The following is a 56595-nucleotide window of genomic DNA, read 5'->3' on the forward strand; positions in this document are numbered from 1 at the left end:
GGGCCGGGGGCGGGTGGCCGCGCTGGGGCCGGCGGGGTTGCGCCGGCCCCGCGCGCTGTTGATTTTGTCCCACACCCCCGTCGGCGGGGCTCCCCCCGCGAGCCCTTTTAACACGAAAAGCATCGCGGCTGACGCCGCTCCTACGGTGAGGGGTTGGGGTTAGACCGGCGGCGGCATATTCCCCAGCGGCACGATGGCCATGGTCAGCCGCGAAATGCAGCTGGGCTTGCCGTCATCGCCACTCAGGCGAATATCCCAGACATGGGTAGTGCGCCCCAGATGCACCGGCCGCGCCACGGCGGTGACCCGACCGCTGCGCACACCGCGCAGGTGGTTGGCGTTCACTTCCAGGCCCACGCAGTAGAACTTGCTGCTGTCGATGCACAGGTAACTGGCGGTGCTGCCCAGGGTTTCGGCCAGCACCACCGAGGCACCACCATGCAGCAGGCCATAGGGTTGATGGGTGCGTGAATCGACCACGATGCTGGCGGTGATCGACTCATCGTCAAAGGCATCGAAGCGCACATCCAGCGCCTCGTTGATGGTGTTTTTGCGCAGGCTGTTGAGCGCCTGCAGATCCGGGGTGGTGCGCCACAAACTCATGCCAACTCCTTGCTTGAATCAGTCATGCCAGACCAGCGCTTCGCGCCGCTCCGACCATTCGTTAAAGCGCCCGGCATAGGCGTCTTCGACCACGCTGCGCTTGATCTTCAAGGTAGGCGTGAGAAAGCCGTTGTCCACCGCCCAGACTTCCTTGAGCAGAATCAGGCCGCTGAGTTGCTCGTGTTTATCCAGCGCCGCGTTGACCTCTGCCAGCAGGGTTTTGAAGCTGCCTTCCAGGGCCGAGCGCGAGCCATTCAAAGCTTCCTCACGACCGACATCGGAGAGCACACACAGCGCCATCGGCTGCGGCATGCCATCGCCGACCACACACACCTGTTCGATGCGCGGATGCACCGCCAGGAGGTTTTCGATGGGTGCCGGGGCAACGTATTTGCCCTTGCTGGTTTTGAAGATTTCCTTGATCCGCCCGGTCAGGCGCAGGTAGTGCTCGCTGTCCTGCTCGCCCTTGTCGCCGGTGCGTAGAAAGCCGTCCTCGGTGATGGTTTCAGCGGTACGTTCAGGGTCTTTGAAATAACCCTGCATGGTCGCCGGGCTGCGTACCTGCACTTCGCCCAGCTCGCTGATACGTACCTCGACACCCGGGCTGGCCTGGCCGATCCAGCCGGGGCGATTCTTGCCCTTGCGGCAGATATGCGAATAGCCGCAGTTCTCGGTCATGCCATAAACCTCGAGCACATCCAGGCCCAGACGCTGGTACCAGCGCAGCAGGGTTTCCGGCACCGGCGCGGCACCAGACAGTGCGTAACGCACGGCATCCAGACCCAAACCGGCCAATACCTTGTGACCCACGCGCTTGCCGATAAAGGGGATTTTCAGCAGGAAGTCCAAACGCTCGGCGGGCATCTTGCTGAACACGCCCATCTGGAATTTGGTCCAGATCCGCGGCACACCGAACATCAAGGTTGGCCGCGCGCGGCGCAGGTCAGCGAGAAAGGTGTCGAGGCTTTCGGCAAAAAAAACCGTTTCGCCGGCATACAGCGAATTCAGCTCGACGAACATACGCTCGGCCACATGGCACAGCGGCAGGTAGGAAAGCAGGCGGTCGTCTTCGCCGGCCTTGAACAGCTCGGTGCCATGCCCGGCAGCGAAAGCGAAGTTGCCGAAGTTATGCATCACGCCTTTGGGCGTGCCGGTGGTACCGGAGGTGTAAACGATGGTGGCGAGCTGATCGTGGCCACCGCTGGGGTTGTCGCGGATCGGCGTGCAGGCCTGCAGGTCGCTCCAGTCGACATCGAAACTGCCCGGCGGGTGCAGCGGCATGGCGATGGTGCGAATGCCCTGGGGAATCCCCGGGGCCATGGTTGACCAGTCATCGAGCTTGCCGACGAACACCAGCGCCGCTTCGGAGTGGGTCAGCACCTGGCGCACGGAATCGGCAGTAAGGTTGGGATACAGCGGCACCGACACATGGCCGGCCATCCAGATCGCCAGGTCGGTGATGATCCAGTGCGCGCAATTCTTGGAAACCAGGGCAATGCGGCTGCCCTGCGGCAGTTCCTGGGCACGCAGCCAATTGGCGGCACGCCGGGCCTGGTCAGCGACATCCGACCAACTCAGTTCCAGAATCTGGCCACCGGGCAGGGGCTGGACCATATAGCGTTTGTCGGGGTGGCGCGCTTCCCGTTGGAAAAACACTTCAAGCGGCAAAACGGCAGCATTCGTCACAGGGCCTCCTCCTAATTATTTTTGTGGGGAAACAACATGCGGAGCACAACGTTTAAAACCAAAACCAAGCACTTGCTTGGTTGGACTATTCCACGCACAACCGGCCACGCGCAAGGGGAGAAATGTTTAGAACTGTAGTCACGGGCCCGCGCAGGGTTTAGAGCCGGGCGCTGGGTATCGCGGCACGCGGTAAAGCGCACACCCTGCCCGATGATTCTGAGGCACAATAGGCAACGCATTATTTTTGGCCCGGACCCCCAATGTTCAAACCACTTTCGCTGCAGTGCGCCGCCCTGGCGCTTGTGCTGGCAGGCGCTGCCGGCTGTTCATCGAACAATACCGCCGTCTATGAGCATGAAGATTTCGCCGACTCGGGGACCTTCTCGCGCAACTACGCCAGCACCGATGCAACGTCCTGCGAGGCGGCGCGCCGTGCCCTGCTGAGCCAGGGCTATATCATTACCAGCGCCGACCCCAAGCAGGTCAGCGGCCATAAAAGTTTCCAGCAAAGCGGCGACAACCACCTGGAAATCACCTTCAACGTGGTGTGCACCGACGGTGGTGCCAGCGACCACCACTCGACCATGTTCGCCAACGCCCTGCAGGATCGCTACGCCCTGAAGAAGTTGAACAACTCGGCGAGCCTGGGGGTGGGCGTGCTGGGTTCAGTGTCGATGCCGATTGGCTCCACCGACGACTCGCTGGTGAAAGTGGCCAGTGAAACCGTGTCCTCGGCCAAGTTCTATGAGCGCTTCTTTGCCCTGGTGGAGCTGTTCCTGCCACCGCCGGTGAAACCGGCCGAGCCCGCACCCACTCCAGTGCCCGCGCCGCAACAGGATTTGGGCATTCCAGAGCCGCAGGCCTTGGCCCCGGCGACCGAGCCGGTGATACAGGAAGTGCTGACGCCGGCGATTGAACCGGCCGCGGCGTCGGCCGTGAAACCGTTGGAAGAACCGCCGCTGCAGCCCATGGTGATCATGCGCCCGATCAGCGATGCGCCAGTGGCAGAGCAACCCACCGCCACGCCGGATGCCAACAGCCTGCAGAACGCGCATCCGCTGGTGGAACAGCCACTGACGGAAACGCCGGCAGACGTTGCGCCAGCGGATACCAGTGAGGCAGCTGCTGTGGTTGAAGGCGGCGAACAGCCGACTAATCAGTAAACACCCAGGCTATTGCAGAAGCGGCTTCAGCCGCGATTGGCGCTGCTATTGGGGATGCACCAACGCCAACAGGTTCATCAATCCCGCTGCGGCAAAATCCCCTTCCAACTCAGCCAGGCTGGCGGTGCGCATGGCCAGCGGCTGCTGGCGATGACCATGAATCAGCAGGCCACCCAGCTCGCCCAGAAACGGGTTGTGGCTGACCAGCAGAATCTCCGCCTCTTCGCGCTCATCCAGATACGCCAAGGCTTCACGCACATCACTGTCCGGCGTCGCCCAGGGTGCCGTACCGACGGCACCGCGAAAGCCGATGGCCTGGCGTACCAGCTCGGCCGTCTGCTGGGCGCGCAGGTAAGGGCTGGCGAGAATCGCCGCGAGCGGCCGCCCTTCCAGCTGCACGGCGCTGTGCAGCACCTCTTGCCGACCATGGGGCGTCAGCGGCCGCTGGGCATCGTTTGCCGCCTGGGGAAAAGCTTCACCGTGACGCAATAACCACAGACGCATCAGAGCTTGGGCTCTTCGTCACGCACCGGGTGCGGCGCCGGAGGAATGCTGTGGGCGACCTCACCATCGGGTACGCGCGGTGTCGGCCAATCGGCGAAGGGCCAGGGCTTGTCTTCGGTATTGAAGGTGCCGAACCGGCCAATCTGCGCCAGGTACTGGCTCAGGCTGTCGCCAAAGGCCAGCAGACCTGCATTCGGCGCGCCGTAGAACAGGCGGTAGCCCAGTTGCACCAGCACGACGAAGCCCAGCAGGGTTGCCGCCACCTGCCAGCACAGGGTGAACACCAGCATCCAGATGATGCGCAGGCCAATGGACTCGCGCTCCAGGCTCTTGTCGAGGTTATCGCTCATGGCACTCTCCCTATCACGTAGAACCGCAGCAAACGATCAAAAGCCGGTGGTGGAAATAAAGTCGACGTCGGTTTTCGGCTCAGCCAGCATCAGGCGCTCGATCACTTGGGCCAGAGTACGCCCTTCAAACAGGATGGCGTGCAAACCGGTTACCAGCGGCATATAGGTCTGCAGTTGCTCGGATTTCACCTTGAGCACCTTGAGGGTGTTGACCCCCTCGGCCACCTCGCCCAGACGGGTGACCGCCTCTTCCAGACTCAGGCCTTCACCCAGGGCATAGCCAACCTGAAAGTTGCGGCTCTTGGGCGAGGAACAGGTGACGATCAGGTCACCGACCCCGGCCAGGCCGAGGAAGGTCATGGGATTGGCACCCAGCTTGACGGCAAAGCGGGTCATCTCGGCCAGGGCGCGGGTGATCAGCATGCTCTTGGTGTTTTCGCCCATTTCCAGCGCGGCGGCCATGCCGGCGATGATGGCGTAGACGTTTTTCAACGCCCCGCCCAGCTCCACGCCAAAGCGGTCGCCGCTGGCATACACGCGAAAGGTACGGCCATGCAGGGCAGCCTGCACACGCTGGCAGAGCTCGTCGTCTTCGCTGGCGACCACGGTGGCGGTCAACTCATGGGCGGCGATTTCTTTGGCCAGGTTCGGCCCGGACAACACACCAATACGTGCCTGCGGGGCAATTTCTTCGATGATCTGGCTCATCAGCTTGAAGGTCTGCGCTTCGATGCCTTTGGTCAGGCTGACCAGCATTTTCCCCGCCAGTACCTCGGCGAACGGCTGCAACACGCTACGCAGGGCACTGGAGGGCAAGGCGACGAAAATCAGTTCGCAGCTGTCGAGGGTGCTGGCCAGGTCGGTGACCGGCTCGACGTTGGGGTGAATTTTCACCCCTTTCAGGTAACGCGGATTTTCCCGGTTGCTGCGAATCGCTTCGGCCTGTTCGGCGTCGCGCATCCATTGCCGCACCGGGTTGCCGTTCTCGGCCAGAAGGTTGGCAATCGCGGTGCCGAAGCTGCCGCCACCAAGAACTGCAATAGGTTGCTGAACTGTCATAACCAATCCGTAGTAAGCCATCGTGCATGGCGGGCCGCCGCATTATTACGGAGCAACCGCGCTGCGACCAGTGTTGCGCGCTACCCTTTGCACGGCCGCAAGCAAAAACCACGACGGCTGGACAAAAGCCACTGCGCCGAGCGCTGCGCGAACAGGTAGACTTGCCCGCTTTGAACAATCCAGCTGCGCCAGGCATGGACAAGGTTGTTTCATGCGATGGGGGCGAAGGAGAGCACAGATCCCATGAACCTGCGCCGAGGATGGGACATCCACACCCGTACACAGTTGATCAGCGTAGGCCCTGCCCTGCTGCTGACACTGTTGCTGACCGGTTTTTTTACCTTCGTGCGCCTGCAGGATCTGCGGCAAGAGCTGAACCACACCGGCCAGCTGATCGCCAACCAACTGGCACCGGCCACTGAATACGGGGTGATCGCCGGCAATAATCAGGTGCTCAACACCCTGCTCAAAGCCACCCTCAGCACGCCCCATGTGCGGTTTATCGAGGTGCGCGACCGCCAGGACAATATCCTCGCCTACGAGGAACAGGCCTCGGCGCAGGACAAGAGCGCCACCCAGGTGGAAATTTTCCACGCCCCCATCCATCTGCAACGCCTGGCCCTGAGCAAAGACTTGCCCTACTCGGCCGGCAATAGCGGCAGTCACCTCGATAACGACTACCTCGGCCGCGTGGTGGTAGGCATGTCCAACGACGCCTTCAACAGCCAGCAGCAGGCGATTCTGCTCAAAGCCACGGTGCTGGCCTTGTTCGCCCTGCTGCTGACCTTCTTCGTCGCTCGCCGTCTGGCCCGGCGCCTGTCGCAACCGATCAGCACCATGGCCGAGGCGGTCAAGGCGATCCAGGCCGGCAACTACCGCACCGCCCTGCCCGAGGTGGATGACAACGAACTCGGCGGCCTGGCCCGGCATATCAATAACCTCGCCAGCGGTCTGGAACAGGCCAGCCTCGAGCAGCAACAAAGCATCGCCCAACTGGTCAAGGCGCGGGAGGAATCGGAGCAGGCCAACCGCGCCAAGTCCGACTTCCTGGCGATGATGAGCCACGAACTGCGCACCCCCATGAACGGCGTGCTGGGCATGCTGCAGTTGCTGGAAACCACCGAGATGACCGATGAGCAGGCCGAGTATTCGGCACTGGCCACCGAGTCCACCGAACACCTGCTCAAGGTGATCAATGACATCCTCGACTTCTCCCGCATCGAGCGCGGAGCGCTGGAGCTGGAGCGCATCACCTTCAACCTGCTGGAGCTGATCCAGAGCTCGGCCCAGGTCTTCCAGCACAGCGCCCACCAGCGCGGCCTGGCGCTGCAACTGGATACCCAGGCGGGGCTGGAACACCTGGTGGTCAAGGGCGACCCCACGCGTATCCGGCAGATTCTGGTGAACCTGCTGGGTAACGCGCTGAAGTTCACCGAGGAAGGCAATATCCGCATTGCCACCCGCTGGCAGGCGCTGGACAACGAGGTGCTGTGGTTCAGTTGCGCGGTGCACGACAGCGGCATCGGCATTTCCCCGGAGCGCCTGGAGCATATGTTCGATGCCTTCCAGCAGGCCGACAATTCGATTTCCCGACGCTATGGCGGCACCGGCCTGGGCCTGCCCATTGCCCGCACCCTGGCCGAGCGCATGGGCGGCACACTGAATGCCGAAAGTCAGGAAGGACGCGGCTCGGTCTTCACCCTGGAAATTCCGCTGCCCTTTGCCCGCCAGAGTGAAAGGCCGGCCGAGCACAGCGTCGATGACGCCAGTTCCGGTAAAGGCCACAAGGTGTTGTTGGTGGAAGACAATCCGGTCAACCAGACGGTGATCGAAGCGATGCTGCGCAGCCTCGGTTATCAGGTCAGCCTGGTGGGCGATGGTGCCCAGGCCTTGAGCACCGTGGAGCGCCACGAATTCGCCGCGGTCCTGATGGACTGTCGTCTGCCGGTGATGGATGGCTACGAGGCCACCCGGCAGATTCGCGGCCTGCCAGGGCGTCTCGACCTGCCGATCATTGCCCTGACCGCCAACGCCCTGCAGGGTGATCGCGAGGCGTGCCTGCAGGCCGGCATGAATGATTACCTGGCCAAGCCATTCAAACGCGCCGACCTGCAACGCATCCTGCAGGCCTGGGTTGTCCCCCGACCTTTGGCGAGTAGCCAAAGCAACGGCTGACGGGGAACATGCCAAGCTGTCATAAAGTCGTAATAGCGTTACAACATGAAAGCGGCCTGGGCGAAACCCGCCAGGCGTGGACAGTGGTAGAGTGCGTCAGGAGTCGCTCGGCGCATGGTCCCGTTGGGGCCAAAGGAACGTTGGGTGTACAACTGTGCTCAGAGTCTGTGACTTTCATTTCAACGCAACAGTCTATGACTACGCTGGTAGCTACGAGGCCCTATATTAACTGGGTGCCGTTCCAATATCGCACCAGCCTAGATGATTCGCTTAGCCCTGCCGCACGGGGATTATTGAGGAGCTCGCATGTCCAAACAGAACGCTTACACTCGGGAAGACTTGCTGCGCTGCAGTCGTGGCGAGCTATTCGGCCCAGGTAATGCGCAACTGCCCGCCCCCAACATGCTGATGGTTGATCGCATCACGCATATCAGCGACATCGGCGGGAAATACGGCAAGGGCGAGTTGGTCGCCGAACTCGATATCAACCCCGATCTGTGGTTCTTCGCCTGCCACTTCGAAGGCGACCCGGTGATGCCAGGCTGTCTGGGCCTGGATGCCATGTGGCAGCTGGTAGGTTTCTACCTCGGCTGGCAAGGCAACCCCGGCCGCGGCCGCGCCCTGGGTTCGGGCGAAGTGAAATTCTTCGGTCAGGTACTGCCGACCGCCAAGAAAATCACCTACAACATTCAAATCAAACGCACCATCAACCGCTCCCTGGTGTTGGCCATCGCCGACGGCACCGTGAGTGTCGATGGCCGCGAGATCTACAGCGCCGAAGGTTTGCGTGTCGGCCTGTTCACTTCCACTGACAATTTCTAAGGGTTATCCGCATGCGTCGCGTCGTGATCACCGGTCTGGGTATCGTCTCCTGCCTGGGCAATGATAAAGACACCGTCTCCGCCAACCTGCGTGCTGGCCGTGCCGGTATCCGCCACAACCCGTCCTACGCTGAAATGGGCCTTCGCAGCCACGTTTCCGGCTCCGTCGACCTCAATCTCGAAGAGCTGATCGACCGCAAGGTGTTCCGCTTCATGGGCGATGCGGCAGCCTATGCCTATCTGTCCATGCAGCAGGCAATCGCCGATTCCGGCCTGACTCCCGAGCAGATCTCCAACCCGCGTACCGGCCTGATCGCCGGTTCCGGTGGTGCCTCTACCATCAACCAGATGGAAGCCATCGACACGCTGCGCGAAAAAGGCGTCAAGCGTATCGGCCCATACCGCGTCACCCGCACCATGGGCAGCACCGTTTCCGCCTGCCTGGCCACGCCATTCGAAATCAAGGGCGTGAACTTCTCGATCTCCTCCGCTTGCGCCACCAGCGCTCACTGCATCGGTCAGGCCATGGAGCAGATCCAGCTGGGCAAGCAGGACGTGGTATTCGCTGGCGGCGGTGAAGAAGAACACTGGAGCCAAAGCTGCCTGTTCGACGCCATGGGTGCCCTCTCCACCCAGTACAACGACACCCCGGAAAAAGCCTCCCGTGCCTATGACGCCAAGCGTGATGGTTTCGTGATCGCTGGCGGTGGTGGCATGGTGGTGGTCGAGGAGCTGGAACACGCTCTGGCCCGTGGCGCGAAGATCTACGCGGAAATCGTCGGCTACGGCGCAACTTCCGACGGCTACGACATGGTCGCGCCAAGCGGCGAAGGCGCTATCCGCTGCATGCAGCTGGCGCTGTCCACCGTCGACGGCCCAATTGACTACCTGAACACCCACGGCACCTCGACTCCGGTTGGCGACGTCGCGGAGATCACGGGTGTGCGTGCGGTGTTTGGCGACAAGGCACCTCCCATCAGCTCGACCAAAAGCCTGTCCGGTCACTCCCTGGGCGCCGCCGGCGTACACGAAGCGATCTACTGCATGCTGATGATGGAAGGCAACTTCATCGCTGGCTCGGCGAATATCGACGAACTGGACCCGGAAGTGGCCGATCTGCCGATCGCCACCAAAACCCAGGAAAACGTCACCCTCAATCATGTGATGAGCAACAGCTTCGGCTTCGGCGGCACCAATGCCACCTTGGTTCTGAAGCGTTGGGCTGGCAAATGATCTGATTGGCGACATAAAAAAACGGGGCTCATTGAGCCCCGTTTTTTTATGCCTGAATCGCAACAAGCATCGCGACTAAAGCCGCTCCTACAGGAATGCACTATCCGTAGGAGCGGCTTCAGCCGCGATTGGATTACTTCGGCTTGCGACCGAATCCCGGACGCTGACCGGCACCACCCGCTGGGCCACCGCGCTTGGGCGCTGGTTTGCGCGCCGGGCGATCAGCCAACTCGATACCCACACGCACCGGCTTGCCGGCAGGGCGCTTCTTGTTGGTATCGCTCGGACGCTCGGCCACCGGCGTGCCACGACCACGCGGCGCGGAATCCGGACGCGGACCGCTACGCTGCGGACGCTCACCGTTTTCCGGACGCGGCGTACGCGCAGGACGGTCGGCACCTTCACCACGCGGAGTACGCACCGGACGGTCGGTCCCCTCACCACGTGGCGTACGTACCGGACGCTCAGCACCCTCACCACGTGGCGCACGGGCCGGACGCTCCGGGCCGCCGTCCAGCGCTGGACGCAACGTACGCTCCGGGCGTGTGCCACGGCCAACCGGCTTGGCCGACTTGCGTTGCAAGCGGTCGAGCTTTTCCTTGGTCTTTTGCTTCATGCCCTCTTGCTGCACCGACGCCAGGCCGACTTCGGCGGCAAGGATGTCCACTTCGCGCTGGCTCATTTCACGCCAGCGGCCCATGGTCAGGTCGGACGTCAGGAACACCGGGCCGAAACGCACACGCTTCAGACGGCTGACCACCAGGCCCTGGGATTCCCACAGGCGACGCACTTCGCGGTTACGGCCTTCCATCACCACGCAGTGGTACCAATGGTTGAAGCCTTCACCCCCCGGGGCAACCTGCACGTCGGTAAACTTCGCCGGGCCGTCTTCGAGCATCACGCCGGCCTTCAGACGTTCGATCATTTCGTCATCGACTTCACCGCGTACGCGCACAGCGTATTCACGGTCCATCTGATACGAGGGGTGCATCAAACGGTTGGCCAGCTCACCGTCGGTGGTGAACATCAGCAGGCCAGTGGTATTGATGTCGAGGCGACCGATATTGATCCAGCGGCCATCTTTGGGCCGCGGCAAACGGTCGAAAACGGTGGGACGCCCTTCCGGGTCGTCGCGGGTGCAGATCTCGCCGTCCGGCTTGTTGTAGATCAGCACGCGGCGGGTTTCTTCGCTGGCTTCTTCGCGTTTGAGCAAACGCCCATCGACGGCGATGGCGTCATGCAGGTCTACGCGCTGACCCAAGGTGGCAACATTGCCATTGACCTTGACCCGACCTTCGGCAATCCAGGCTTCAACGTCACGACGCGAACCCATGCCAATACGGGCCAGGACTTTCTGCAGTTTCTCCCCTGCTGGGCTGTATTCTTCCGACTCACTCATCTGGGCACCTCCCGGTGTAATAACTCATTCGCCGCCTGCGAGGACTCGCCAGCGGGCGCGCATCATACGCTGCGCCGCCCTGCAAGCCTAGCGCAGGATCGCCGGAGCGTTGGCCCTGCGCACAGAAATCGCTGGTGGCCGCTGACAGCACAGCCGACTGACGGCGGCCAAAACAGCTCGAACCTCTGCCAACCCGCCCCAGTCCACCTACTAGGGCGCGGCGAAGATCGCGCCTCATGACCTGAGATTCCCACCTGATGAGGCACACAACATGAACGCCATCGATCTGCTGAAAGCGGACCACAAAGTGGTTCTGGATCTTCTCGAGCAACTGAGTTCGACCACCGAGCGCGCCTTGAAAAAACGCGTGGAGCTACTCAACAAACTCGAACTCGAGCTGTTCGCCCACACCCATATAGAAGAAGAGATTTTCTATCCGGCCTACAAGCAAGCCGGGAGCAAGGAAGAGGCGAAACTGTACTTCGAAGCCATCGAGGAACACCGCGCCGTCGATGCCCTGGTGCTACCGCACCTGACGCGCACAGCGCCGGGCAGCGTGGAGTTCTCCGGACGCGCCAAAGTGCTCAAGGAGTTGCTTGAGCACCATATCGAGGAAGAGGAAGAAACCCTGTTCAAACAGGCGAAAAAACTTCTGAGCAGCTCCCAGCTCAATGAGCTGGGAGCGGCGATGGAAGTGCGCAAGCAAGCCCTGTTGCAGAAACGTAAAGCCGCGTGATCACGCGCCAAGCGACCAAGCGCTGGGCCTGGGAACAGGCCCAGCGCCATTCTTACGCTGTTCTCCGCAACCCTGGAGGTGAGTATGAAAGCGCAGCCCGACAAGCCCGACAGCAAGCCTATCGATGCCGGTCCAGGCTTTGATCCGGACTCCCCCGACCTGGCCGACCCACAGATCGACCCACCCCATCCGCCGCGCATTCCCGACGATGCACCGGACCCGCGGGGACAACGACGGGCACCCAGCGACCAGTACCCGCCTTACGAAAAACCTTGAGGCTGGCTACTTGGCGAAAATGCCGGTGACGGTAATGCCGTAGTCCTTGAGCAATTTCAGCGGCGGCTCGTTGGCCGGCTCGTCGGGGTCACCGAACTCGCCCTTCTCCGCGTTCTGCTCGGCCCAGGCCAGCAGGTAATCCACCGCCTGTTCGATGCTGGGTTTGTCGGCCTGTTCGACGTCCAGGGTCGAGGTGTTCTGGTCTTTGCTGTAGCTGATTACCCAACGGCTCATGGGACTGTGCTCCGGTTTCTTGTTGGTCAGTGTGTCTAACTGCTGACTGACCCCGCCGGGAATCGGTTCATGGGCATTTGTAACGGCAGTTGGCCTAAACAGGCAGCCCGCCACTGATCAAAAAAGCGGAACTGATGGCACCACTCGCCCTTCTCAACCTGAGTAGACCGGAAGGCATCAGCCTCTGGCACCGACGAGGACGGGGCGATGGACAGAACCGCACGAACTGCTGTAGCCCTTCTCAGCCTTGGCGCGCCGCCAGCGGAACATGAACGCGTGGTGCAGGCCTTGTTGGCGGAAAAGATCGCCGCCCTGCTGGGCTTGCCGGTCCAGACGCAAGCCACCCCGCCCAGCCCCTGTTACTGGATTGCCAATGAAACCGTGATTGGCAGCAAAGCACTGCAAGCCCTGGATATTGCCAACGCCAGCGACTTCTTTGGCGGTGCCGTGCAGTTTCCCTTTATGGCGACCAAAGCCATCAGCCACCCGTTGATTGAGCAACCGAGCGTTGTACCGCCGGGCTGGAACCCACGCTTTCATCAACAGGCGGCGGCAGCGGTGCTGCGGGGCTACACCGTATTCGATCTGGCCGACGCCGAGCGTGCCGGCACAACCTTGCTGGCTCAGGGCCCACTGCGGATCAAAGCGGTGCGAGGCAAAGCCGGGCGCGGTCAGGAACTGATTGAAGACGCCAGCCACCTGGCCGCCTGCCTGTTACAGCAAGACGAACAGGAAGTAGCCACCTGGGGCCTGGTGTTGGAAGAACACTTGAGAGAAGTGGTGACCTTCAGCGTCGGTCAGGTGGTGGTGGGCGACCTGATTGCCAGCTATTACGGCAGCCAGCGGCTTACCCAGGACGACAGTGGCGCAGAGGTCTATGGCGGTTCTGACCTGATTATCGTGCGCGGCGGTTATGCCGCGCTGGGCACCCTGCCCCTGTCGCCCCAGGCGCGCCTGGCCATCGACCAAGCCACAACCTATGAGCAGGCCGCGTTCGATTGCCTGGGGCTGATTGCCTCACGCCGCAACTACGACGTCGCCCAGGGTATTGATGCCTTGGGCGATGAGCGCTCCGGGGTGCTGGAACAGTCCTGGCGTATCGGTGGTGCCAGCGCTGCGGAGATTTTCGCCCTGGAAGCCTTGCAGCGTGATCCGACGCTCCAGCATCTGCATGCCAGCACCTACGAAACTTACGGCAGCGACCGTCCACCAGGTGCGCAGCAGCTCTATCACGGAGCCGTACCACCCCACGGCACCCTCAGCAAATTCGTCAAGGTCGAACCCTATGCCAGCCCATAGCCAAACCGTGGATATTCGCGTCGATAACGAAGTGCTCGCCGGCACCCTGATGTCACCTGAACAAAAGGTCCCCGGCATCCTCTTCGTCCACGGCTGGGGCGGCAGCCAGCAACGCGATCTGGCGCGCGCCAAAGGCATCGCCGGGTTTGGCTGCGTGTGTCTGACATTCGATCTGCGCGGCCATGAACGCACCTCGGCGAGTAAACAGACTGTGACCCGCGAGCAAAACCTGGCCGACATAGTCGCCGCCTACGACCAACTGGCGCGGCATCCGGCCATCGACCCGGAAAAAATCGCCGTGATCGGCAGCAGTTACGGCGGCTATCTATCGGCATTTCTTACCGATTTGCGCCCGGTGCGCTGGCTGGCGCTACGGGTGCCGGCACTGTACTGGGATGAGGAATGGACGCTGCCTAAACAGCTGCTCGACCGCGAGCGCCTGGCACGCTATCGCCGCACACTGTGCCTACCGGAACAGAATCGGGCACTGGCCTGCTGCTCGCGGTTTACCGGGGATGTGCTGCTGGTGGAGTCCGAACACGATGACTACGTGCCCCATACCACCCTGATGAGCTACCGCGCCGCCTTCGAAAAGGCCCACTCCCTGACCCATCGCATGGTGGACGGCGCTGACCACGCCCTCAGCCAGGACAGCGACCAGAAGGCCTATACCTCGATTCTGACCAGTTGGGTCAGCGAGATGATCATTGGCGCGCGGACCGCCGACTACCCGCACCATTCGGCGATCTACTCGTAGTATCAATGCAGGGTGACCGCCACATTAGGCAATCCCCGCAGGCCTTCGCTGACCTCGGCCAGCGGATCGGCCATGCGCCCGGAGATAAAGCCCTTGCGGTACAGCACCACATTGCCAAGGCCTTGCAACTGCTCCAGGGCAGCAGGGCTGTGCTGGTCCAACAGCTCGCAGTTGACCAACACCAGATCAAAGGACTTGCCTGGGAAACCGATCAAGAGCATCAGTTCATCCACTGTGGCGGCTATGGCAACGCCAAAGCATCCGGCCTGATTCAAGAGTTTTTCCACGGTAAAACGTCGATATTGATCAGCGTCGGCAATCAGGATCCGCATGGTTTTCGCGGATGTCGTTTGGGTGGAGCTTATCTTGGCAGAAACGACTTTGGCTGGCATGGTCAGGCTCGCTGAAGAACAGTCGAGCCAGTCTCATCAAGCACTGCCCGCGGCATAACCCCTCTGCTTCCGGTCGCCTCGTCAGACCTTACGCCTCAATGCTGCGCAAACTGCTGACGACCAACGCCAGCTCATCCACCAGCGAGCTCAATTGCGCGTTGATCACAGCAGCCGCCAAGCCCTGCTGACAAGCCAGCTGCAGGGCTTCCGCAGCGGCCTGCACAGCGCTGGCACCAATATTGGCTGCCGTCCCTTTGAGGGTATGGGCCAGGCGCACCATCGCCACCGTATCGCCCTCTTCCACCCGTGCCGCAAATTCGCTTTCGAAGGACTCGGCCTGACCACGGAACATGCCCAGCATTTTGGTATAGAGCTCCAGATTGCTCATGCACACCGCCATCCCCGCATCCACATCGATCCCCGGCAAAGGCGGCAATCCGGCTTGCGCCAGCGTGGCTGTCGATGCGGCGGGCGGCACGGAATGTTGCGCAGTCGGCTGTATCCACTTGCCGATAATGGTGAACATGCTGGAAACGTTCAGCGGCTTGGTGATGTAGTCGTCCATACCTGCCGCCAGGGCTTTTTCTTTGTCGCCTTTCATCGCACTGGCGGTCATGGCGATCACCGGAATCGCCTGGGTCGCCGCATCGGCGCGAATATGCTGGGTCGCGGTGTAGCCATCCATAACCGGCATCTGGCAATCCATCAGGATGCAGCCAAACGCCCGATCCTGAGCCAGCATGTCCAAAGCCAGCTGACCGTTGGCCACCGCCACCACACTGATATTGGCCTGCCCCAACAACGCAATGGCCAACTCCTTGTTCATCTCGTTATCTTCCACCAACAGCACGCGATTGCCGGCCAGTCGCACCTTCAGCTCGGCGGGCATCTGGTAGCCGGCAGCGGACTTCTCCGGCAACACGCGCTGCGCGCCCAACACCCGACTGATGGTAGCCAGCAGGGTCGCTGCGGTAACCGGCTTGGACATCAGCGCATCGAACTCCACCGATTGCTGCAGCGCCGAGCGCCGGGCTTCTTCAACGCCGGCAGCGGTCACCATGATGACTTTGGCACTGCGGTGGTGCGCGCGCTGGCGGATCAGCTCGACGCAATCGACGCCGTCCATTATCGGCATCTGCCAGTCCATCAGAATCAGCTCGTAGTGACTACCGGCTTCCTCCAGGTCATCAATGGCGATCAACGCCTCAATGCCGTTGCCCACCTCGTCTACCTGCAAGCCCGCCGCACGCGCCATGGCCACGAGAATTTCCCGCGCGCTGGCATTGTCATCCACCACCAGCATGCGCACCCCCTGCAGCTCGCTGGCGGGGATTGCCGGAGGCAGTTGCACGGCCGCACTCAGGCAGTCGACCTTGATATCGAAATGGAAGGTCGAGCCCACACCGTATTGCGACTCCACCCACACCTGACCATCCATCAACTCGACCAATTGCTTGGAAATCACCAGGCCCAGACCACTGCCGCCATAGCGCCGGGTGGTCGAGGAGTCGGCCTGGGTAAAACTGTTGAACAGCTTGGCTTTGTGCTCGTCAGTCAGACCGATGCCAGTGTCCTTGACCCAGAAATGCAGGGTCAGGCGACTATCTTCAACGCTGATGGGCTCGACGCCGACCACCACTTCACCATGCTCGGTGAATTTCACCGCGTTGTTGCCCAGGTTGATCAGCACCTGGGCCAGCCGCAACCGGTCGCCCACCAGCCCCTTGGGGATGCCCGGATGAATGTCGAACAGCAGCTCCAGTTTTTTCTGACTGGCGCGCAGGCTGATGGCGTTGGAGAGGTCCTCGAAAACATCCTCCAGATAGAACTCCGCATGCTCGATATCCATCTTGGCCGACTCGAGCTTGCTGAAGTCGAGGATGTCGTTGATCACATCCAGCAAGGAGTTGGCGGCCTGATGTACCTTGACGATGTAATTGCGCTGCGCCGGCTGCAATTCGCCCTGCAAGGCCAGCGACGACATGCCCATGATGGCGTTCATCGGCGTGCGGATTTCATGGCTCATATTGGCGAGAAACTCGCTCTTTATCCGCGTAGCCGCCTCGGCAGAGGTCATGGCCTTGAGCACCTCGCGCTCGGCCACCTTGCGCGCACTGATATCGATCAACCAGCCCAGGGTGGCGGTTTCACCGAGGAAATCGATACGCAGGAAGTTGACCAACATGTCGCGGACCTGGTGATTACAGTCATACACCTGCGCCTCATGCTGTTCGACCATGCCTTGCCCGCGGAGCCGATCGCGGATAGCTTCGCGCTCATCCTGATGCACATAGATACGTGGCAAGAGGTCGCCCACCTTTACATCAAAGGTTGTGGCGAACAGCGGGTTAGCAAACCGCACAACCCGTCGAGAACCGGACTGCAGATCATCCGAGAGAATGCATACCGCCACTGGCGCGTTATCCAACACCAATTGCAGACGTTGCCGTTGATGGACGACTTCATCCGCATCCTCCTCACGCAAGCGCATATCACTCAGCCGCCGGACTATGAACCACAGCAGCAAGGCGCAGAGCACGGCAGTGATCAGGCCGATCCACCAGCCTTCCTGTGCGCTGTAGACCGGTGCCAGGGCACTGATATAGGCCAGTTTCCATTTGCCGCTGGGATCATTCCAGGCGACCTCTGCCGATGAAACGGCATAGCGCTGGTTTTCCACTTGCACGACTTCGTCGCCCAGGTTGAACGGCAAGGTCTGCACCGCTCGGGCATCATCGAAGTAGTGGCCGAATTGCCCGCTCTGGGCAATGGCTTCGATCTGCTGCGTGGTTTTGCTCTCGGTAGTACGCAGGGTCCAGTCCCTCCGCCCCGACGCAAACACCACGCCCTGAGGTGAAACAAGAAGGCCGATGCGTTTGCCGTCATTGACCACGAAGTCGCCCAGCTCACTGGCCTCGAACCGCCCGACCACCGCGCCTGTGACCTCCTCACCCTCCGCGTCCAGATAGACCGGTGCCGCGACGAAATACACCAAGCGCCCGGTAATGGCACTTATCGCGCCATAAACACTCGGCAAACGCTTCATCGCTTGTTGGAAATAGGGGCTGTAGTTGAGATCCACGCCAATGGGTGAAAGGCTTTCGTTGTTCCAGTCGCTGCGGATAATGCCCTTCTCGTCCATCACAAACACCAGATTCGCACCTACTCGTTTGGCGATGATGCGCAGGGCTGGTCGGGCAATATTGAATTGCTGTGCATGACCTAAATCAGCCTCCAGGGAAGCGGTTCTTACCGAAGCGTTCAACGACCCCGCCAGTAACAACGCCCCCATGCCTTTACCGTTAAGCGTCACGCCTTCCAGACTGGATGCGCTTTCTTTAACCAGGGCCTTCTCGGCATCACGAAAGTGCCCCTCGATCATCAACCGATAGGACTCACTCGCGGCAAAACCGGCGGCGCAAGAAAACAACACAGCGCCTATCAGAACTGGCACACGATTCAGCACCACCCACCTGGCAACTTTCTTCACATTTAAAAACTCTTAATTGATGCATTTAAAACAACTTAGCCAGCGTAAAAACACCGAATAAAATCCCGCAGCAGCCTCTCGCCAATAACGCTTGTAGCGTAGACGAGGTTCCACGAACCGGAAGCATAGTAACCGGGCAAAAATGACTCTTTGGCAGCCTTGGGCGCGGACCATCAGGCCGGACTATCACCGGTCCCTCCTGATCCTGATCGGAAGGCCACGGGACTGGTGAAATCCCCTCTCCACCCCCCACGCAAAACCTCAATTCGGCGAAAAAATCCACGCATAAGATTTTCCCTACAAGACAGGAAGAAGGGTTCTACATAAAAGCAATATGGCCACTGGGATATTTCCTCCACTTGTCTTTGTGTAGGAGTGCGACCATGTCCCAGCCGAATATCCTCATCGCTGAATGCCCCTTCCTTTCGCAACAAATGTTGGCGGCGTCACTGAAATCGCTGGGCTATCAAAAACTCCTGATCGCCACCAACAATGACGAAACAATTGAACTGGTAAAGAGCGAAAAAGAAATATCCATTCTGATCTGCCCCCTCACCAGCCCCACCATGCAGGAACTTAGCGTCATACATGAAGCCCATCACTTCGGGCGCATCGACGCAATCATTCTAATCAGCGATACCAACTTAGACATTCGCCTGGCGTTGGCTCAGCTTTCCCGCCATGCAGGCTTTCAACTACTCGGCATTCTGCGCAGACAATTCAGCAAGAACGATCTGCAAACAGCTCTCGCCAATTACAGCCCAAAACACCCGCTCAGGGTGGACATCCCACTTATTGAAATGCCGTCATCGAACTGCATTGAAAAAGCCGTACAGAACGGCGAACTTGTTCCGTTCTATCAGCCACAGTTAAACCTGAAAACCATGAAAGTTGTTGGTGCCGAGATATTGATGCGCTGGCACCACCCGGAACTTGGCCTGATTGGCCCGGCAGCTTTTCTGGAAATAGCGACACATTTCGATCAACTATCAACGATGACACTCAGCATACTTGAACAAGCGCTGAACTTTATTCGCAGTCAATCATTCGCTGAAGATTTCAAACTCTCGATAAACATCGATGCGGCGCAGCTAAAAGACCCGAGCCTGCATAAACATATTGCGCAGCTAACTGCCACTGCAAAATTCAACCCTGCCAATCTGATCGTCGAAATCACCGAAACTGGCATGCTGGAAGCCCCAGCAGTTTGCCTGGAAAACCTGATTCATTTGCGTATGTTGGGCTGCGGTATTTCTATTGACGATTTTGGCACCGGCTTTTCCTCGCTGCAGCGTATTTGCGAGCTGCCTTGCACGGAAATCAAATTGGACATGAGCTTCACCAACGCACTGCTGACAAACCATCGCAGTGTGGCGGCCGTGGACACCATGACCAAGTTCAGCAATACGATCGGTGTGCAACTGGTCGCCGAAGGAATTGAAACAAAAGAGCAACTTCAACTCCTACAGGGGCTCGGCTGCCATATTGGTCAAGGTTATTTATTTTCCCCGCCAATTTCCGCTGAGCAATTGAAGCTATGGATTGCACAGCGAAAACCGGAGCACCTTCTAAAAACCAGTTAAGCCAGAGCCCCGCTCTCGAATTAACAACACTCTTACGCTGCGATCAACCGAGTCAAGACAATGTCTGCTGCCACCCCAACAATGATGAGTACCCTTCTCTCATTATCCGAATCTTTCGGAGGTCGGGCTATTTGCCGATTGGGCCTGATATTGGTGTTGTCCGCTCTATCCACCATCGGGGTAGCAGCAACGCACGCTGACGACTCGCTGACGCTCTCCCCCACCATTACCGCAGAGCCGCTGTCGATCCCGATAGACGCTCAACACCTCGCCTGGTTGAAAAACAAAAAGAACCTGATCGTGGGTGTTAGCCAGGAAAATTTCGAGCCCTACGAAATCATTCAAGGAAAAAGCCTTAAAGGCATAGTTGCGGACTATATCCACCTCATCAGTAGCACCCTGCATCTTCAACCACAGATTCGTGTTTATCCAAACATTCAATCAGCGCTTGAGGCGCTGCAAAACGGCGAAGTGGATGTGCTAGGCAGAGGGCTCGCTGGCAGTGCCTTACCGGAACTCGAGGTTTCCGTACCTTACGCGTTGAATACGCCAATTATCGTTGGCCGCGGCACCGAGTTGGGGTTTTCGAAAATAAAGGTGCAAGGCGAAATTGCCTTGGCAGGAAAATTCACTCTGGAAGACCGGGTAATCGAACAATACCCCAATGTTTCGGCTGTCCAATATGCCTCCGTACTGGAAGCCTTGCATGCCGTCGAATACCAACGCCAGCGCTGGTTTATCGGCGATCCTATTGCAACGGGCTACTACCTGAGCCAGGGTGAGCTTACCCACTTGCATACGTATCCGTTAAAAAACTGGAAAGAAAGCGGCTACGGTTTTTTATTTCGTGCTGACCAGGTAAAACTTCGTGAACTCTTCAATGAGGTGATGGAGCACACCGCACAACTGCAGAAAGAGCGGATACAGGATTACTGGTCCGCCAATATCGATGCAGAACGCCCGTCAGACTCGGTGTTCACCGAACAAGAGCAAGCGTGGCTGGCCACTAACCCCGAGGTCAGAGTTGCCATCAATGGTTCGCTGCCTCCCTATAGCTTTTATGATGAAACAGGGGAAATACGCGGCGTTGTCATTGACATGCTTGCGCAAATCAGCCAACGCATCGGGGTCAATTTCACTATTGTCGACTCTCCGTCGGTCAGTGGCTTAGAAGAAAACCTGCGAAATAGTGCTGCCGACATGGCCGTGACGATACTGCCTAACCCGGATCGCACGAAATACCTGCGATTCACCGAACCCTACTTATTCAATAGTTTTGCTCTTGTTACCAACAAGAATTCGAACATTGAAAACCTTGCCCATCTTCAGAACAAGAAAGTAGCAATCCAACGCAATAATTTTGTGGCGGAAAGAATTGTACAAGCCGACCCAAGTATTCAATTGGTAAAAAAAGAATCACAACTGGACAGTCTGGTTGCCGTTGCCAATGGTGAAGCGGATGCAGCGATTACTTTGTTGCCCACCGCAACTTACCTCATCAGACAGTACTTTGCCGAGGATTTGAAAGTTGCCACGTCGCTACCCGACTATCAGGCCAACCTGCCCTTTTCCATCCGTAAAGAGCAAACCGTGCTGTATGGCGTCATGGCCAAGGCAATCGACCAATTAGGGCCGAACTATATCAACGGCCTGATGAACAACTGGAAAGCGGTCACCCCAGCCAAGGCAAGCGTATGGAAAGAGTACGTCAGCTCTTTTCGCATCCTCAGTATTGGTGCCACGTTCAGCTCAATGCTACTGGTCAGCCTTATTCTTTATTTGTTTATCAAGCGTAAACACATGCAGCAGGAGGCCCAACGCTTCGAGTTTCGCAGCACCCTTCTGGATAGCATTCCCATGGCGATTGCCGTTCGCGATCTCGACGGTCGATTCGTGTTTTGCAACCAGGTTTTTTATGCACAGCTGCGAATCACGCCGGACGATGTAATAGGCAAGTTGACCTCGGAATTCATTCTGCTCGACCGTCGGCAAGCAGAAGAACATCAGCGCCTGTATTTCCGCATCTTGGAAAACGGCATCGCCGATCAACGCCAGTTGGACGCCAAGGTCCACGGCATGCACTTGACCTTCCGCCAGTGGGACAGACCCTATACCGACAAGAACGGCAATATCGCTGGTTTGATTTCTGGCTACGCTGATATGACCTCCAACGTGCTCTTGCTGCAGCAGCTCAGGGACGCCCACGATCGTGCCGTGCAAGCGAGCGATGCCAAAAGCCGGTTCCTGGCGGTGATGAGTCATGAGATCCGCACCCCACTCAATGCAATCATTGGCCTGCTGGAGCTGACTATTCAGCGGATGGATCGTGGAGATGCCTGGGACCGCGACGACCTCGAGGTGGCCTATGGTTCCTCGAAGTCATTGATCGAGTTGATTGATGACATTCTCGACCTTGCCAAAATTGAATCAGGAAACGTCACGTTGATGGCTCAGCGCTGCAATCTGTCCGAGATCACCAGCTCTGTCAGCAGAATATTCAGCGGGGTCGCCAGACAGAAGGGGCTCTACCTTCGCCTGGAGGAAAACCTCCTGCCAAATCTGGATATATCGCTGGATGCCGGACGGCTGAAGCAAGTGCTGTCCAACCTTATCAGCAATGCCGTCAAGTTCACCGACGCAGGGGGGATCGTTATCTCCGTCAGCAACACTCGGACGAGCGATGGCGTTCACGTGCATATCGAACTCGCCGACACCGGCATTGGCATTACCGCTGAAGACCAAGCGCAATTATTCAAACCCTTCACCCAGGCGGCCAACATCAAGCACAGCCGGGGCGGTACCGGATTGGGCCTAGTCATCTGTCGCCAGTTGGTGGAAATGATGGGCGGCACCCTTGAGCTCAATAGCGCACCCGGCCAGGGAACCCGAATCACCATCGACTTGACCGCTCCAGAACTGGAACCAGCGCCTATAGCCCTGCCCACTCTTCCCAAAGTGACTCAACCCATGAATCGAAAATTGAAAGTTCTCCTGGTGGATGACCATCCGGCAAACCGGCTCTTGCTAGGCCAACAACTGCAGTTTCTGGGCCATAGCGTTCAGGAAGCGGAGGATGGCCTGCAAGCGCTGACGTTGCTAAAGCAAGAGACCTTCGACTTGATCATCACCGACTGCAGCATGCCGGTAATGGACGGCTATGAACTGACCCGCGAATGGCGTGCTTATGAAGCGCAAGCAAACCTTGTCCCCTCTTGGATCATGGGGTTCACCGCCAATGCGCAAGCCGAAGAGCGCGTTCGCTGCATTGAGACAGGGATGGATGGCTGCCTTTTCAAACCGGTGAGCCTGGCCGAACTGGAAGCCTGCCTGGATAACCTTGAGCCGCGTTCCTCGACAGAACAGAAGACTTATAACGTCGAGAAATCCGAACATGCGCAACTCATCGACAAAGAAAGCATCAACGGCCTGACCAATGGCAATGAGAAGTTGATCGCAATGTTGTTGACCCAACTACACACCAGCAACGAACTGGACCTGCAACAACTGAACATAAAAATTGAGGAAGAACAGTGGAAGGAGCTTTCTCTTCTGGCCCACCGACTAAAAGGAGTTGCCAAACTCATCAATTCGAAGCCGCTTATAAAAGCAACCATGGCGTACGAAGAGGAATTCAATAACGCCACATCCGAACTTCAAATGAAGTGCCTTGCTATCGAAATATGCAAAACATTGGAAAAACTACAAGCTGCACTTTCAGAGCAGCTAAACATCACGCATCACTCAACCAACAACTAATAAACGGATAAAACCATGGGAAAAGTACTAATTGTCGATGATCACCCAGTCATACGACTGGCAGTCAAACTGTTATTGGAGCGCGAGGGGCACACTCTGGTTGGCGAAACCGATAACGGTGTCGATGCTCTCACCCTGATCAGGAACCACCGCCCGGACCTGGTGATCCTGGATATCGGCATTCCGAAAATAGATGGCCTGGAGGTGCTCGCACGGATCAGCACCCTCAAACCTCGCCCGCGGGTGTTGATTCTTACCTCGCAACCGGCAGACCTGCTGGCGTTTCGCTGCATGAAAGCAGGTGCGGCAGGCTTTGTGACCAAAGGGGATAACCTTGAAGAACTGCAGCGTGCGGTATGGGCAGCGCTTTCTGGTTACAGCTTCTTCCCCACCGATATCCTGAGCACCGTCAACCCGACGATTTCCAACAGCAGCGAGCACGCCATGCTCAACAGCTTGTCGGACCGCGAGATCATGGTGCTGCAGATGCTCGCACAAGGAAAATCCAATAAAGAAATCGGCGATTCGCTACTGCTCAGCAACAAAACCATCAGCACCTATAAAACCCGTCTTCAGCTCAAGCTCAACGCATTTAACCTGGTTGCCCTGGTGGACTTCGCCAAGCGTAACGGCTTGGGTTAAGCGAAGAAACGTAAGTCAACTTCGCTAAACATTACGCGCTTATCTTCAGACAGATCCTGCATCAAGCTCCCTGAGCTCCTCCCTAATCTACGCTACTTACCCAGCGGGTTGAATTTTGTGAGGAGCGCAGGAAGCGCATGTATAAAATCCTGATTGCAAGTGATCGATCAGCTAGCCGAGATCATCTTAGAAGCGTATGTAAAGCCCGCGGCTTTCATATTTGCGGCGAGGCCAGCAGACTGGAACAAGCACTGATTTTGAGCGAGCTTCATTTACCCGATATCGTCATATTCAACTTTCGCTGCGCAATTCCTAAACAAACATTTATCGTGGCCCAGATTGCCAAGCTGGGTACATCGGTAAAGGTTCTAATCTATTCGGCGCTCGGGCCGTCGCGCGCAACACAAGCCTATATTCGCGCCGGCGCTTCCGGTTTCGTCGCGGAACAAGGCACTAACGACCAGTTGATGTCGATTCTGCAAGGGATGATTGCCGGCTTCACGATGGTGCCGGTCAAAGCGCTCAAACAATCCAAGATAAAGCTGGCTCATCGCTCCTCCCGAACCTATGCCGAGCGTCGACCGATCAAGGTGCCGCCCTCTCCCTCTGAACATGCCTCAACGCCCACATCAGCGGCGTTGGTACCCGGTTGTCTCACGGGGTGTTGTGATCACCATTGATCCGCTTTGTCGAACCCTGCAGCGCTCAGACGGACCAACTTAGGTAGCGATTATTTGCAAAGGAGAGATGACATGAACGTATCCCCGCTCATCGCGCTCTGCTTATCCGCATTTCTGGGCGTCAGTACCGCAGCCTTGGCCGCGGACAGCATTGACAGCACGGGTCCCAGCACCGATAGCAGCGGCCCGACCAACCCTACACCGCCCACCCTGCCCACGCCGGGCACCGGTATCGACCAGGGTACCGGCACCGGCATTGATGGTCCCGACAATGCGCCTACTCCAGGCACCGATGGCAGCGGGCGGGAGGAGAGTCGCAGCAGTTCCGGTTCGCAAGATGGCAAGCAGGGCTCAGACGGCAAAGCCGGCTCCTAACCGCCCGCAACGTCTATGGCCAGCGCCTTGGGTCGCCCTGGCCATACGCCTCTGCCCGTCAATCAGAAACCGGTGCGCCTGAGTTTTGCCCTTGAAGCCAACTGCTACGCTGGATCAACCGCCAATCCGACCGCGGCCAGTCAATTGCGACGAACTTTTTCAGAACCGAATGCATCAGACCTATAACTTCGATCAAGGCACCACAGAGTGCCTTTTCACCCCCATGCGCCACTGAACAGCCCCGCAGGCCAACCCTGATAACGGCGCTGCTAGAGGGACCCTGATGAACACGAGCCTGCTTGAGCGGTATCTATCCGTACGGCGTTACAGCGAATCCCTGATAACCCCCCTGAGCGACGAGGACATGGTGGTGCAATCCATGCCCGACGCCAGCCCCGCCAAGTGGCATGTCGCCCATACCACCTGGTTCTTTGAAACCTTTGTGCTCACGCCCCACCTGCCCGACTACCGCCCCTTCGACCCCAGCTTTGCCTACCTCTTCAACTCCTACTACGAAGCCCTGGGCCCACGCCAACCGCGGCCACAGCGAGGTTTGTTGAGTCGCCCACCACTTGCGCGGATTCGCGACTACCGGCGCCATGTGGACGAGCATATGCAAGGCCTGCTCAACGGCTCGGGTGTGGCCACCCTGAGCAGCCTGATCGAGCTCGGCCTGGCCCATGAGCAGCAACATCAGGAGTTGTTGCTTATGGACATCCTCCATCTGTTCAGCCTGTCGCCCCTCAGGCCGGCCTACGCGGCAAACTGGCGCGAACCGTCGGGAGATCGCCACGGCCACTACCAGCTGATGGCCGGCGGCATGGTGGAACTCGGCCATATAGGCGAAGAATTTTCCTTCGACAATGAAAGCCCCCGGCATGCCACCTGGCTGCAGCCTTTCGAAATCAGTGATCGCCTGGTCAGCAACGGCGAGTGGCTGGCGTTTATTGCCGACGGCGGCTACAAACGCGCCGAGCTCTGGCTGTCGGAAGGTTGGAGCACCGTTCAGGAGCAAGGCTGGCAAGCGCCGTTGTACTGGCAAGCCCATGGCCAAGGCTGGCAGCAGATGAGCCTCGCCGGCCTGCGGGATATCGATGCAGCGGCACCGGTGATGCATATCAGCTATTACGAAGCCTGCGCCTACGCCAGCTGGGCCAATGCGCGGCTACCAACCGAAGCCGAATGGGAAATCGCCGCACGCTCCGGCTTGCTCGAACAGATTGACGACAGCGCCTGGCAATGGACGCAAAGCGCCTACGCCCCCTACCCCGGCTTTCGCCCCGCTACCAGCGCCGTGGGCGAATACAACGGCAAATTTATGGTCAGCCAGTTGGTCCTGCGTGGCGGTGCCTGCATCACACCTCGCGGCCATTCCCGGCTCAGCTACCGCAACTTCTACTACCCAGGCCAACGCTGGATGTTTTCCGGCCTACGCCTGGCACGCGACCTACCCTCGCAACAGACCGGTGCAGACGAAAAGCGCGCCAACCACAACAGAACCTTCGGCCAGGACGTACGCAATGGCCTGGGAAAATCGGAAAAAAGCCTGGCACCCAAGTACTTCTACGACGCCGCAGGCTCTGAACTCTTCGAAGCCATCTGCCGCACCCGTGAGTACTACCCCACCCGCGCCGAAACCGCCCTGTTGAAAGATATCGCCAACGAGCTGTCGGCTTGCATTCCCGACGGTGCGGCACTGATCGAATTCGGCAGCGGTGCCAGCGTCAAAACCCGCCTGCTGCTCGAAGCATCACCACAACTCGACGTCTATATCCCTTTGGATATCAGCGAATCAGCCTTACGCAAGGCCACTGTGCAGCTGCAAAAAGACTACCCGGCGCTCTGGGTAGCGCCGGAGGTCGGCGACTTCTGCCACCTTGGCGACCTGCCCACCGCCGCGCGCACCCGCCCCCGCGTCGCCTTCTTTCCCGGCTCGACCTTGGGCAATTTCTGCCAACAGGACTCCGTCGATTTCCTACGCTCAGTGCGCAACTTTCTCGGCGCAGATGCGCGCCTGATCGTCGGCCTGGACATGCTCAAAGACATCGCCACCCTGGAAGCCGCCTACGACGATGCCGACGGCATCACCGCCCAATTCAACAAAAATCTGCTGACCCGTATCAACCGGGAATTGGACGGCACTTTCAACACTGAGCAATTCCTCCACCTCGCCGAATGGAACCCCGAGCAGAGCTGCATGGAAATGTTCCTGGTCAGCACCCAGGAGCAACAAGTCGAGGCTGCCGGACAAACCTTCCACTTCAGTGCCGGCGAGCGCCTGCATACCGAGTGCTCACACAAATACACTCCCGACTCGGTGCGACGCCTGGCGGAGCAAGCGGGCTGGACGGTCGAACGCCAATGGCTGAGTCCGGCACCGCAGGTGGGGATCTTTGTCCTGCATGGCTAAAGCGTTGCACCCGTAGCCGTGTTGCAATCCACCTGGGCACATCCAGTAAGATGACGCCGTCTCATTCGGTGCCCCTCGCCCCGAATGCTCCAGGGAAGGACTCGGCATGCTGCACACGGCTAAATGGATATTGGCGCTGGCGTTTATCGCCTCGTTGAGCGGATGCCAGCGTTACGTCAGCGGTACCTTCACCAAAGCGGCCTCGGCAACCGAGCCCCTCGAAGGCCAACTGGAGGATAAAAAGCATCCTGGCCAAGCCTTATGCACCTACTTTCCCGACTGCGAGGCCGACACTGTATTTCCCGGACGGCAATTTGATCGCCTCCCCAAGGATGTTCAGGGCTGCGTAGCCACCGCCGCCATCGATTCAGGGCGCGCCTTATACCCCAAAGACGTCTCTATCCAGGCCCCACAGACCGTATGGCTCGCCGTCGCGGTTTCCTCCACGGGGCTGCCCGAAGCCATCAAAGTGATCAGTTCAACCGACGCCAGGTTCGACAGAGCCGCCTACCATACGACCACCTCGATGCGTTTCCGGCCACTGATGTGCAATGGAGCCCCTTACGACAGCTACGTGAAAGTGCCGCTGGTATTCGCCCCGCGCAAAAACTCGGCACCCATTTCGCAAAGCGAAGCCCAGGCGCTGTACGACAACAACCAACTTTATCCAAATGATCGGCAGTTGCCGTAGTGCTGGCAGGCATCCGAACTCAGCAGATTCAAGCGTTTCTCGAAGCTGAAATCCAAGCGGATATCCAGTTCATGGCTCTGCACAAATTAGAAGCTGGCTGATGCGCACAGACGTCCAAATCATCGCTGAAGTCCTGGCGGCATTCGACCTGGTCGAACGGCCGGAACACTTCACTAATTACCTGCACTGCGAAGAGTGCGAGGAACACGATTCGCTGCTGCGCTCACATGATCGGCAATCGCTGAAGCTAGATGACGTATGCAATCCAGGCTGGAACCCCATCAGCTTCTGCTCACCACAAGGGAAAGCCTATTACCTGCCTGCACTGGTACGGTTTGCCTTGGAAAACACCGAACAAGCTGAGTCCTACCTTATGTTTCAACTGATGGAGCTGCTTGAGAGTGATGGCCCGGGTAGCCCGCTGATTAGCTACTGTTCGACAGAACAGCGGCTCTCAATAGCGGCCCTCCTGGCGCACCTGGTTGAAACGCGCGAATCATGCATCGAAAGGCATGACTTAACGGATCAGCTGCTGCGTGCGCATGGGTATTGGTCTGCTTGAGAGGTAGGCTGGTTTGCACAGTGCCAAACCCCAGAAAGCAAAAAGCCCCGAAAACTTCTCAGTTTTCAGGGCCTTAGGCGTTTCAATATGGCGGTGAAGGAGAGATTCGAACCCGTCTGCCAGCGTTTCAGTTCGTGCCAAACTCGCTCAATACAGGGCTTCCGTCGCCCTCACCTGCTCATTTCGGCTCAATTCGTAACAGTGTTTTCGACGCTTTATCGACACCTAATCAGATACAAACCGCCTCTTCCTTCGCGTCGGCTTTCTCGTGCTGCAGCAAGTCGTAGGCCTCGACTTTGTCGAAGAGGATCCTGAAAACGACTTTCGCGATTTGGGAAGCCAATAGCGGTGGCACTGCGTTACCAACTTGGTGGAACTGCTCCGTCCGATTTCCCTGGAAGAAGTAGTTGTCAGGGAAAGTCTGAATGCGAGCGGCTTCACGTACTGACAGGCTACGGCACTGAGCTGGGTCGTAATGGATGAAGTAATGCCCATCCTTTGAGATATGGCTGGTGATGGTAGTTGCTGGCAGATGCTCCGCTTGGACTCGAAAGCGGTCACTGAACAGACCGCTTTCCCAGTTAGCGTGGTCTGGTGCAAGCCCTTCAAGATTAAAACCCTTGTGGCCTTTGGGCGACACACCGTGAATCTTTGCGTAAGCGGCCGCAAACACATAGCGACGCAGATCTGTCGGCATGTGACCGCGCACCTCATGGTTCAACCAGAAGTCCAGATCTGGATCACGATACCAGTCGTCCAGCTTGGTATTGCCTGTACCACCATCGTCCTTGCTGACAGCTCTTTTGACGCGTTTCCCACCCCAACTTTCCGGGGCTTTGAAATCTTGCATAACATCGCCAAGGGCTTGCCACATTTTGTCGGCCACATCGATTTGATCGCGGAGAAAGCGAGTCTGCTCCAACACGATTGAAGCCCAGCGCTCCTGGCTGTCAGCCATCTTGGTCAAACCACTGCGCAGCTTTGGCAAACTCCCGATAACCTGGCCCACGGTAGCCACAGAATCGCCCATGGCCAACTTCACCTGAGCTACATCCTTCGGCAGACAGTCCTCCGAAATGCCCAATAGAATGACTCGATGCCGAGCCTGAGGAAGACCGTAATTCTCGGCCCTGATGATGAAAGCTTTGGGATCTATCTTGTCGACATCATCGTCAGGGGAAAAATGTGTACCTGTAACCAACGAATAGATGTGATAGCGCTTACCGCTCCCCTCCTGACCGAGAGCCTCATGAGGGGCTGAAAGGTCCCTGAGAATGTTGGAGAAGATCCGCTCATTGTTGACCTTCGACGAGAGAATACCCTTCACGTTCTCCATCACAAAGACCGTAGGCTGCTTCTCCCTGATGATGCGCAGGTACTCCTTGTAGAGGAAATGGCGATGATCCTCTTCAGCTTTATAGTCAGCCTTGGCCTGATTTCGTGCACGACCTACAACCGAATATGCCTGGCAAGGTGGCCCACCGATGAGCACCCACGGACGCTTTTCGTCTAAGCCTGTTATTAGGTGACTCAGTGCATCATCCAGCTCTTTATTACCCTTTTCACTGCCTAGAGTTATGCACCTGGCCTCATTTTCAGCTTCATCCCAAAGCGCCTTCGTTTCCTCCGAAGGGGTGAAGCCATCTGCAGCAGCGGGATTATTGCAATAGCTGTAGTACTCGTGAAGGTGACTCTTTTTGTGTTTCTTGAGCAGCCGATAGAACGCCCTGAGCCTCAGCGTCTGCCAGGCCTTTGGATCTTTTTCCGCAGACACAACTATCTCGAATCGCTTACCGTCTCCGAACGAACTAAAGCCCTCACCTAGGCCTCCTGGCCCCGCGAAGAGGTCAACCACCTGGATAGGCTGCTCAAGTTCACCAATCGGCTCTACGGGCGTAAGGTCTGGAAAAAGATTCTTCTGGTCTTGATTCATGGACATAGTCAGCAAAGAAGTCAGGTCTCGCATGATGGCTGGCATCCGCGGCAGCAATACATCCCCGGAGATGAAAGTCCGGAGGCTGCTGCATCGGCATGGCTTCAGGTATCGCTTGCACCAACGTGACCTTCCCGGAAGGCCCGACATAGTGCTTGCTCGCTACCACTTGTGCATCTTCATCCAGGGATGCTTCTGGCACAGACACCCGGGCTGTCGTTACGCCACAAACCCACGTACGCGAGAAGACTTCTGGCAACTCAAATTTGCACAGAACGTCGCTCGCGACACTCTCAACCGCAGCCAGTTACTTGGGCAGAGCTGGCGGGTAATGGAGCTTTGGGAATGCGGGATTCGCGCGCCGGAGTCAGACCTAATGTGGATCCTGGAAGCGGTGCGCGATTGTAATCAAAAATATCTGTCTTGGCCTGACTTATCAGGCTGCCCGCACGTTCCAGGCTTGTGAAATCGTTACGCCAGGCCTCTGTTTCAGGCCTTCTCACTGCTCATCGAACCAGAAATCGCTCAGTTATCGCCTCTCGCACTCTGCTCCTCAGTCGCTGACTTTGGTCGCATGATGGCCAGTGGCCCCAAAAAAAGCTTGACCAAACCAGCAAACAATTCTTATATATTTACGAAATGTTGAGCAAAAATGCTCATCAAAACGTAAATATATGGAGAACATCATGAGCGATAAACGCGAAAAATTCGTCAGGTTAGCCGAGCAGCGTGTTAACCGAGCCATGAATGACATCCGTCTGATCGGAAACCTTTCCAACAGGAACGCCTACAGCTTCAACGATGATGACGTGAAAAAGATCTTCAAGGCGCTACAGAAAGAGCTGGACCAGGCCAAATCTCGCTTCAGCGATGCTGATGGTGGATCAACGGGCGACTTCAAGCTTTAAGCCTAACTGACTAAAACATTTGCCTTTGAGAGGTTCAGGATGAGCGGACAACCACAATGGAGCTTCCTGCCATTATCTAGAGGAGCTAAAGCGCGAGATCCTGTGCAGGAGGAGTTCTTTCAAGAACAGTCCATTGGAGGGCTCGAACATGCTCTTATTCGCGAGACGATTCAGAACTCTCTCGACGCTCGGGCGGGTAAGGATCCGGTCAGAATTGTGTTTTCTTTAGGCAAACTACCTGCCGGTCAGGCCAGCTTCTGGTTTCCAGAGCAGGTTCAAGCTCATTTCTCTGCGAAAGAAATTAGCCTTGCCCGCCTACCCGACTGGAGCAAGGAAACCTGCTCGTATCTGACTATCGAAGACTTCGGCACAAATGGTCTAGAAGGGAAAGTAAACTCTACTGAGCCGGAAGCTGGCGGCAACTTCTATCACTTCTTCAGAGCAGAAGGCCTATCCAACAAAGGCGACGGCGCTCGCGGTAGTTGGGGTGTCGGTAAAATCGTTATTCCACGCACTAGCCGTGTCCGCTCGTTTTTTGCAGTCACCCTCAGAGCATCAGAGCCAGGGGTGCACGTAATGGGGCAGACCATCCTGCGCCATCACAGTATTGCCGAAACGCAATACACGCCTGATGGCTGGTTCAGTCTAGATGAGGACGGGCTTCAGGTTCCGTTTACCAGTGACGAAGTTACCAAGAAGCTGAACTCCGATTTTCGGCTCAGTCGCGACAAAGAACCCGGCTTGGGCTTGGTCATTCCTTGGATGTACGAGGAGTACGTAACTCTGGAGCGCTTAGCATCTGCAGTCGCTCGGGAATACTTCATCCCGATTCTCGCAGGTAATTTGATTGTCGAACTGAGAGATCACAGCAGCGGTTTTTTCCAGCGGTTCAATGCCCAAAGCTTTGAAACTCTTAAGCTAGCAGTCTCTGATAATGACCAATTCCAAGACGCAATTCAGCTCGCTGGCAGCCTGCTAAAGCTTGGTCAAACATCACCTCTAATGGTCGATGTAGTCCACGAATCCGGTTCGACTGACCTTAACTATGATTGGCCGAGCTACAAAACCTCGATCCCTCCCCAAGACATAGAGTCAGCTCTCGACCATGGCCAGATCGTGCACTTCAAAGTCCCTATGGTGATCAAGCCTGCTAAAAGTGCCGCGCAAACTGGACACTTCGATGTTCTTATCAAGAGAAAACCAGGTCGCCACCTTCCTATATACGTCAGAGATGAACTGATAATCCCTAACCTGACTAACCCCAAGAAGACACCTGACAGCGTTGCTCTCATTCACGTCTCAGATAGTGCGATTGCAGGTGCTCTGCGCCGAGCTGAATGCCCCGCGCACACAGACTGGAAAAAAGACAGAGATAAGTTCCAGGAACAGAAATACAGCACAGCACACAGGCTCATTCCGTTTGTGCGAGAAAGCGCACTCAAGCTACTCGAAAAGCTGATTACCGAGGAAGGCAAACCGGACCACAACTTGCTGGCAGCTATTCTTCCTCTCCCAGCTAACGACGCACCACCTCAAGCATCAAAGGATAAAGAACTCGTTGAACGCGAAAAAGATCCACACAAGACTTCAGACGTAGACATCCCACCTATCCCGGCCCCCACGCCACGATGCTGGAAGTTGAAGCAATCAGCAGGTGAGATACACCTGACCGGTAACCCCGAAGGTTTCACCAATAGTGATGGCTACATTCTGAACCTTCGGGCTGCATACGACCTGCGTGGTCGTAACCCTTTCAAGGCTCATTCCAGATTCGACTTCGACTTACACAAAGCTGCGACCAAAGGCGTTGATGATAAAAGTGATTTCAAAGTTGAAAAAAACGGCGCGGTCTCGGTTGTGAGCGGCACCGATGGCAGCTTGATGCTTCACGTTACTGCCCCGGATTTTGAAATAACGTTCCTGCCTGCAGATCTGAACCGCGACCTGATAATGAAAGTTGGCTCTACCCCATTCGGAGAGTCCTCGGACGAAGATGAGGAGGTAGAAGAATGAGCCGTCGATTCAACTTTACTGATCGCGCCAAGATCCTCAGAGAGGATGTGAAAATCATTATTGAGCCGCAGGGTAATAAGCTGATCTGTAACGTCCAACTCAGGCTCAACGGCTACGACCTCAAACCTGATGCCGAAGTGGTTGTAGAGGCAGAGCGCGGTAGGGTCCTACGTATCCGCCATGCATGGGGGCATGCAGGGAAAGCATTCGCCAAAGATGGCGCAAGTTCCCAGTTCGATATTTCCTCGATGGGCGATCCCGAAGATGTTCGTTACCGAGTACTCGTTGTAGAACCGGGGTCTTGCCGTTTGCTGGCAACAGCTGAAGGCGTGGAAGCTCACAACACGCAGGACGGGCAATCACCACAGCGCTCCCTGCTCCCCATTGTCATGCGTGACCTACACGGTGGTGTCTGGGAGCTCGAAAATATGGGCGAGACTCCGACTCTGGTGCTCGACAGCGCTTTGGGCACCAAGCAAGAAATAAAATCCAGTCCTATCCTGCTATCCCTGCTTCCTGGCGTGATCCGGGCCATCCTCATCTACCTTGCGCACGACCAAGGTACTGACAAAGATGATGAGAGCGATACAGGTGAAGGCATTACCTCAAACATGTGGTTGGAACAGGGCGAAAAATGGGCAGGCTGCCCTTGCCCAAACACCATTGAACATAGCGACATAGATGACTGGGCTCAAAAAGCCGTTACGGGCTTCAGCAGGGAGAAAAAGCTGCGCGCTCATCTCGCAAATGCCATGGACATGACTCAGGAGGATTGAAATGGAAATGTTGCAAATGCGAGCACTCAACCAAGATGGCATCAGTCAGATGCGTATCTGGTTAGAACAGGCCCGGCAGAATTCATCCACCCAGGTGCAAGAAGAGCTGTTGAGCAGTACGGCATTTACAAAAGCATGCGGCGCTCCGATCCCTGCATCGATTTTCGATCAAGAAGCCTTTGCGACAAAACTGAGTCTTGCAGAAGCCATCGACAAGGCCATTATCGCAGGTGGTCTGGACGAAGAATCGCTGGAAAATGACCAAGGTTTCTGGAGCTGGTTAACCCTGCGTTTCGCAGCTAGGTTCATTGGAAGCAAGGGGCAAATCGGCGAGTCAGCATTATGGATATACGAACCAGGGAACTGGCGAAAGGTTTACCGCCAGAAGATGGCACCACTATGGCTCGCATACCGGGCACATCGAGAGAATCCCGAATGTCTCACAGCCGTCCTCGGCATCCCGGTAAACAAAACCGGCGAGGTCTTCGAACAGATGATGGCACGTAAATGGATTGTCCTTAGCCCAGGGATCATGACTCTCGTGACAAAGCTCTACTTCGATGAAGAGCAGAAAAAGCTCAAGAAAGGCAGCGGAGGAAAGGATGCTGGAGCACCTAGAAGGCTCTCTACCGTCCTTGATCAGCTTGGGCTTACCTACGATATTGAAGTATTAGGCTGGAAAGCCTTAGCTGGCATGTTACCGCATGACTTCAAAAAATTTCTCATTTAGAGCACTTAGTTAAAGCCATCTCGGCGGCGCTTACAACAACCGCAGCCGCCGAGGATTACATTCTTCAGGCATTCCACTGAGGATCGAGCTCATCGACACCGACGATGAAGCCAAGTTTTAAACCAACGGAGCTTAATGCCTGTCCAATATCTTGGTTCTTAGATAGTGCATCTTGAACGGCTTTCATTTTCTGGCTAGAGGAAAACTCCGCAGTCCATACCGGATGAGAAAGAAATCGAGCAATATCTTCCTCAATGGTACTCCACATACTTGCATCAGGCTCTTTATCTAGAAGCTGGCGTGGTGCTGAGCATGCAAGACGATGACCTATTAACTGACGGAGCATTCCTGCAGTAAAATTCATAGCCGACTGGTATATCATACGCTTGGCACGAATTTCTTCTTGGGGGCTCGGCGACTTAATATCGAAAGCTTTTCCATATAAAATATTTAAGGCATTAATTACCGTATTAGCTTCTCTATCACGGCACTTTTGTGACTCTAAAAATGACTCCACTAGCGGCTGCATATGCAGAAGCGGCTTAATCACTTTATTCCTAAAAGCCACCTCAGTTATTGTAACCCCTCCCTTAATTTCTCCAGGCTTGGAAACTAGATTAATAATATTCAAGAGCGGATCTTGAACAATATTATCAATAATAGCGTCTTCGAGAGCAGACTTAGCCCTCTTCCTTTCATCGGTTTCGACCCACTTCAAAAAACCAGCTTCATTGGCAACAGCTGTGCCTACATCGGCCTCATACTTACTTACTCTCTCCTGCCACTCTTCTGCCATTTTTGCTGAAAGCTCAAATGGAGAAAGAGGTAATTTCTTGATTTTCGCTTGAACTGAGTTCACCAACCGGACCGCTTGGTCTTTGTGCAGATCCAAATATATTTTAACAACAACTGACTCTCTGCCTGCAACCCAAAATGAAAGCGCTTTATGTTGCCCATCAAACAGACAAAGCTGATAGCTTTGATGAGAGCCTTCAACCTTCTTAATACGGCAGGCCGGCGCCTCATGTAGTGGATTTCTATTTATGTCATTATAAATTTGCCATAAATGTGTAAGTTTTATAGTGCGTGGCTGGCACTCATCATCGTTAAAAATTGCTGACGGCGGCAACTCACAAAAACAAAAATCAAAAGATCCTTCTTTATTTTCCTCATTATATACGAAGGCTTTTCTAGAAACCTTGTCACCAGTTGTTATCTCAATGTTACGACCCTTCCTTACTATATCGACCGTCTGCGGCTCAATACCGAGAAGCTCAACCGCACTATCGTATTTCAGGAAACCGCCCTTCGCTTTAATCTTACCGGACAACTTTAAATAAGGACGAACATCAACGGTTGGGTGATTACGCTTAAAGGAGTTACAAAGATCATGAACTAAATTTAAATTAGAAACACTTGTATCGCCGCTTTCTGCTTCAGGCACATCGTGGTCAGCAACTAATTTCTCCGTAGACTCGATCAATTTCTGCCCACAGAGAAAGCACACACCACCAGACTTACCCAAAAGCAGCTCTGAGATATTTCCTTTCTCACTTTCAGGAAGTTTCTTTTTTAACGATGGAGATATATTTATCGGCATCCTTTCACCCTTCTCTTAGAAATTTAATTCGCAAAATACTTTAAACAGCTCTAATCCAGCACCACTGGCTGGCTCGTTATTTATTAATTCTTGTGAGCTTAAAAATTCATTAAACAGATCTAATCAACTTTTACGTATCCCGGCGAAACCTGGCCTTTAGCAGGGTCTACCTCCCCCCTCCAAAGCCATAACTCGTATTGAGGGAAGGCCTTCAGCAGCTCTTCCATATCCTCGATCCGAGTTTTCACCTTCCGATTTGTTGCCACGGTCTGCCACCGCTGGCGCTCCTTGATCGTTGTAGCTTCAGCGAGCCTTGTGGCACCGATGTGCCGCACAAGGGTTCTAAGCCTTTCTTCGATCATTCCAAAAAGCTCTTAAAAATGATGAATAATTTATTGATAAATAATTCATCAAATAGCACCATAAGCCCCACATGATGAATAATTTATTAATCTGTTTTTATAAAAATCCACACGAATAGTGACGGAACGAGCATGGAACTGGAAGAGCTGGAACCTTCGAAGCTGCTAGGCCCGCAACAGGACGTTGAAACCGTCGAATCCTGGGCGGATCGTAACGGTCTTACCTATGGCACCGCGCGTGCTTGGGCCATGAAAGGCGTAGTGCCTACGGTAAAGCTTGGTAAGCGCCGCATGGTGAATAGCACCCTGCTCCGCTCCTGGCTGCTAGAGCAGGAATGGACATCATGAGCCATGCACAAGTACTTGCATCTACCGCACTCCGTGGATTGTGGCTGCTCTGTCTGCTGGTCAAAGGTCGCGATGGTGAGCGTCGTTTCCTCCCCATTCACACGATGCGAGCACTGCCGCCCCGCATCAGCACACCCGACACGCCCCTTAAAGATGGGCCGGGTAGCTGGCGTGTGGCGAGTCTTGCTATCGGAGTGGGAAGTAACGCCGGCCTTTACCTGCGAGAAACATTCGCCACCGCTCCGGCCCCCGAAGTACTGGCACGTTGTGTACGACACCGGCAAGCCAACGCCCTACGTGCCCCGGTACGACCTGTTCGAGCTGGAGAGCTGAACTGATGCGCCAGCCAACTGCATTAATTGCCTGCGAGTATTCCGGCCGTGTTCGTGATGCTTTAACCAGCATCGGTTTCTATGCGGTTAGCTGCGATCTGCTGCCCTCTGAATCGCCCGGAGAACATATCCAGGGAGACGTTCTGGATGTACTCGACTGGGGTTGGGATCTGCTGATTGCCCACCCACCGTGCACGGACCTGGCTACCTCGGGCGCCAGGTGGTTTCCGGAAAAAATCGCCGACGGCCGCCAAGGTCGTGCTCTGGAGTTTGTCCGCAAATTGATGAAAGCACCGATTCCCTTCAAGGCGCTTGAAAACCCGAAGTCGGTTATTTCCAGTCAAATCCGTCGTCCCGACCAAATCGTTCAGCCCTGGATGTTCGGTCACGGCGAAACCAAGGAAACGCACTTCTGGCTGGAAGGGCTTCCAACTCTGAACCCAACCTGTGTTGTTGAAGGCCGCTCACCGGTTGTTCATCACATGGCTCCAGGGCCGGACCGCTGGAAAAACCGCTCTCGTACCTATCTGGGCATCGCTGAGGCAATTGCTCATCAGTGGGGTCGCCACGTAATGAGTCAGCTGAACCTTAAAACCCCTGGAGAGCTGAACTGATGGCCATGAATGAATGGGCGCTGCTTGGCGTGGTGCTCAACCTGCCGTTGCTGGCCTACCTGCTTATTCGCTGGTGGTTCAGCAGCCGCTTTACCTATGTGGGGCCTAGCCCCCAACCGAATGCTCCGTTGGTCGACCGGCATAAACATCAATCGCCGCCTGTGTCCGGGGCTGGCCCGCCAGACGCGGGCACGGGTGGCGAAACGGGATAACAAGGGCATGGCCCTTGGTTTTAAAGCTTCAAGCGGCCACGTAGGCCGGTAACCAAAACCCCAGCAATCCGATTCACCCCAGCGGCTTTGAAATTTCAAAGTTCATCCGCTCGGGATCGCTCGGCCTGCTGAAAGGCAAAACCGCGCAATAACGCGCAACTAAGCGAGGAAACAACGATGGCTCGTTCGACTATGGAAGTGGCATTTCTCGGCACTCAGCGCTTTGACGGCGAAGGCGGCACCAAGTACATCAAGGTGTTTTACGGCGATGAGCCGGACGGCAAAACCGAACACGGCCTGTCGATTATAGGCATGGCGGCTGACGACAACGTCGCCGATGAGATCTTCGCCGCCGGTGCTCACTTCTCGCCGCTGGAGCTGGTGCGCATCACCTTCGACGTGGCCCGTGGTGGCCAGAACAAGGGCAAAAATCTCGCCCTGCACATTGAGTCGGTGAAGCCTCGCGCTGCCACTCAAACAACCCAACAAACCCCAAGCAAACCCACTGCCGAAGCGCCCAAGGCGTAACGGCTAACCGGGAGAGTTTGCCATGTATCGCTATCTGTTCATCGCTGCGCTTGGGGCCATTGGCGGCTACCTGTGGGGCCTCTCTGACGGTCTCGCCATTGCCGACTCGGTGATTGCTCAGGTGCAAGCGTTCGGCGGCCTTCCCCTGGTGGGTAACAACTGATGGTCGTTGCTGTTCAGGTTTGCATGGAGTGGGTCACCAACGCTGATGCCTCTATCAGCTGCTCCCAACTTGGATGGCAACAGGCCTACCTGATTCCGCCTGAGGCCGCTGGCTATGTAGACATTTTGGTCTCAGGTGGATTTTCGCCGGAAGCCTTCGCTGTTGGATTTGGCGGGGTGCTGCTGGTGTTCGCTGTAGGGCTATCCAGTGGGTGGATGGCTTCAATCCTTCGACGTATGAGGTAACAACCAATGAACCAACTGAAAACCAACCTGCAAAACAACGCTTCCACCTTCCGCGCCAAAGCCAGTCACCTGGCCCTGGTTGCTGGTGTCTCCGTCGCCATGGCCGGCAACGCCATGGCTGCCGTGATTCCGGTAGTGGACGTTGACGAAGTGAAAGCGCAGATCAGCCAAGGCGGCACCGACGCCGGCAGCATCGGCACCACCATTGCCATCGTATTGGCCGTGCTGGCGTGCGCTGGTGTCGTGTTCGGCATGCTGCGCAAGTCGTAAGAAATGCTCTGGTCAGTGTGGCTCGGCGCGTTTGTGGCCGGGGCCTTCATAACCGGTTACCGCTGCGGCGAGTTCTTCTGATCTGGAGGGAAAAGGGGCCGATAAAAAGGCCCCTTTTTTATGGGATGAAAAAACGGCTTTCACTACTGCTGCTGTTCGCTCTGCTGGGATTAGGGCAGTCGGCTTTCGCGGTCGACTACTACTGGAGGTTTTACGAGCAGCCTGCGTCGATCACAACCAAATATGCCGACCCGACGTCAGCGTGTCAGGCCTACATCGCTTACCGAAAGTCCGTCAACAATCCAGACACTATCTGGATTATCAAAGCGGTGACTAAACAGACCGTAAGTGTTTACGGCTGCAATATCGACTGGCGAACTCCACCCTCCACCAATTTTCTTAACGCTACGATTCCGATGACGCGAGTTGGCGACACCTGCGCCACCGGTTCCACGTACAACCCCAATACCGGCCTATGTGATGTACCGGTCAACCTATGCCAGGCAAAGACTGGCAGCTTCATTTCCTTTCGCACCACTAGCCCAATCCCAACCAACGCCACCTGTATTGGCGGCTGTGCGGCTGCGTTGAATGTCAGCAACAAGTTCACCGACACCAAGGGCAATACCCGTTACTACTACGACGGCAACTTCACCGGTAACCAGTGCACGGGAGCGAACCCGGCCAACTTCAGCACCTGCAATCTAGAAACCGATTGCACCAAGGAAACCACCGATCCGCAGGTGGACACCTCCAACGAATGCAAACCCGGCCCGGATACCACCACCGCCGACGGTCGCCCCGTCACCGTGGTGAATTGCACCGACGTGAAAGAGACCAAGCAAGACGGTGAGGAAGGGTGCAAATGGGGCACCGTCGGTGCCGGCAATGAGGCCAATTGGACCTGCATCGTAACGCCACCCAAATCCACCTCAACCAAGACCGATACCGAGACCAAAACCACCGCTAACCCGGATGGCTCAAAGGACACCACCAAAACCACGACCACCACTGAAACTAAGTGCACCGGGGTCAACAGCTGCACCACAACCACCACGACCAACGTCAACAACAACCACACCAACGCCGATGGATCTCCGGGCAACTCTAGCTCTACCTGTGTCGGCCCCAAATGCACCAGTAGTGGTAACGGTAGCGGCACTGGCCAAGGTGAGGGCGAAGGTGAAGGCGAGGAAGAAGACGGCGATGACGATATCGCCGGCCCGACCAAACAGCTCCTGGGCAAAGCCTCACAAGGTTTTGGTGAAGCCGAAGCTGAATGGCAAACCAAGATTGATGCCGGTCGCCAGCAACTGGACGGCCTGGTTAACCAGTACTCCGCGCTGTTCTCCGGTGCCTTCGATCTCAACATGGGAACCGGTGGTGGCGGCCTGCCTTGCCTCGATACCCCCATCTCCGCACTTGGCCAAAACGCCAACATCAAGATTTGCCCAGCCGACTACGAAGACCAGCTGGTTTACCTGAAATACATCCTACTTGCCTGCGCCACGATCCTGGCCGGCTTCATCATCCTGAGGAACTAGTCATGGAATGGATTAGCGGCACCATCGACCAAATTTTTCTGTTCTTCCAGTACGTGTGGGACTTCCTCACCACGGGTATTTACGACCTGCTCAAAGCCTTCATGGTGATCCTCACCAAGGCGGCGCTGTACTCGTACATCCAAGTGCAGATTTTCACCCTGCAGGTGGCTTATGAGGCCGCTCAGGATGTGGTCAACAGCATCGGTGTTAGCCAGCAGATCCGGCAGATGTACTCCGGCCTTCCGGGTGAGGTGCTGAGTACGCTGTCGTTCTTCGGCATCCCGCAAGCGCTCAACATCCTGTTCTCGGCACTCTCAACGCGCTTCATGTTGCGCTTCGTGCCGTTCCTGGGGCGCTGACATGGCAATCAAAATTCACCATGGCCCGAACGGCTCCTACAAAACCTCCGGCGCTATCCAAGACGACGCTGTCCGCGCGCTGAAAGCCGGCCGGCTGATCATCACCAACATTCGCGGCTTCACCCTGGAGCGAGTTTTACAGGTGATGCCGGATCTGCCCGAGTCGGTCGACATCATCAACCTCGACCTCGAGGTTCGGGCCGACATGGAAAAGATGCGTTCGTGGTTCCAATGGGCACCGCGGGGCGCGTTCATCATCTTCGACGAAACGCAGCTGGTGTTCCCCAAGGCCTGGCGGGAAAAGGATCTGGCTCAGTTCGATTTCCCGGGTGGCAGTGAAGCGGCCGCCGCAGCAGATCGCCCGATGGATTGGCTCGACGGCTGGACCCGCCACCGGCACTGGAACTGGGACGTTGTTCTGACCACCCCGAACATCAGCTACATCCGCGACGATATCCGGATGACCAGCGAAATGGCCTACCGGCATTCCAACCTCGCCGTGATCGGCATTTCTGGCCGCTACAAGGAGGCCCAACATGACGCCCAGCTCAACCGTGCCCCCGCTGAAGGCACCATCATTGAATACAAGCGAATCAAGCCAGACACCTTCAAGCTCTACCAGTCCACCGCCACCGGCGTCTCCCAAGACACCACGGCCGGGAAGAGCTTTTTACGCTCGCCTAAGTTACTGGCACTCCTGGTACTTATTACCGGCCTTATTGTCTTTTTGGTATCTATGGGTGGGCCTAGTTTTGGCACTGTCAAAGCCAGTAAAGACGCACCTGTTGCCGCCCCTGCGCAAACTGCTGCGCCTAGCCCTGCGCCTGCTCAAAGTCCTACTAATGTGGCTGCTTCTCTACTGCCTGTTTCTATGGGTGGCCAGCCAGCTGCTGCATTTCCTACTGTCCTAGCGCACCCATTCGACGGCCGACAGATCTACGTCGAAGCCGTGATCGAAGGCACCCGCAATGGTGAGTTCAGCCGCAAGGTGATGTTTCAGGTCGAGGATGCCCAAGGGCGGGTTTTCCGGCAGACCGGAAATGAGCTGAGCGAGATTGGCTACAAGCTCGGCTATCGCGGCCCGTGCTTCGTGGTGATCAAGTTCAAGGAGTGGGAAGGCCAGGCTACGTGCCGTGGCTCGATGCCCGTCCAGCGTATCGCGCAGGGTCAACCGGGCCTGCCCGCGACCAACCCCAACACCCCCACACAAACGACCGTAAACACCCCTTCCAGCGAAGTGGTGAGCACCCGTGTGGTTGGCATTCCGTACACGCCAGCACCTCGGACATTGCTCAATTGAGGGCACGCGGCGGCGCAGCAAGCGGCTAGGTACAGAGCGCCGCTAGCCGCCGCGTGACGTCCCTGTAACACGTCAGATAAACCAGTAAGCACAGTTTCGATTCGTAGCTATTTGGAGTGAAAGCAATGTGCGTCAAAGACCAAATTCGTGCAGACCGAGAATTCAAAGAGTCGCCATTCGGCCGAGTCTTTTTTGACGATAGAACGGCAGTGTTCACTGACCTGTCAGGCGTGCGCCTGCTGCGCTGTGGCGTCGATACCGTGCGCCAATTGTACAAGGGCATGATCCGCCCTGAAATCATGTCGCTGTTTGAGACCCCGGGCGTCATGGTCGATTTCGCTGGCCAACGCTGGCATTCGGGTCGAGTTGGGAAAGACTCGGGCTATCAGTACAAACTCCAAAATGCTGACCTTGGCCTGATTCTGCTGGTGAAGAACTTCAACGCCAAAATCGACCAGATTGGCCCACACCTGAAAATCGAAGTCTCGCCCCACGCCATCGACAACCTGTCGCCTGAGCGTCTGCAAGCTCGCCTTGATTACTACGCTGACGCCCTCCTCACCCACATCGAAGTCAATCAATGCGCCGTGCACCTGGCGCTAGATCTACAGGGCTGGGAACCGCCCAAAGATCTGGTGGCCCGCATGCACTGCCGGGCTCGTACCCACCGTGATATCTCGGGCATCAACGAGATCCAGTGGGACATGAAATCGAGCATCTACGGACGCGGTGAAACCTCAATGTTCGGCTCGGCCAGTGGCGTGCAGCTCTGCATCTACAACAAAACCGAGCAAGCGCGAGCTACCGACAAGCTCGACTACTGGGAAAGTGTCTGGCGTCGCCGGGACTCGTTCGATCACGACGACCCGAACAACTACAACCCGAAGCAAGCCGTGTGGCGCATCGAACTGCGTTACCACCATTCCATCATCCAGCAATTCGCCAGCGGCTCTGTAAACGTCCACTCCGGCGAAGTGATCGACACCCGCACCTTTGCGGCCTTCTCGGCCCATCTGGACGGTCTGTGGCGGTACGGATTGCAGCAATTCAAGCTCCTGGCGCGCCCTGGCCGCTATGAAGCTATTTGGACCCTTATTCGTGATGACGTGAAGGTAGAAATAGAGGCCGATTCCATGCTCGATGACACTGAATACAAGCGTTACTACAAGTCCAGCCGTGGCTTCAGCGGCAAGAACGTCGAACTGTTCGTGGGTAACTTCGTCAGCTTGCTGGCAAGGGAACGGGTGGGCGCAAAAAAGGCGTTTGAAAACCTCAAGCAATGGGAATGCTGGCCCGTCATCCGCGACCACTACGCCGCCAAAGACATGAGCGAACATGACCTCTACAAGCACATCAAAACCCTGCTTGAAGAGCGCCACGTACGCTGGGGTCGCGCTATTTAATGGCTATCGAGCAACAGCCAAACGGCAAATGGAAAGTCGACATTGAGCCCATCAAAGGCAAACGCTTTCGTAAGACGGTAAAAACCAAAGCGGAAGCGCTGAGGTTTGAGGCCACCTGCCGGGCAAAGTGCATCGAGACACCCACTTGGTCACCAAAACCGAAGGATCAGCGACGGCTGTCTGAGTTGGTTGAGCGCTACCACGACCTGCACGGTCACACCCTGGCAGACGGCACGCGCATCAAACAGATCCTCACCACTCTGGCTAAAGATCTAGGAGACCCCATTGCCGTCAGGTTCACGGGCAATGCGTACTGTGAGATCCGCCGACAACACATCGAATCGGGTGTACATGGCAAAACGCTGAATAACCGCTTTGGTTACTTCAAGTCGATGTTCAACCAGCTGATACACCTCGACGATATCGACTACCCAAACCCGCTGGCCAAGGTGCGTCCATTGCGCTTGCAGGAACGGCCCCTCTCCTTCCTATCGTTGCCGCAGATATCCGAGCTGCTCGATGCTCTCGATGAGCGGGATAGAACGCCAGGAATTGGCTTGGTTGCCAGGGTTTGTCTATCGACGGGTGCCAGGTGGGGTGAGGCTCAGGCGTTGACGCCGGCCAGGGTGGCCAATGGTGCAGTGACCTTTGCCAATACGAAATCCCGGCGAACACGCACGATTCCGATAGAAAACGATTTGGAGGGAAAGCTACACGCTCACTTCAAGCGGCACGGCCTATTTAGTAACTGCATGCTGACCTTTAGCCGGGTGATCGACACGACCTCTATCAAGCTACCGGCCGGACAAGCCACACACGTTCTACGCCATACCTTCGCCAGTCACTTTGTCATGCGTGGAGGCAACATTCTTACCCTCCAGAAGATCCTGGGGCATTCCAGCTTGGCCATGACCATGCGCTATGCGCATCTCTCTCCGGATCACCTACAGGACGCTATCCGTTTAAATCCCCTTCACAGCTAGGAACGGATACGGCCGCCATCCCAATTGTGCTCCATTTTTAACGTTAGTAAGCCCAACTACGCATAGCCTCAGATGCAAGGTGGCCTTTTAGCCTGGAGGATATGTTGGGGGCCACCTCTAGCATTCGCGCTACTGCGATTTGACCAGCCTCCGATGCGCTTGACTGTGAGTACGTGTCACTAAAGTTCAGTCCAGCAACCTTTCTAGCTATCTCTAACGCCGTAGAAATTGATTCGTCATCGGCATAGGGAAAGCTAGACCGCAGGTAGGAAACTGCCTCATCACTACCTTGTTTTCCTTCCAATTCACCCAACCGCAAATAAACATCCAGCTGTAAATCTTGCTCCATGGAATTGCTCCGATCACGTAAGCACGGTTTAAATTTGAGCTCTATCTATAAAATTTGTGCGCTGAAATTTTCGTGAACGCTGGCTCGGCCTTCCCTTTAAAGACGATGCGCGTTGTAACCTCGGATGAGCCGCTCTGACAGGGATCTTCCAAAGCGAGCTTTTTGAGCACTATTGCTTTTCCGCGCTTAACCTCAACCCATCCAACGATAACCCCACCACACATACCTTCGATATCAGAGTTCCCCGGTATTGCTCCGAACTCGGCGCTTAGGTCTCCACTTCTCAGATGACAAACTCGCTTAACCGTTTTCAAAGTGCCGATGTGGGATTCGTCTTTCATCGACTGGATGAAATCATCAGGTTCCCATTCGTTTTTGGTCTTCGCGGTCGTCATCGCGCTGCCTTCTTCGTTGTAGGCACCTTTGTAATAAACGATAAGCTGGTCGTTCGCGCTGTCGCATTCGTATCCCATAAGGGTATAGAACCAGTCCGCTTGAGCCGAATTACCGACGCCCAACATTCCGATCATGACCAACAGTTTTAGCAATCCGTTGAGCTTCAAGGCGAGTTCCATTCGTATAGGGCGGGGTGCGCTTGGGCGAGTGAAGATTGCCAACGTTTAGAAAAACACGAAAGGCCATGTTCGACACTTTTTCGACACCCCTGGATGCCAGAAAGCAAAAAGCCCCGAAAACTTCTCAGTTTTCAGGGCCTTAGGCGTTTCAATATGGCGGTGAAGGAGAGATTCGAACTCTCGATACGATTTCTCGTATACACACTTTCCAGGCGTGCTCCTTAAGCCACTCGGACACTTCACCGTGTCTCGACGACGGGTTAGGTCTGTCGAGGCGCGCTAATCTAGCCGAAGCTTCTCTTAAAGGCAAAAGATTTTTTAACGGATTCATGTGCTTAAGCGAAAAGCTTGCGCCGGGGTGGCAATCGGCGGATGGCGCTTGGCAGGCGCGCGGATGCGACTGGCCGGTCAACCTTAGCGCTTTACCTCCACTCTGGGGCTCGGTAACGTCTGCCCACCTTATATACCCGCCCGACCAAGGATTTGTGCCATGAGCGACCTGATCAGCTACCAACTAGACGACGGCATTGCCACCCTGACCCTGAGCAATGGCAAGGTCAATGCCATTTCTCCGGATGTGATTACGGCGTTCCATGCAGCCCTGGACCAGGCCGAGAAGGACCGTGCGGTGGTGATCATCACCAGTCAGCCGGGCATTTTGTCGGGTGGTTATGACCTGAAGGTGATGACCTCCGGCCCGGAAAACGCGATCAATCTAGTCGCCGCCGGCTCCACCCTGGCGCGCCGTATGCTGTCGCACCCCTTCCCGATCATCGTTGCCTGCAGCGGTCATGCGGTGGCCAAGGGTGCCTTCATTCTGTTGTCGGCCGACTACCGCATCGGTGTCGAAGGCCCGTTCAGCATCGGTCTGAACGAAGTGCAGATTGGCATGACCATGCACCACGTCGGCATCGAGCTGGCCCGTGATCGTCTGCGCAAGTCGGCATTCCACCGTTCGGTAATCAATGGCGAGATGTTCAATCCGCAAACCGCGGTCGATGCCGGCTTCCTCGACACCGTGGTTGCCCCGGAGCAATTGCTGCCTACCGCTATCGCCGCGGCCCAGCAGTTGAAGAAGATCAATATGAAGGCGCACAAGAACACCAAGCTGAAAGTACGCAAGGCGCTGTTGGAAACTCTCGACTGGGCTATCGAAGAAGACAAGAAGCACGCCGTCTAAGTCCTGAAGCGATACCGAGCCCGGCCCTGGCGCCGGGCTTTTTTATGCCTGCAAGCCACGCACCGCCTGGCTTGCAGCCTGTAACAAATCTCTCACCGAACGGTGATTGCCGAAAATAGTGCACATCCGTACACTGCGCGACCTCTTTCAAAACGGGCGTCCCAATGCTTTTCCTTCTGCGCATGTTGTTTATGGGCCTGCACTTTATTCTCGCTGGCGTGCTGGGCATTCTGATCGGCCTGTGCCGTCCGTTTAATCCCGATAACAGCCGTCTATGCGCCCGTATTTACTCGTGGCCAGCGCTATGGATTCTGCGCCTGAAGTTGAAAACGCAAACCGAGGGTCTGCGCGATCACTTGCCGTCCTGCGTGATGATTGCCAATCACCAGTCCAACTACGATCTGTTTGTGCTGGGTGCCGTGGTGCCCAAGCGCACCGTGAGCATCGGTAAGAAAAGTCTCAAGTGGGTGCCCTTCTTCGGTCAGCTGTACTGGCTGGCGGGCAATGTGCTGATCGACCGTGGCAATGCCATCAAGGCCAAGCGCGCCATGCTCACCACTACCGACACCCTGCAGCACAAAGACACCTCCATCTGGGTATTCCCGGAAGGTACGCGCAACCTGGGCAAGGGCCTGTTGCCGTTCAAGAAAGGCGCGTTCCAGATGGCCATTGCTGCCGGTGTGCCGATTCTGCCGGTGTGTGTCAGCACCTACAGCACGCAGATGCAGCTCAATAGCTGGAATAGCGGCGACATCACCATTCGCTCGCTGCCGGCAATTTCCACCCAGGGCATGACCGTCGACGATATCCCCGCGCTGATGGAAAGCTGCCACGCACAGATGCAGGCGACCATTGCCGAGCTGGACCGGGAAATTGCCCAGGCTCAGCTGCCCCTGGCCAAACGGGCGCCCGCTATCAGCTAATCGCAGCGACAGCCGCTAACAAAAAGCCCAGCCAAGATGCTGGGCTTTTTGCTTTTTACTTGCTCACATCGTCACCAATGGATCGCACGACGCGTGCGCTTGTCTCACCCTGCGACGGCGTCTTGCATTACGCTTGCGCCAGGTGCCAGGCACCCCTAAAAACCGGAGCGTATGGATCACCACCATGACAAGAGTCGTTGCAGCAGCGGTTTATTCCCACGGCAAGAAAATCACCGATATCCATTTGAACGAAGGCAAGGACTGGGCCGCCAAGCCCGAGCACTTCGTCTGGATCGGCCTGCACGACCCCGGCAGCGAAGAACTGCTGAACCTGCAAAAGCAGTTCAACCTGCATGAACTGGCCATCGAAGATGCCCTGCTGCAACACACCCGGCCCAAGCTGGAAACCTTCGGCGATGCGCTGTTTATGGTGCTGTACTCGCCGGTGATGGAAAACGAAAAGCTGGTGTTCGTCGAAACCCAGCTGTTCGCCGGCAAGGGTTATGTGATCAGTTGCCGGTATGGCGACTCCCCCTCCTACGGCCGCGTGCGCCAGCGCGCCGAAGCGCAGCCGCTGATGCTCGAGCACGGCGAAGACTTCGTGCTCTATGCCCTGCTCAGTTTCGTTATCGAAAACTACCGGCCGCGCCTGGAAGAGTTCAACGCCAAGCTCGAAGACATGGAGCAGCATGTGCTGCGTAACCCCCTGAGCCAGGAAGACGTCGAACGCATTCAGGGCATGCGTCGCCACCTGCTGCGCATCCGCCGCTATATCGCACCGATGGTGGAAATCTGCACCGAGCTGCAACAGCTGGATTTCCCCTTTATCGACAAACATATGCGCCCGTACTTTCGCGACGTGCAGATCCATGTGCAGCGGCTGATGGAAGACCTCACCGGCCTGCGCGAAATGGCCGACCATGCCATTGAGATCGGCCTGCTGCTGGAGTCCTCCCGGCAAAGCATCACCCAGCGCAAATTCGCCGCCTGGGCGGCGATCCTGGCCTTTCCCACGGCGATTGCCGGCATCTACGGGATGAACTTCCAGTACATGCCGGAGCTGACCTGGCATTACGGCTATGCCGGCGTGCTCAGTGTGATCGGCATCGGCTGCGCGGGCCTGTATGCCAACTTCAAACGTATGGATTGGCTGTGAGCGCTTGACCAGCCATTGGCTTTTAACTGTCAGGAACCTGCATGTCCGCTCTTGAAATCCCGCTCGCCACCCCCTCCCACGCCCGGCAGAAAAGCTCGACGCGCTGGGCGTTTTTTATCGCCGGCTTCGCCATGGCCGCCTGGGCCCCGTTGGTGCCTTTTGCCAAGGCGCGGGCGGCGTTGTCCGAGGGCTCGCTGGGTATGCTGTTGCTGTGCCTGGGTGCGGGTTCGTTGCTGACCATGCCCCTGGCCGGCGCGCTGGCCTCGCGGTTTGGCTGCCGACGAGTGATTGTCGCTGCCAGTCTGGCGGTGTGCCTGGTGTTGCCGCTGCTCACGCTGTTTTCTTCCTGGCTCAGCCTGGCGGTGGCCCTGGCGTTGTTTGGTGCCGGGCTCGGTTGCCTGGACTGCACCATCAACCTGCAGGCGGTGATGGTGGAAAAGCACAGCGATACGCCGCTGATGTCCGGTTTCCATGGTTTGTTCAGCGTCGGCGGTATCGCCGGCGCAGCGGGGGTCAGCCTGCTTCTGGCGGTGGGTGCCAGCCCGTTGCTGGCGGCTCTGGCGGTGGTGGCCTGCATCATCGCCGTGCTACTGAAAACCACCCCGGACCTGCTGCCCTACGGCAGCGCCAGCAAAGGCCCGGCCTTTGCCATCCCCCATGGCGTGGTGCTGATGATCGGTGCCATCTGCTTCATTCTTTTTCTTGCCGAAGGCGCCATGCTGGACTGGAGCGCGGTGTTTCTGGTGGAAAGCAAAGGGCTGGCCTCGGCGCACTCCGGTATTGGCTATGTGGCCTTCGCCTGCACCATGACCCTAGGCCGCCTGACCGGCGATCGGGTGGTGCACAAGGTCGGCCGCCGCCGCGTGGTGTTGCTCGGTGCCCTGACCGCCGCAGCCGGTCTGGCCCTGGCCACCTGGAGCACCTCATGGCCGCTGGCCCTGGTGGGTTTTATGCTGGTGGGCGCGGGCTGCTCGAACGTGGTACCGGTGATGTTCAGCCTGATCGGCAAGCAAACCGTGATGGCCGAGCATGTGGCCATTCCGGCGGTGTCCACCTTGGGCTATGGCGGCATTCTGCTGGGCCCGGCGATCATCGGCTTTATCGCCCATGGCAGCAGTCTGGCGGTGGCCTTGCTGGTGTTGGCGGCGATGCTGGTGGGGGCCGGGTTACTCAGTCTGACCATGAAGTTGGGGGACTGAACCCTATGCCGCTCACCCTCGACGCCGCCCTCGTCGGCCCCACCATCACCCTGCAACCGCTGCAAGCGGGCGATGCGCCACGGCTGCTGGCAGCTGCAGCGGATGGCCATCTGTGGCAGATGACGCTGACGGTTATCCCAGGGCCGGACACGGTCGAACAGTACCTGGCAACGGCTCTCGCCGGGCAGGCGGTGGGCACGGTGAAAGCGTTTCTGCTGGTGCGCAATAACGACGGCCAGGTGCTGGGCAGCACGCGTTTCTGGAAGATCGACCGGGCCAACCGCAAGCTGGAAATCGGCCACACCTGGCTCGGCCAGTCGGTACAGCGTTCGGGGGTCAATACCGAGGCGAAATTCCTATTGCTGCAACAGGCCTTCGAGGTGATGGACTGCGTGCGTGTGCAATTCACCACCGATGAACTGAACGAAAAATCCCGCGCGGCGATTCTGCGTATTGGCGCGACCCAGGAAGGTATCGTCCGCCACGAACGGATCATGCCCGACGGGCGCAAGCGCAACTCGGTGCGCTTCAGCATCATCGACAGCGAATGGCCAATGGTGAAGGCCCTGCTGTTGGAGAAGATGGCGCACCGTTAAGTAACGACAGCATTTCCTACAACACCGTCGTCCCCGCGCAGGCGGGGACCCAGAATGTTGGATGTTGCGAAATTTTGCATACGACACAACATTCTGGATTGCCGCCTTCGCGGGAATGACGATGCATTGAGAATGGGAAAGCCATGAAATCGCGGCTCAACGAAAATCCCGACTACTCACATCCAACCCACTAAGCAGCGGCGTCAGGTCAAACAAGCGCTTGGCGATCAGATGCTGCACGCCGTCTTTGGCCTCCAGTTTGCCCTCCACCTGCAGCAAGCTCGAGCCCACCAGCACCCGCCTTTGCCGTTCGGCCAGCTCGTTCCAGACCACCACATTGACCATGCCGAACTCATCTTCGAGAGTGACAAAGATCACCCCACTGGCGGTCTGTGGACGCTGCCGGCCTTTGACCAGCCCAGCCACCCGCACGGCGCTGCCATCTTCAGTGCCCTTCAACTCCACCGAGCTGCGACAACGCCGGCTGCGCAGTTCCCGCCGCAACAAGGCCAGCGGATGCGGGCCGAGGGTAGTGCCCAGGGTGGCGTAATCGACCCAGACATTCTCGACCACGCTTGGTGCCGGCAGCGCCACCGCCTCCTCGACCGGCACCAGGTCGGCAAACAGCGGTGCCTGCACCTCCACCCCCGTCACCGCCCAGCGCGCGTTATGTCGATTACCGGCCAGGCTGGCCAAGGCACCGGCGTCGGCCAGCAGTTCACGGGCGCGGCCGTCCAGCTGGGCGCGCTGGATCAGTTCAGTGACGCTGGTAAAAGGCCCGCGCTGACGAACCCTGGTAATCCGCTCGGCATCCTCCTGGCGAAACCCTTTGATCATGCGCAGGCCCAGGCGGATCGCGGGGTCGCCGCGGCACTGCGGGTCATCAGGGGCAAACTCCAGGGTGCAATCCCACTGGCTGGTCTGCACATCCACGGCGCGGGTTTCGATGCCATGGCGGCGGGCGTCTTGCAGCAGTTGGTCGGGGCTGTAAAAGCCCATGGGCCAGCTATTGATCAGCGCACAGGCAAAGGCCGCCGGCTCGTGGCACTTCAGCCAGCAGCTGGCGTAGGTGAGCAAAGCAAAACTGGCGGCGTGGGATTCGGGAAAACCGTAGCTGCCAAAGCCTTTGATCTGCTCAAAGATGCGCGCGGCGAATTCGGCGCTGTAACCGCGCGCCAGCATGCCGCTGCTCAACCGCTCCCAGTGGTGCTCCAGGCCGCCATGGCGCTTCCAGGCCGCCATCGAACGGCGCAACTGGTCCGACTCGCCGGGGGTATAACCGGCCGCCACGACCGCCAATTCCATCACCTGCTCCTGAAACAGCGGCACACCCAGGGTGCGTTCGAATACCACCTGCAAGGCGTCGGAGGGATAGGTCACATCCTCCTCGCCATTACGCCGGCGCAGGTAGGGATGAACCATATCGCCCTGAATCGGCCCCGGGCGCACGATGGCCACCTGAATCACCAGGTCGTAGAAGGTGTTGGGGCGCAGGCGCGGCAGCATGGCCATTTGCGCGCGGGATTCGATCTGGAATACGCCGATGGTGTCGGCGCGGCTGATCATTTCGTAGGTCGCCGGGTCTTCGGCCGGAATGCTGGCCAGGCTCCATTCGCGGCGCCGGTGGTACTGAATCAGCTCAAAAGTGCGGCGGATGGCGCTGAGCATGCCCAGGGCGAGGATATCCACCTTGAGCAGGCCCATCAGATCGAGGTCGTCTTTGTCCCATTGAATAATGGTGCGGTCGGCCATGGCGGCGTTTTCCACCGGCACCAGGGTGTGCAGCGGCTGCTCGGAAATCACAAAGCCGCCGGGATGCTGGGACAGGTGGCGGGGAAAACCGATCAACTCGCCGGTCAGCGTCAGCACCCGGCGCAGCTCGGGAATGCTGGGGTCAAACCCGGCTTCGCGCAGGTCATCCAGCGGCGGGCCGTCTTTGTTCCAGCGCCCGCAACTATCGGCCAGGGCGTTGATCTGGTCCGGCGGCAAACCCAACGCGCGGGCCACATCGCGCACTGCGCCGGCACCGTGGTAGGTGGTGGCCACGGCGGTCAGCGCGGCACGGTGGCGGCCATAGCGGGTAAAGATGTACTGCAGCACTTCTTCGCGGCGGTCGTGCTCGAAGTCGACGTCGATATCCGGCGGCTCGTTGCGCTCTTTGGACAGAAAACGTTCGAACAGCATATTCATCCGCGACGGGTCGAGTTCGGTAATGCCCAACACAAAACACACCACCGAGTTGGCCGCCGATCCCCGGCCCTGGCAGAGGATTTTCTGCCTGCGGGCGAAGCGGACAATATCGTGCACGGTGAGAAAATAGCTTTCGTACTTGAGCTCGGCGATGGTCGCCAGCTCCCGCGCGATCTGCTGGTGGACTTTTTCCTCTACACCATTGGGCCAGCGCGTATGAATGCCTGCCTCGGCCAGGTGTTGCAGCCAGGAAGTCGGCGTATGGCCCGCGGGCACCAGCTCATGGGGATATTGGTAGCGCACCTGCTCTTTCAGGTTGAAGGTGCAGCGTGCGGCGATGCTCAGGGTTTCTGCCAGCAATGCCGGCGGATACAACGCCGCCAAACTCGCCAACGGCCGTAGGTGCCGCTCGCCATTGGCAAACAGCCGCAATCCCGCCTCGGCCACCGTGCAGTGATGGCGGATGGCGGTCATGGTGTCCTGCAGGGCGCGGCGGCCACGGGCATGCATATGCACATCACCGCTGGCCACGGCGGGGATGGCGTGGCGCTCGGCCAAGGCCAGCAATTGCTGCAAACGCCGGTCATCATCGGCGCCGTGGTGCAGCTCCACTGCCAGCCACAGGCTATTGGCAAAGCGCTCACGCAGCCAGGTGCCCTGCTCGTCCACCGCCTCGCTCAGGTCCGCCAGCCACAGCACGCACAGGCCATCCAGCGGCGTAGCGAAGTCTTCGCGCAGCAAGCGGTACTGGCCCTTTTCACTGCGCCGTCGGCCCTGGGTGATTAGCCGGCACAGGTGCTGGTAGCCGCAGAGGTTTTCCACCAAGAGCACCAGCCTGGGACCGTCCTCCAGGCTGATTTCGCTACCGACAATCAGCGGCAAGCCCGCCTCCTGGCCGGCCTGCCAGGCCCGCACGATACCGGCCAGGGTGCATTCATCGGTAATCGCCAGGGCCTGATAACCGTGGCGCTTGGCGCGCTCGAACAGCTCCTTGGCGCTGGAAGCACCGCGCTGAAAACTGAAATTGCTCAGGCAGTGCAGCTCGGCATAGGCGACGCTCATGCGAACCAGCCATGCAGCATAAAGGGCCCCGGTTCATCGCCGCTGCTGACGCTGCGATAGGCCCACACGCGCTGGCCGCTGCGGGTCAGCAACAGGTAGTAGTCGCGGCGGATATCAGCGCCATCCCACCAGCCGGACTCGATGCGCTCCGGCCCGGCGAGAATCTGCGGCGAACGTTCGCGCAGCACCTGCGCCTCGGCCAGCAGCCAGCCAGGGCGTGGCGGGCCGGCAGTGGGCAGCAGCGGTTTGCTGCTGGTACTGGGCAGCCAGGCGCACTCGGGGCGGTGGTCGGCATGCGCCTGGATGCCTTGCACGGCATCGTCGCCCAGGCGTGCGCGCAGGCGTTCACGCAATTGCTGCCAGGGCACCGACTGCTGCGGACGCTCGTCGAACAGCTCGCGGTGTTCGGGCACGAAGGCCGGCAGGTCCTTGGCCTGCAGCCGTACAGCGCGCACCGGCGAGGTCACCTGCACCCGCTCCAGACGGCCACGGGCCAGCTCAAACAACAGATTCGCCTCGCGCTCGGCACTCAGCAGACCGACATCCACCTGGGTATGCCCGCCGCCATCGACATGCTCCAGATACAGGACAAAACCTAGCACGCCGCTGTCGCGCCCGGCGAGAAAGGCGGCCAGGTCGCTGGTCAATCGACGCAGGGGAAACAGCAGCGCCTGGTGCGACTCGACGTCGAAATTCAACTCGATGCGCAGCTCGAAATGCTCCGGCGGCCTATAGCAGTCCAGCGCCACCGCGCGCTGGCCGAGCAAGCTATCGAGGTGCAGCAACAGACCGGCGTCGAAGCGTTTGGCCAAGGTATGCCGGGGCAGCGCCAGCACCTGCTGCAACGTGCGCAGGCCCATGCGCGTCAGGGCGCTGGCGGTTTTGCTGTCGAGCCCCAGGCGGTTCAGCGGCATGCGGGCCAGCACCTGCTGCAGCGCCTCGCCCTCGGGCACGGCCAGGCCGTCATAGGCATTGGCCAACATACGCGCCGCCACCGGATTGGGGGCCGCCACCAGGCGATGGCGAAAACCCAAGGCCGTGAGTTCGGCACGCAGGCGCTGTTCAAAACGCGGCCACGGGCCAAACAGCGCCAGGCTGGACTCCACTTCCAACAACAACGCGCGCGGATAACGCAGGCTGACCTGGGAGCTGAAGGAATAGGCCCAAGCGGCAAGGAACTGATGCCAGCGGGCAATGGCGCTGTGGTCGTATTCCACCTGGGTGAAATCCCGGCTCAAGGCCAGGGCGGTGGTCAGGCTTTGCCCCGCGCGCAGGCCCAGCTCCCGGGCCGCATCATTCACCGCCTGCACCACCCGCCGTTGCGGCGTACCGCTGATCAGCGCCAGCGGTGCCTCGGGGCAAGCACTGGCCCGCAGCACCGCATCCAACGCCAACTGCGGCAAGACAATACACACCCAACGCATACCCGCCTCACAACGCCAAAGGCATGGGTGCCGCCGGTGCCAACCCGCCCCGGCACTTCAGCACCCGCACCTGCGCCGGCTGGGCATCAATGGCAATCCGCAGCGCCGCCGGCGACGGATTCACCGCCTCGGCCAGCGAGCGATAAGCAAACGCCAGCGTCTGCCCCGTCTCCGCCGCCACCTGCAAACGCCGCAACGCCCGATCATCCGCCGCCTGCGGCCAACTCAGCACCGACGCACAACTGCCCGAACGCAAACACTGCTCCGTCGCCCACAACGCATCTCGGCCACTGGCCTGGATGACGCTCAACCAGCGCAAATCCACCCCTGCCGCCAGCCAGGCGCTGGGATACGGAATCCCCGGCGGTGCCACCAACACCACCCGCTTCCCCGCCTGCGTCAACCGCGCCACAGTCGGCCAGAGCAACTGCAACTCCCCTAC

Annotated in this window: 53 protein-coding genes and 1 tRNA gene (1 of these 54 only partly in view); 38 read left to right on the forward strand and 16 right to left on the reverse strand. The window is 57.7% G+C overall.

Annotated elements, in window-relative coordinates; translation table 11 throughout:
- Positions 1-159 precede the first annotated feature (159 nt).
- Both ACVW0Y_RS08775 and ACVW0Y_RS08780 read right to left on the reverse strand, forming a co-directional pair.
- Positions 160-603: a hotdog fold thioesterase gene (locus ACVW0Y_RS08775; RefSeq protein ID WP_457437593.1), complete on the reverse strand. Its 444-nt coding sequence runs from the start codon at positions 601-603 to the stop codon at positions 160-162.
- An 18-nt stretch (positions 604-621) separates the two neighbouring features.
- Positions 622-2289 carry an AMP-binding protein gene (locus tag ACVW0Y_RS08780; protein ID WP_457437594.1) on the reverse strand — a complete coding sequence of 556 codons (1668 nt, stop codon included), beginning with the start codon at positions 2287-2289 and terminating at the stop codon, positions 622-624.
- A gap of 260 nt (positions 2290-2549) precedes the next feature.
- On the opposite strand from ACVW0Y_RS08780, the gene ACVW0Y_RS08785 reads away from it, so the two are divergent.
- Positions 2550-3452: a DUF2242 domain-containing protein gene (locus ACVW0Y_RS08785; RefSeq protein ID WP_457437596.1), complete on the forward strand. Its 903-nt coding sequence runs from the start codon at positions 2550-2552 to the stop codon at positions 3450-3452.
- A gap of 45 nt (positions 3453-3497) precedes the next feature.
- On the opposite strand, the gene sixA is transcribed toward ACVW0Y_RS08785, so the two are convergent.
- The 3 genes from sixA to ACVW0Y_RS08800 are packed head-to-tail and all read right to left on the reverse strand — an operon-like array spanning position 3498 to position 5365.
- Positions 3498-3956, reverse strand: coding sequence for a phosphohistidine phosphatase SixA (gene sixA / locus ACVW0Y_RS08790; RefSeq protein WP_457437598.1), 459 nt, complete (start codon positions 3954-3956; stop codon positions 3498-3500).
- The gene (locus tag ACVW0Y_RS08795) at positions 3956-4306 is read right to left on the reverse strand and encodes a DUF4389 domain-containing protein (protein WP_457437600.1); all 351 of its coding nucleotides are present in this window, start codon (positions 4304-4306) and stop codon (positions 3956-3958) included. Before ACVW0Y_RS08795 ends, sixA begins: the two co-directional genes overlap by 1 nt.
- A gap of 36 nt (positions 4307-4342) precedes the next feature.
- The gene (locus ACVW0Y_RS08800; RefSeq protein ID WP_457437602.1) at positions 4343-5365 is read right to left on the reverse strand and encodes an NAD(P)H-dependent glycerol-3-phosphate dehydrogenase; all 1023 of its coding nucleotides are present in this window, start codon (positions 5363-5365) and stop codon (positions 4343-4345) included.
- 243 nt (positions 5366-5608) lie between these two features.
- Here ACVW0Y_RS08800 and ACVW0Y_RS08805 point away from each other — a divergent pair, with 243 nt between their 5' ends.
- The 3 genes from ACVW0Y_RS08805 to fabB all read left to right on the forward strand — a co-directional run bounded on the left by ACVW0Y_RS08805 (position 5609) and on the right by fabB (position 9594).
- Positions 5609-7540, forward strand: a complete 1932-nt coding sequence (locus ACVW0Y_RS08805; protein WP_457437603.1) for an ATP-binding protein — start codon at positions 5609-5611, stop codon at positions 7538-7540.
- A 306-nt stretch (positions 7541-7846) separates the two neighbouring features.
- Entirely contained in the window at positions 7847-8362 is a 516-nt protein-coding gene (gene fabA / locus ACVW0Y_RS08810; RefSeq protein ID WP_457437605.1) for a 3-hydroxyacyl-[acyl-carrier-protein] dehydratase FabA, read from the forward strand.
- 11 nt (positions 8363-8373) lie between these two features.
- On the forward strand, positions 8374-9594 hold the full coding sequence (gene fabB / locus ACVW0Y_RS08815; protein WP_457437606.1) for a beta-ketoacyl-ACP synthase I: 1221 nt from the start codon (positions 8374-8376) through the stop codon (positions 9592-9594).
- Between the two features lie 133 nt (positions 9595-9727).
- Here fabB and rluB read toward each other — a convergent pair whose 3' ends face one another.
- On the reverse strand, positions 9728-10993 hold the full coding sequence (gene rluB, locus ACVW0Y_RS08820; protein WP_457437608.1) for a 23S rRNA pseudouridine(2605) synthase RluB: 1266 nt from the start codon (positions 10991-10993) through the stop codon (positions 9728-9730).
- A gap of 271 nt (positions 10994-11264) precedes the next feature.
- Between rluB and ACVW0Y_RS08825 the strand changes: the two genes are divergently transcribed.
- Both ACVW0Y_RS08825 and ACVW0Y_RS08830 read left to right on the forward strand, forming a co-directional pair.
- Entirely contained in the window at positions 11265-11729 is a 465-nt protein-coding gene (locus ACVW0Y_RS08825; RefSeq protein ID WP_457437610.1) for a hemerythrin domain-containing protein, read from the forward strand.
- Positions 11730-11813: 84 nt separating this feature from the next.
- Positions 11814-12005, forward strand: coding sequence for a DUF6021 family protein (locus ACVW0Y_RS08830; protein ID WP_457437612.1), 192 nt, complete (start codon positions 11814-11816; stop codon positions 12003-12005).
- A gap of 6 nt (positions 12006-12011) precedes the next feature.
- On the opposite strand, the gene ACVW0Y_RS08835 is transcribed toward ACVW0Y_RS08830, so the two are convergent.
- A complete protein-coding gene (locus ACVW0Y_RS08835) occupies positions 12012-12239 on the reverse strand; it encodes a hypothetical protein (RefSeq protein WP_457437613.1) in 228 nt (75 codons plus the stop codon).
- Positions 12240-12446: 207 nt separating this feature from the next.
- Between ACVW0Y_RS08835 and ACVW0Y_RS08840 the strand changes: the two genes are divergently transcribed.
- Entirely contained in the window at positions 12447-13538 is a 1092-nt protein-coding gene (locus ACVW0Y_RS08840; protein ID WP_457437614.1) for a DUF3182 family protein, read from the forward strand.
- Complete coding sequence (locus ACVW0Y_RS08845; RefSeq protein ID WP_457437616.1) at positions 13525-14295, forward strand: alpha/beta hydrolase family protein; 771 nt, start codon at positions 13525-13527, stop codon at positions 14293-14295. The genes ACVW0Y_RS08840 and ACVW0Y_RS08845 overlap by 14 nt, the downstream gene beginning before the upstream one ends.
- Before the next feature lie 2 nt (positions 14296-14297).
- On the opposite strand, the gene ACVW0Y_RS08850 is transcribed toward ACVW0Y_RS08845, so the two are convergent.
- On the reverse strand, positions 14298-14627 hold the full coding sequence (locus ACVW0Y_RS08850; protein ID WP_457437618.1) for a hypothetical protein: 330 nt from the start codon (positions 14625-14627) through the stop codon (positions 14298-14300).
- A gap of 148 nt (positions 14628-14775) precedes the next feature.
- The gene (locus ACVW0Y_RS08855) at positions 14776-18141 is read right to left on the reverse strand and encodes a response regulator (protein WP_457437619.1); all 3366 of its coding nucleotides are present in this window, start codon (positions 18139-18141) and stop codon (positions 14776-14778) included.
- A 419-nt stretch (positions 18142-18560) separates the two neighbouring features.
- On the opposite strand from ACVW0Y_RS08855, the gene ACVW0Y_RS08860 reads away from it, so the two are divergent.
- The 8 genes from ACVW0Y_RS08860 (at position 18561) to ACVW0Y_RS08895 (ending at position 28876) form a co-directional block, all read left to right on the forward strand.
- On the forward strand, positions 18561-19760 hold the full coding sequence (locus ACVW0Y_RS08860; RefSeq protein WP_457437620.1) for an EAL domain-containing response regulator: 1200 nt from the start codon (positions 18561-18563) through the stop codon (positions 19758-19760).
- Between the two features lie 60 nt (positions 19761-19820).
- Positions 19821-23516 (forward strand): ATP-binding protein, encoded by a 3696-nt coding sequence (locus ACVW0Y_RS08865; RefSeq protein ID WP_457437621.1) that lies wholly within the window; start codon positions 19821-19823, stop codon positions 23514-23516.
- Between the two features lie 15 nt (positions 23517-23531).
- Positions 23532-24158 carry a response regulator gene (locus tag ACVW0Y_RS08870; RefSeq protein ID WP_457437622.1) on the forward strand — a complete coding sequence of 209 codons (627 nt, stop codon included), beginning with the start codon at positions 23532-23534 and terminating at the stop codon, positions 24156-24158.
- Between the two features lie 137 nt (positions 24159-24295).
- Entirely contained in the window at positions 24296-24838 is a 543-nt protein-coding gene (locus ACVW0Y_RS08875) for a response regulator (RefSeq protein WP_457437623.1), read from the forward strand.
- A gap of 72 nt (positions 24839-24910) precedes the next feature.
- The gene (locus ACVW0Y_RS08880) at positions 24911-25213 is read left to right on the forward strand and encodes a hypothetical protein (RefSeq protein WP_457437624.1); all 303 of its coding nucleotides are present in this window, start codon (positions 24911-24913) and stop codon (positions 25211-25213) included.
- 283 nt (positions 25214-25496) lie between these two features.
- The gene (gene egtB / locus ACVW0Y_RS08885; RefSeq protein WP_457437625.1) at positions 25497-27623 is read left to right on the forward strand and encodes an ergothioneine biosynthesis protein EgtB; all 2127 of its coding nucleotides are present in this window, start codon (positions 25497-25499) and stop codon (positions 27621-27623) included.
- A 106-nt stretch (positions 27624-27729) separates the two neighbouring features.
- Entirely contained in the window at positions 27730-28314 is a 585-nt protein-coding gene (locus ACVW0Y_RS08890) for an energy transducer TonB family protein (RefSeq protein WP_457437626.1), read from the forward strand.
- A 100-nt stretch (positions 28315-28414) separates the two neighbouring features.
- Positions 28415-28876 (forward strand): hypothetical protein, encoded by a 462-nt coding sequence (locus ACVW0Y_RS08895; RefSeq protein ID WP_457437627.1) that lies wholly within the window; start codon positions 28415-28417, stop codon positions 28874-28876.
- Positions 28877-29105: 229 nt separating this feature from the next.
- Here the strand turns inward: ACVW0Y_RS08895 and ACVW0Y_RS08900 are convergent, their stop codons facing one another.
- Positions 29106-30809 (reverse strand): DNA cytosine methyltransferase, encoded by a 1704-nt coding sequence (locus ACVW0Y_RS08900; RefSeq protein WP_457437628.1) that lies wholly within the window; start codon positions 30807-30809, stop codon positions 29106-29108.
- 34 nt (positions 30810-30843) lie between these two features.
- Here ACVW0Y_RS08900 and ACVW0Y_RS08905 point away from each other — a divergent pair, with 34 nt between their 5' ends.
- From ACVW0Y_RS08905 to ACVW0Y_RS08925, 5 genes are all read left to right on the forward strand, one after another.
- The gene (locus ACVW0Y_RS08905) at positions 30844-31275 is read left to right on the forward strand and encodes a very short patch repair endonuclease (protein WP_457437903.1); all 432 of its coding nucleotides are present in this window, start codon (positions 30844-30846) and stop codon (positions 31273-31275) included.
- Between the two features lie 220 nt (positions 31276-31495).
- Positions 31496-31717 carry a hypothetical protein gene (locus tag ACVW0Y_RS08910; RefSeq protein ID WP_457437629.1) on the forward strand — a complete coding sequence of 74 codons (222 nt, stop codon included), beginning with the start codon at positions 31496-31498 and terminating at the stop codon, positions 31715-31717.
- A 39-nt stretch (positions 31718-31756) separates the two neighbouring features.
- The gene (locus tag ACVW0Y_RS08915; protein ID WP_457437630.1) at positions 31757-33730 is read left to right on the forward strand and encodes a hypothetical protein; all 1974 of its coding nucleotides are present in this window, start codon (positions 31757-31759) and stop codon (positions 33728-33730) included.
- Positions 33727-34506, forward strand: a complete 780-nt coding sequence (locus ACVW0Y_RS08920) for a hypothetical protein (RefSeq protein WP_457437631.1) — start codon at positions 33727-33729, stop codon at positions 34504-34506. The genes ACVW0Y_RS08915 and ACVW0Y_RS08920 overlap by 4 nt, the downstream gene beginning before the upstream one ends.
- 1 nt (position 34507) lies before the next feature.
- Positions 34508-35236 (forward strand): hypothetical protein, encoded by a 729-nt coding sequence (locus ACVW0Y_RS08925; protein ID WP_457437632.1) that lies wholly within the window; start codon positions 34508-34510, stop codon positions 35234-35236.
- A 64-nt stretch (positions 35237-35300) separates the two neighbouring features.
- Here ACVW0Y_RS08925 and ACVW0Y_RS08930 read toward each other — a convergent pair whose 3' ends face one another.
- Positions 35301-36836 (reverse strand): HNH endonuclease, encoded by a 1536-nt coding sequence (locus ACVW0Y_RS08930; protein ID WP_457437634.1) that lies wholly within the window; start codon positions 36834-36836, stop codon positions 35301-35303.
- Positions 36837-37330: 494 nt separating this feature from the next.
- Here ACVW0Y_RS08930 and ACVW0Y_RS08935 point away from each other — a divergent pair, with 494 nt between their 5' ends.
- The 12 genes from ACVW0Y_RS08935 to ACVW0Y_RS08990 all read left to right on the forward strand — a co-directional run bounded on the left by ACVW0Y_RS08935 (position 37331) and on the right by ACVW0Y_RS08990 (position 45499).
- On the forward strand, positions 37331-37546 hold the full coding sequence (locus tag ACVW0Y_RS08935) for a DNA-binding protein (protein ID WP_457437636.1): 216 nt from the start codon (positions 37331-37333) through the stop codon (positions 37544-37546).
- Between the two features lie 3 nt (positions 37547-37549).
- On the forward strand, positions 37550-37879 hold the full coding sequence (pflM, locus tag ACVW0Y_RS08940) for a lysogeny maintenance protein PflM (protein WP_457437638.1): 330 nt from the start codon (positions 37550-37552) through the stop codon (positions 37877-37879).
- Positions 37880-37883: 4 nt separating this feature from the next.
- Positions 37884-38492, forward strand: coding sequence for a DNA cytosine methyltransferase (locus ACVW0Y_RS08945; RefSeq protein WP_457437639.1), 609 nt, complete (start codon positions 37884-37886; stop codon positions 38490-38492).
- A complete protein-coding gene (locus tag ACVW0Y_RS08950; protein ID WP_457437641.1) occupies positions 38492-38704 on the forward strand; it encodes a hypothetical protein in 213 nt (70 codons plus the stop codon). The genes ACVW0Y_RS08945 and ACVW0Y_RS08950 overlap by 1 nt, the downstream gene beginning before the upstream one ends.
- Before the next feature lie 177 nt (positions 38705-38881).
- Entirely contained in the window at positions 38882-39232 is a 351-nt protein-coding gene (locus ACVW0Y_RS08955) for a hypothetical protein (RefSeq protein WP_457437642.1), read from the forward strand.
- Between the two features lie 22 nt (positions 39233-39254).
- Positions 39255-39395, forward strand: coding sequence for a hypothetical protein (locus ACVW0Y_RS08960; RefSeq protein ID WP_457437644.1), 141 nt, complete (start codon positions 39255-39257; stop codon positions 39393-39395).
- Positions 39396-39646: 251 nt separating this feature from the next.
- On the forward strand, positions 39647-39910 hold the full coding sequence (locus tag ACVW0Y_RS08965) for a hypothetical protein (RefSeq protein ID WP_457437646.1): 264 nt from the start codon (positions 39647-39649) through the stop codon (positions 39908-39910).
- A 125-nt stretch (positions 39911-40035) separates the two neighbouring features.
- Positions 40036-41454, forward strand: a complete 1419-nt coding sequence (locus ACVW0Y_RS08970; protein ID WP_457437647.1) for a hypothetical protein — start codon at positions 40036-40038, stop codon at positions 41452-41454.
- Between the two features lie 2 nt (positions 41455-41456).
- Entirely contained in the window at positions 41457-41813 is a 357-nt protein-coding gene (locus ACVW0Y_RS08975; protein ID WP_457437649.1) for a DUF2523 family protein, read from the forward strand.
- A 1-nt stretch (position 41814) separates the two neighbouring features.
- Positions 41815-43113, forward strand: a complete 1299-nt coding sequence (locus ACVW0Y_RS08980; protein ID WP_457437650.1) for a zonular occludens toxin domain-containing protein — start codon at positions 41815-41817, stop codon at positions 43111-43113.
- Between the two features lie 125 nt (positions 43114-43238).
- On the forward strand, positions 43239-44516 hold the full coding sequence (locus ACVW0Y_RS08985) for a hypothetical protein (protein WP_457437652.1): 1278 nt from the start codon (positions 43239-43241) through the stop codon (positions 44514-44516).
- Positions 44516-45499: a phage integrase gene (locus tag ACVW0Y_RS08990; protein ID WP_457437653.1), complete on the forward strand. Its 984-nt coding sequence runs from the start codon at positions 44516-44518 to the stop codon at positions 45497-45499. The genes ACVW0Y_RS08985 and ACVW0Y_RS08990 overlap by 1 nt, the downstream gene beginning before the upstream one ends.
- Before the next feature lie 390 nt (positions 45500-45889).
- Here ACVW0Y_RS08990 and ACVW0Y_RS08995 read toward each other — a convergent pair whose 3' ends face one another.
- Both ACVW0Y_RS08995 and ACVW0Y_RS09000 read right to left on the reverse strand, forming a co-directional pair.
- Positions 45890-46411, reverse strand: a complete 522-nt coding sequence (locus ACVW0Y_RS08995; protein WP_457437655.1) for a hypothetical protein — start codon at positions 46409-46411, stop codon at positions 45890-45892.
- A 166-nt stretch (positions 46412-46577) separates the two neighbouring features.
- Positions 46578-46667 (reverse strand) — tRNA-Ser (locus ACVW0Y_RS09000).
- A gap of 246 nt (positions 46668-46913) precedes the next feature.
- On the opposite strand from ACVW0Y_RS09000, the gene ACVW0Y_RS09005 reads away from it, so the two are divergent.
- The 5 genes from ACVW0Y_RS09005 (at position 46914) to ACVW0Y_RS09025 (ending at position 51477) form a co-directional block, all read left to right on the forward strand.
- A complete protein-coding gene (locus tag ACVW0Y_RS09005; RefSeq protein ID WP_457437656.1) occupies positions 46914-47603 on the forward strand; it encodes a crotonase/enoyl-CoA hydratase family protein in 690 nt (229 codons plus the stop codon).
- Positions 47604-47767: 164 nt separating this feature from the next.
- Complete coding sequence (locus tag ACVW0Y_RS09010) at positions 47768-48526, forward strand: 1-acylglycerol-3-phosphate O-acyltransferase (RefSeq protein ID WP_457437657.1); 759 nt, start codon at positions 47768-47770, stop codon at positions 48524-48526.
- A 184-nt stretch (positions 48527-48710) separates the two neighbouring features.
- Entirely contained in the window at positions 48711-49682 is a 972-nt protein-coding gene (locus ACVW0Y_RS09015; RefSeq protein ID WP_457437658.1) for a magnesium and cobalt transport protein CorA, read from the forward strand.
- 41 nt (positions 49683-49723) lie between these two features.
- Positions 49724-50881: an MFS transporter gene (locus ACVW0Y_RS09020; RefSeq protein ID WP_457437660.1), complete on the forward strand. Its 1158-nt coding sequence runs from the start codon at positions 49724-49726 to the stop codon at positions 50879-50881.
- Positions 50882-50886: 5 nt separating this feature from the next.
- The gene (locus ACVW0Y_RS09025) at positions 50887-51477 is read left to right on the forward strand and encodes a GNAT family N-acetyltransferase (RefSeq protein WP_457437661.1); all 591 of its coding nucleotides are present in this window, start codon (positions 50887-50889) and stop codon (positions 51475-51477) included.
- Between the two features lie 156 nt (positions 51478-51633).
- On the opposite strand, the gene ACVW0Y_RS09030 is transcribed toward ACVW0Y_RS09025, so the two are convergent.
- The 3 genes in view from ACVW0Y_RS09030 to imuA are tightly spaced (at most 7 nt apart) and all read right to left on the reverse strand, a layout consistent with a single transcriptional unit that may run on beyond the window.
- Positions 51634-54729, reverse strand: coding sequence for an error-prone DNA polymerase (locus tag ACVW0Y_RS09030; RefSeq protein ID WP_457437662.1), 3096 nt, complete (start codon positions 54727-54729; stop codon positions 51634-51636).
- Positions 54726-56153, reverse strand: coding sequence for a Y-family DNA polymerase (locus ACVW0Y_RS09035; RefSeq protein ID WP_457437663.1), 1428 nt, complete (start codon positions 56151-56153; stop codon positions 54726-54728). The genes ACVW0Y_RS09030 and ACVW0Y_RS09035 overlap by 4 nt, the downstream gene beginning before the upstream one ends.
- Positions 56154-56160: 7 nt before the next feature.
- Positions 56161-56595, reverse strand: the 3' portion of a protein-coding gene (gene imuA / locus ACVW0Y_RS09040) for a translesion DNA synthesis-associated protein ImuA (RefSeq protein ID WP_457437904.1). 180 nt of this gene lie beyond the right edge of the window; 435 of the gene's 615 nt are visible here — the last part of the coding sequence; its start codon lies beyond the right edge, outside the window; its stop codon occupies positions 56161-56163.

This window comes from Pseudomonas sp. TE3786 (assembly GCF_054057335.1).

What these genes read in the sequence shown, in the direction of transcription:
- ACVW0Y_RS08775 (WP_457437593.1), bottom strand. Translation starts at nt 603, where the DNA reads ATGAGTTTGTGGCGCACCACCCCGGATCTGCAGGCGCTCAACAGCCTG.
- ACVW0Y_RS08785 (WP_457437596.1), top strand. Translation starts at nt 2,550, where the DNA reads ATGTTCAAACCACTTTCGCTGCAGTGCGCCGCCCTGGCGCTTGTGCTG.
- sixA (WP_457437598.1), bottom strand. Translation starts at nt 3,956, where the DNA reads ATGCGTCTGTGGTTATTGCGTCACGGTGAAGCTTTTCCCCAGGCGGCA.
- ACVW0Y_RS08795 (WP_457437600.1), bottom strand. Translation starts at nt 4,306, where the DNA reads ATGAGCGATAACCTCGACAAGAGCCTGGAGCGCGAGTCCATTGGCCTG.
- ACVW0Y_RS08800 (WP_457437602.1), bottom strand. Translation starts at nt 5,365, where the DNA reads ATGACAGTTCAGCAACCTATTGCAGTTCTTGGTGGCGGCAGCTTCGGC.
- ACVW0Y_RS08805 (WP_457437603.1), top strand. Translation starts at nt 5,609, where the DNA reads ATGAACCTGCGCCGAGGATGGGACATCCACACCCGTACACAGTTGATC.
- fabA (WP_457437605.1), top strand. Translation starts at nt 7,847, where the DNA reads ATGTCCAAACAGAACGCTTACACTCGGGAAGACTTGCTGCGCTGCAGT.
- fabB (WP_457437606.1), top strand. Translation starts at nt 8,374, where the DNA reads ATGCGTCGCGTCGTGATCACCGGTCTGGGTATCGTCTCCTGCCTGGGC.
- rluB (WP_457437608.1), bottom strand. Translation starts at nt 10,993, where the DNA reads ATGAGTGAGTCGGAAGAATACAGCCCAGCAGGGGAGAAACTGCAGAAA.
- ACVW0Y_RS08825 (WP_457437610.1), top strand. Translation starts at nt 11,265, where the DNA reads ATGAACGCCATCGATCTGCTGAAAGCGGACCACAAAGTGGTTCTGGAT.
- ACVW0Y_RS08830 (WP_457437612.1), top strand. Translation starts at nt 11,814, where the DNA reads ATGAAAGCGCAGCCCGACAAGCCCGACAGCAAGCCTATCGATGCCGGT.
- ACVW0Y_RS08835 (WP_457437613.1), bottom strand. Translation starts at nt 12,239, where the DNA reads ATGAGCCGTTGGGTAATCAGCTACAGCAAAGACCAGAACACCTCGACC.
- ACVW0Y_RS08840 (WP_457437614.1), top strand. Translation starts at nt 12,447, where the DNA reads ATGGACAGAACCGCACGAACTGCTGTAGCCCTTCTCAGCCTTGGCGCG.
- ACVW0Y_RS08845 (WP_457437616.1), top strand. Translation starts at nt 13,525, where the DNA reads ATGCCAGCCCATAGCCAAACCGTGGATATTCGCGTCGATAACGAAGTG.
- ACVW0Y_RS08850 (WP_457437618.1), bottom strand. Translation starts at nt 14,627, where the DNA reads ATGCGGATCCTGATTGCCGACGCTGATCAATATCGACGTTTTACCGTG.
- ACVW0Y_RS08860 (WP_457437620.1), top strand. Translation starts at nt 18,561, where the DNA reads ATGTCCCAGCCGAATATCCTCATCGCTGAATGCCCCTTCCTTTCGCAA.
- ACVW0Y_RS08865 (WP_457437621.1), top strand. Translation starts at nt 19,821, where the DNA reads ATGTCTGCTGCCACCCCAACAATGATGAGTACCCTTCTCTCATTATCC.
- ACVW0Y_RS08870 (WP_457437622.1), top strand. Translation starts at nt 23,532, where the DNA reads ATGGGAAAAGTACTAATTGTCGATGATCACCCAGTCATACGACTGGCA.
- ACVW0Y_RS08875 (WP_457437623.1), top strand. Translation starts at nt 24,296, where the DNA reads ATGTATAAAATCCTGATTGCAAGTGATCGATCAGCTAGCCGAGATCAT.
- ACVW0Y_RS08880 (WP_457437624.1), top strand. Translation starts at nt 24,911, where the DNA reads ATGAACGTATCCCCGCTCATCGCGCTCTGCTTATCCGCATTTCTGGGC.
- egtB (WP_457437625.1), top strand. Translation starts at nt 25,497, where the DNA reads ATGAACACGAGCCTGCTTGAGCGGTATCTATCCGTACGGCGTTACAGC.
- ACVW0Y_RS08890 (WP_457437626.1), top strand. Translation starts at nt 27,730, where the DNA reads ATGCTGCACACGGCTAAATGGATATTGGCGCTGGCGTTTATCGCCTCG.
- ACVW0Y_RS08895 (WP_457437627.1), top strand. Translation starts at nt 28,415, where the DNA reads ATGCGCACAGACGTCCAAATCATCGCTGAAGTCCTGGCGGCATTCGAC.
- ACVW0Y_RS08900 (WP_457437628.1), bottom strand. Translation starts at nt 30,809, where the DNA reads ATGAATCAAGACCAGAAGAATCTTTTTCCAGACCTTACGCCCGTAGAG.
- ACVW0Y_RS08905 (WP_457437903.1), top strand. Translation starts at nt 30,844, where the DNA reads ATGGCTGGCATCCGCGGCAGCAATACATCCCCGGAGATGAAAGTCCGG.
- ACVW0Y_RS08910 (WP_457437629.1), top strand. Translation starts at nt 31,496, where the DNA reads ATGAGCGATAAACGCGAAAAATTCGTCAGGTTAGCCGAGCAGCGTGTT.
- ACVW0Y_RS08915 (WP_457437630.1), top strand. Translation starts at nt 31,757, where the DNA reads ATGAGCGGACAACCACAATGGAGCTTCCTGCCATTATCTAGAGGAGCT.
- ACVW0Y_RS08920 (WP_457437631.1), top strand. Translation starts at nt 33,727, where the DNA reads ATGAGCCGTCGATTCAACTTTACTGATCGCGCCAAGATCCTCAGAGAG.
- ACVW0Y_RS08925 (WP_457437632.1), top strand. Translation starts at nt 34,508, where the DNA reads ATGGAAATGTTGCAAATGCGAGCACTCAACCAAGATGGCATCAGTCAG.
- ACVW0Y_RS08930 (WP_457437634.1), bottom strand. Translation starts at nt 36,836, where the DNA reads ATGCCGATAAATATATCTCCATCGTTAAAAAAGAAACTTCCTGAAAGT.
- ACVW0Y_RS08935 (WP_457437636.1), top strand. Translation starts at nt 37,331, where the DNA reads ATGGAACTGGAAGAGCTGGAACCTTCGAAGCTGCTAGGCCCGCAACAG.
- pflM (WP_457437638.1), top strand. Translation starts at nt 37,550, where the DNA reads ATGCACAAGTACTTGCATCTACCGCACTCCGTGGATTGTGGCTGCTCT.
- ACVW0Y_RS08945 (WP_457437639.1), top strand. Translation starts at nt 37,884, where the DNA reads ATGCGCCAGCCAACTGCATTAATTGCCTGCGAGTATTCCGGCCGTGTT.
- ACVW0Y_RS08950 (WP_457437641.1), top strand. Translation starts at nt 38,492, where the DNA reads ATGGCCATGAATGAATGGGCGCTGCTTGGCGTGGTGCTCAACCTGCCG.
- ACVW0Y_RS08955 (WP_457437642.1), top strand. Translation starts at nt 38,882, where the DNA reads ATGGCTCGTTCGACTATGGAAGTGGCATTTCTCGGCACTCAGCGCTTT.
- ACVW0Y_RS08960 (WP_457437644.1), top strand. Translation starts at nt 39,255, where the DNA reads ATGTATCGCTATCTGTTCATCGCTGCGCTTGGGGCCATTGGCGGCTAC.
- ACVW0Y_RS08965 (WP_457437646.1), top strand. Translation starts at nt 39,647, where the DNA reads ATGAACCAACTGAAAACCAACCTGCAAAACAACGCTTCCACCTTCCGC.
- ACVW0Y_RS08970 (WP_457437647.1), top strand. Translation starts at nt 40,036, where the DNA reads ATGAAAAAACGGCTTTCACTACTGCTGCTGTTCGCTCTGCTGGGATTA.
- ACVW0Y_RS08975 (WP_457437649.1), top strand. Translation starts at nt 41,457, where the DNA reads ATGGAATGGATTAGCGGCACCATCGACCAAATTTTTCTGTTCTTCCAG.
- ACVW0Y_RS08980 (WP_457437650.1), top strand. Translation starts at nt 41,815, where the DNA reads ATGGCAATCAAAATTCACCATGGCCCGAACGGCTCCTACAAAACCTCC.
- ACVW0Y_RS08985 (WP_457437652.1), top strand. Translation starts at nt 43,239, where the DNA reads ATGTGCGTCAAAGACCAAATTCGTGCAGACCGAGAATTCAAAGAGTCG.
- ACVW0Y_RS08990 (WP_457437653.1), top strand. Translation starts at nt 44,516, where the DNA reads ATGGCTATCGAGCAACAGCCAAACGGCAAATGGAAAGTCGACATTGAG.
- ACVW0Y_RS09005 (WP_457437656.1), top strand. Translation starts at nt 46,914, where the DNA reads ATGAGCGACCTGATCAGCTACCAACTAGACGACGGCATTGCCACCCTG.
- ACVW0Y_RS09010 (WP_457437657.1), top strand. Translation starts at nt 47,768, where the DNA reads ATGCTTTTCCTTCTGCGCATGTTGTTTATGGGCCTGCACTTTATTCTC.
- ACVW0Y_RS09015 (WP_457437658.1), top strand. Translation starts at nt 48,711, where the DNA reads ATGACAAGAGTCGTTGCAGCAGCGGTTTATTCCCACGGCAAGAAAATC.
- ACVW0Y_RS09020 (WP_457437660.1), top strand. Translation starts at nt 49,724, where the DNA reads ATGTCCGCTCTTGAAATCCCGCTCGCCACCCCCTCCCACGCCCGGCAG.
- ACVW0Y_RS09025 (WP_457437661.1), top strand. Translation starts at nt 50,887, where the DNA reads ATGCCGCTCACCCTCGACGCCGCCCTCGTCGGCCCCACCATCACCCTG.
- ACVW0Y_RS09030 (WP_457437662.1), bottom strand. Translation starts at nt 54,729, where the DNA reads ATGAGCGTCGCCTATGCCGAGCTGCACTGCCTGAGCAATTTCAGTTTT.
- ACVW0Y_RS09035 (WP_457437663.1), bottom strand. Translation starts at nt 56,153, where the DNA reads ATGCGTTGGGTGTGTATTGTCTTGCCGCAGTTGGCGTTGGATGCGGTG.